Origin of the sequence: Halopseudomonas salina (assembly GCF_014637955.1) — a bacterium.
Lineage (GTDB): Bacteria > Pseudomonadota > Gammaproteobacteria > Pseudomonadales > Pseudomonadaceae > Halopseudomonas > Halopseudomonas salina.
Genome location: NZ_BMFF01000002.1, coordinates 230,687 through 287,222, shown reverse-complemented (window position 1 = coordinate 287,222; position 56,536 = coordinate 230,687). Strand labels below are relative to the sequence as shown.

Below are 56,536 nucleotides of genomic sequence, written 5' to 3'. Positions count from 1 at the left end.
TGCTGCTGTTCTATCTCGCGCCAGTCTGGGCGGTGATCGGCGGCTGGTTGCTGCTCAAGGAGCAACTGACGCCTTTGCGTCTGGGCTCACTGGCCCTGGCACTGGTTGGTATCGCGCTAACCCTGGGTGCCGGCAAGGACACCTTCAAAACGTTAACGACCATCGACTGGCTAGCCCTCAGCGCCGGCTTTGCCTTCGCGATGAACAATCTGGCCACCCGTGCTGCTGACCGGGTGCCGCTGGTGAGCAAAACCTTCGCCGCCTTTATTGGCAGCGCACTATTTGCCGGTGCCGCCTGTTATCTGCTTGGGCAGTGGTTGCCGACGCTCGGGGTCGGTAGCTGGCTGCTGGTGGCGTTGTTTGCGGTCGGCTGGCTGTTGGTCGCTACCCTGGCGGCGCAGTACGGCGTTACCCACCTGGAAGCCGGTCGGGCAGCAGTGCTGATCGTATTCGAACTGATTGCCGCCGTTCTCTCCGCGGCCTGGCTGGGTGATCAGGAAATCGGCATGCGCGAGTGGATAGGCGCAACCCTGGTCTGTATCGCTGCTGTCATGGCTGGTTGGCCGGAAAAAATCGAACCCGAACTGTCAAGGAGCTTGCCCTGATGAATAACCTCTACATGGACCAGATCAGCTGGGTGGAATACCAGCAGCGGGTCGAGGCTGGCGCTGTGGTATTTCTGCCCTGTGGGGCAACCGAGCAGCATGGGCCGCACTTGCCCCTGGGTACCGATGCGTTGTTATCCACGGCGATCAGTGCAGACGTAGCGGCCAAGGTGGGAGGGATAGTGGCCCCGGCATTGGCCTACGGTTACAAATCCCAGCCCAAGTGCGGCGGGGGCCAACATTTTTGCGGTACCACCAGCCTGGATGGCGCTACCCTTTCAGCCCTGGTACAGGACGCAGTTCGTGAATTCGCCCGCCACGGCGTCAAGCGTCTGGTGTTGGTGCTGGGGCATTACGAGAATCAGTGGTTTGTTGCCGAAGGAATCCAACTGGCGCTACGCGAACTGGGTCGCGATTGCGATCTGGAGGTCATGCGCCTGGAACATTGGGATTTCTGCCAGGAGCAGACCCTGGAAGACATCTTCCCTGACGGTTTTCCAGGCTTTGCGCTGGAGCACGCGGCGGTCATCGAGACCTCGTTGATGCTGCATTACCATCCGCAGATGGTCGCGCTGGATAAGATCCCCGACGATCTGCCGGCTGATTTCCCGCCCTATGACATGTATCCCACCCGTACCGAATGGGTGCCGCCATCGGGCGTGTTGTCATCGGCCAAGGGGTCGACTGCAGAGAAAGGCGCACGCATGGCCGGAGACATTGCCGAGGGTATCGCCGCAGCAGTGCGCCATGAATTTGCGCTGGAATCATGAGTGTTCTGTCGGAGTTGCATCCCGCCAACGGCGCCCTGCTGTTGATCGACATGCAGCGTGACTTCTGCGCGCCGGGTGGCTATGCCGAGCAGGCAGGCCTGGATATTCAACGCTTGCGCGCGCCCATCCCGGCGCAGCAAGCCTTGCTCGCTGCGGCACGCAGCTACGGCCTGCTCGTGGTGCATACCCGCGAGGGGCACCGCTCCGATCTGAGCGACCTGCCGGACTGGAAACGCCGGCGGGCCGAACGCAGCGGTGCGCCAATAGGTCAGTCCGGTCCCATGGGACGGCTGCTGATTCGCGGCGAGCCCGGCCACGATCTGATCGATGAACTGCAGCCTCTGGACGGCGAGCCGGTCATCGACAAGCCGGGTTACAGCGCCTTTGCCCATACCGATCTCGAGCTGCTGCTGCGCAATCGTGGGGTCAGTTGTCTGCTGATTGCTGGCGTTACTACCGAGGTATGCGTCAGCTCGACCCTGCGCGCAGGTATCGACCTTGGATTCAGCTGCCTGACCGTCAGTGACGCCTGCGCTTCGCCCCATCCCGAGTTGCACGCGGCCGCCCTGCAGATGATCGGTGTCGAGGGTGGCATTTTCGGCGAGCTGTGCAGCAGTGCCGAGCTGATCAGGAAGCTGGAGGCCGCAGCATGACCGACGTATTGAAGCTGTGGCCCCTGCTCACCGCAACGCACCACTATGACAAGTCCTACTCGACCCGAGGTCGCGGCATGGGCACCTCGATCGAGGCACCTATTCTCGCCTACCTGATCGAAACCCGGCAGGGCCGTGTGCTTTTTGACGTGGGCTGTGACTATCACAAGCTCAGTGACCCTGTGGCGCGTCAACACTGGTACGACCCGCAGGATTTCCCGATGGGTCCGCCGCAGATGGACGAGGAACAGCGCCTGGGTGCCCACTTGGCGCGGATGGGATTGCAGACGCAGGATATTGACCTGGTATTCCTCAGTCATCTGCATTTTGACCATGCAGGAGGGCTCTGCGAGGTGTGCGGAGCGGAGGTGCACGTGCATGAAGATGAACTGCTTGCTGCCCGCGAACCGGCGGATGACGCCTACTTTGCCGATGACTTTGCCGGCAACGTGCGCTGGCGCCTGCAGCAGGATGAGTACGAGCTGCTGCCCGGTCTGAATGCCTTGAATACCCCGGGGCATACCGCCGGCCACATGTCCCTGATGATCCAGTTGCCCAAGGGCGCACCGGTCATTCTTGCCGGCGACGCCGCCGATCTGCAGGAAAATATCGATGACGAGATCGCCCCCGGGCTGTGCTGGCGCGATCGCGAGGATATGGCTGTGGAAAGCATCCGCAAACTGAAATCCGTGGCAGCCGAGACCGATGCGCATCTGTGGCCGAATCACGACATGGCCTTCTGGCGGGGCCTCAAACGCTTTCCGGAGTACCACGCATGAATAACGTACCTGATTCCTATCTGGGGGGTTGGCAGCGCACGCTGCTGCGCACCGCCGACGGTCATGAGGATCGCGACACCCGCGTTTTCTGGTTGCAGACAGCCTCGGTACACGCCGATCTGCGCATACCCGAGCCAACACCGATGACAGTTGATCAACGTATCAGCCAGGCCGGATTTGCCGGGCTGACCGAAGTAGAGAGTGATCGCTGTCAGTGGCACCGCTTGGTGGATTTTCACCCTGACAGCGGCACCGATGTTGGGCTTATGACATTCATCAGTCCCGACGAAGTGCATGAGGCCGCGCCGGATGGCAGCTATCTGGAGGTCTGGCAGCGATTGCCGGAATCGATCGGAGCTACCCACGCGATTTGGCTTGAGGCAGTGAACAATCCGCAGCGCAAGGGCTGTCTGCTGCAGGCTGGAGATTGCTTCATGTTTGTTGCCGACAGGCCAACGCCGGCGCGCAAAGGTGTGCCCCTGAGAACACAGATCACCGGGCTGGGCGCTGATCAGGCCGAGTTCATGATGGGCTGCGAGTTTTCCTTCGGTCGTGTCTCTGGGGGAGACATGCCGTGGGAAATCACGCTGTCTTCCCTGCCTGGTCGCACCGGCCGCTGCCTGCTGCTGGACCCGCCAGAAGCCAGCCTGAGCCAGTGGCCGGTCGAGAGGCTGGCAACCCTGGGCGGCTATCCGCCTTCCAGCGGCTGGCAATGCGCACCGCTACCCCTGTCGAGTCTGCCTGAGAAGGAGGTTATCCGATGAACGCCCAAGCCCCTGTTCCGGAAAATAAAGCGGCCTCCGTCTCACGTGTGAGCCGCCCACGCTGGTGGGTCATTCGCGGCACCATGAGCGGGCGCACCAGTGCGATACTCGCCGCTATCGGGCTTGCTTCGCCCTTTTTGGCCTGGTGGCTGTATACGCTGATGGGTTTTGCCGACCCGCTGTTCATGCCCGGTCCGGGCGCTGTAGCCGAACGGATCTGGCACTGGTGGACCGATGAGGGATTGCTCAACGACACCGCGATCAGCGTCTATCGTGTCATGGTTGGATTCCTCGTCTCGGCGCTGATTGCCCTGCCTCTGGGTTTGTACCTGGGTACCTATCGTCCAGTGCAGGCGACCCTGGAGCCGTTGATCGACTTCATCCGCTATATGCCGGCGGTGGCGTTCATTCCGCTGGTCATGCTCTGGGTGGGCATCGGCGAGAGCTCGAAGATCCTGATTATCTTCATCGGGACCTTTTTCCAGATGGCCCTGATGGCCGCTGAAGACGTGCGCCGAGTACCCATGGCGCAGATCGAGGCAGCGCAGACGATGGGTGCCAATCGCAGTGAGATCATTCGCCTGGTGGTACTGCCCTCGGCCCGTCCGGCGCTGCTCGATACCCTGCGCATCACCTGTGGCTGGGCCTGGACCTATCTGGTGGTAGCCGAGCTGGTAGCCTCCAACTCGGGGCTGGGTTACGCGATCCTGCGCGCTCAACGCTACATGCATACCGACAAGATTTTCGCCGGCATTCTGCTGATCGGTCTGATCGGTCTGCTTACCGACCAGGCTTTCCGCTGGATCGGTCGCCGTGCATTTCACTGGCAGAAGAGGTAAACCCATGGATCAGCCATGCATTCGTATCCGCGACGTAGGCAAGACCTTCGAAACCCGTGAGCAGAGCATCCAGGCACTCTCGGAGGTCAATCTCGACGTGCGGCCCAATGAGTTCATCACTTTTGTGGGTGCCTCCGGATGTGGCAAGTCGACGCTATTGCGCATTCTTGCCGGCTTGGAAACGCATAGCAGTGGCGAAATATTGCTGCATGACGAGCCTATCGATGGCCCCGGCGTAGACCGCGCGATGGTGTTTCAGCACTACAGCCTCTATCCCTGGTTAACGGTAATGCAGAACATTCGCTTCTGCCGCCAGCTCAAGGTGATTTCCGACACCGTCTACAGCCAGTCTGATGTTGAAACGGCGAGTGGGCGCGCCGATGCGCTGCTCAGTCTCATGGGACTGCAACCTTTTGCCGACGCTTATCCCAGCCAACTGTCGGGTGGCATGCAGCAGCGTGTGGCGATCGCCCGGGCGCTGATGCCGCGCCCGGATATCATGTTGATGGACGAGCCCTTTGGCGCCCTCGACGCTCAGACCCGGGAAGTCATGCATGACCTTATCCGGCATGTGCACCGGCTGGAAAAGAGCACCATTCTGTTCGTTACCCACGATGTCGAGGAGGCGATCTACCTGGGCAGCCGGATCGTATTGATGGCGCCGCGGCCTGGACGAATCGACAGTATCTACGAAGTCCCGTTGCCGACGGAGCGGCATCAGGACATGAAACTCGAACCTGAGTTCATCCGGCTCAAGCGAGAAATCCTGTCAAGAATTCGGGAAACTTCCGGAGTACAGACCGATCTTGAACAGCTGCAACGTTTGACCAGGGGCGCGCAGGCCTGAGCCGTGCTCGATTCTGGCAGCATGAAACAAAAAAACTTTGCGTCACCCCTAGCCAAATTCTGCCGTTAGGCTATAAATAGCGTGTTTTTTCCGTTGGAGTGGCTGTAATGAGTGACGACGATTTAGAGAATGACGAGATCGAGCGCGAGGATGACAGCGACGCCGACGATACCGATGATCTGCCAGTAGCCGATCATGATGATGGCGACGATGACGACAGTGATGCGCCCGTAGTCAAATCGCGCAAGAAGGCCGCGGCGCAGACTGACGCGCTGGAAGGTTTGTCACTTGAAGCCAAGGAACGTGAACGGGAAATGCTCGCCCGTCAGATGGAAGAGTTCATGGCACGCGGTGGCAAAATTCAGGAGGTGGGTGCCAACGTGGTGGCCGATCCACCGAAGAAGCCCGAAGGCAAGTACGGCAGCCGGCCCATCTGAGGTTCTGCCCCCGACTCCGGTGGGCAGCGACCGTCAGGGTTTATAGTTGGCCAACCAGGCAGGTATCTCGCTCAGGCATTGCACCTCGCCACTGGGCCGAGGCTGATCCGGCCAGTCCAGCATCAGGCGGTTGAACCACAGGGTGTGCAACCCCACTCCCTGTGCGCCCTGAATATCATCCACCGGATGATCGCCGATGTGTAGCGTGTTCTGGGGCTCGGCACCGGCCCGCTCCAGCGCATGCAAAAAAGGTGCGGGATCGGGCTTGCTCAAGCCGACTTCGTCGGCTGACACAATGACACTGAAGTAACGCTCCAGCCCCAAGCGGCGCACATCGGCATTGCCGTTGGAAATCGTTGCCAGTTGGTATTTACGGCTCAACTCGTCCAGCAACGCCTCCGCGTGCGGATAAAACTCCAGCGCGTGACGCGCCTCCAGAAACACCTCGAAGCCTCGCTCGGTCAACGCCTTCGCCTGCTCTTCGCCATAGCCCGCGCGCCGCAGCCCCAGTTCCATCACTGCCAGGCGAAACGCGGTTACCCGATGGCGCAGGTCTGGATCGGCTGCCAGCACGTCGTGACGCAGGGCCTTGCGTGCCTCGCTGTCGAGTTCCTGGGTGAACCGGGGAGCGTGCACGTCAAACCAGCGCAGCAGGGTTTCTTCGGCGGCCAGGACTACCGGCATGGTTTCCCACAGGGTGTTATCAAGATCGAAAGTCAGTAGTTGAATCATGTGTCGCTCGTCTTGCGCCTGGCGCGTGGATGGGCCTTGTCATACACCTCGGCCAGGTGCTGGAAATCCAGGTGGGTATAGATTTGCGTCGTGCCGATGTCCGCATGGCCAAGCAACTCCTGCACGGCTCGCAGGTCGCCCGAGGACTCCAGCACATGGCTGGCAAAGGAGTGACGCAGCATATGTGGATGCAGATTCTGTCCGATATTGGCCACACCCCAGCGGCGCACTCGCAACTGGATAGCGCGGGGTGTCAGGCGTCGGCCCCGTTGGCCGATGAACAGGGCCTGCTCGGTTGTGCTGCTCAACGTACGTACCTTGAGCCAGCGTTGCAGCGCTTCACGCGCCATACGCCCCACAGGTACCAGTCGCGTCTTGCTACCCTTGCCCAGAACCCGAACTTCGCCCTGCGCCAGATCGAGTTCGTGCATATCCAGCCCGGCCAGCTCCGAGAGGCGCAGTCCGGAGGAGTAGAACAGTTCGAGCATCGCGTGATCGCGTACCAGAAGCCAGTCGTCGTCGCTGTTGTCATCCAGTAGCTGGGCGGTGAGGTCCGCATCCAGAGCCCGTGGCAGCTTGCGCGCAGAGCGTGGCGCGCGTATGTCCAGCGCCGGGTTGTGCTTGCACAGCCGCTCGCGGATCAGATACTGGTAAAAGGTGCGCACGGCGCTGAGTAGACGCTGCAGGCTGCGTCCTGACAATCCGGCCTGGTGTCTCTGCGCAACGAACAGCCGCAGCCGTGCGCTGTCCATATCCGGCCAGCGCGTGCACTGCTGGGTATCGAGGAAATGACGCAGGCCTTCCAGATCATGTCGGTACGCTTCCAGGGTGCGCGGCGATAGCTGCCGCTCGCGCTGAAGGTGACCTAGAAAGGCCTCCAGTTCGGATTGCAGCGCGGCAGGATGCACCCTTACGACCTGACTTCGTCGGCAACCGGCCGTTGACGCAGTAGCACTCGAGCGAGGGCATCGGCGATATAGCCCAGAAACAGCGTGCCGGTGGCGTTGCGGTAATGGTTGATGTCCCGGCTACCGAGTGCCAGTACACCGTGCAGGCCCTGGTGCTGGATGGGCGCGATCGCGGTAGAGGCTACGTGGCTGGCCTGCTCACCGAACAGAAACGCCAATTCGTTGGGGCGCAACACGCCACTCAGGGTTTTGCCGCTATCGAGCAGATGGCCAATGGCATCACGGGCTTGCGCGTGGCTCACGGTACGGGCATTGGGGAAGCGCTGTGCTTCGCTGAACAGAATCAGGCTGACAAAGGGCACCTGAAAATCATCACGCAGGCTGTCCTCGATACTCGCAATCACCTGTTCCAGACTTTGCGCCTCCAGCAAGTCGAGGATCAGCCGGCGGCTCTTCTCGAAGAGGCGGTCATTCTCCCGGGCGACGTCCATCAACTGGCCGAGGCGGTGGCGCACGTCGATATTGCGTTCGCGCAGCAGTTTGACCTGGCGCTCGACCAGCGACACAGCCTGGCCGGACTGGTGGGGAATAATCAGATCCGGTAGCAATTCGTCGTATTCGGCAAAGAACGCCGGATGGTGACGTAGATACTCGGCGACCGTATGGGCGTCCAGCTGTTGCGTCGGGTGTGCAGGCTTGTCGGTCATAGGCGTATCTGTCCTTCGAAAACACGGGTGGCGGGGCCAGTCATCATCACCGGCTCACCGGGTCCGGCCCACTCGATCTGCAGTGTGCCGCCGGGCAGCTCGATGCTTACCGGAGATGTCAGGTGGCCCTGGCGGATCCCGGCGACTGCAGCAGCGCAGGCGCCAGTGCCGCAGGCACGGGTTTCGCCAACGCCTCTTTCGAATACTCGCAGGCGAGCACTATGACGGTCGATCAGTTGCATGAAACCCGCATTGACCCCGTTCGGAAAACGACTGTGGCGCTCGATAAGAGGCCCCAGGCGGTTCACCGGGTAAACGTTCAGGTCATCGACCAGCGTCACGCAGTGGGGGTTGCCCATGGATACCGCGGCTACCTGCAGGATCTGATCAGCAACGGCCAGCTCGTAGGAGATGGCTTCGCTTTGCGCCTGAAAGGGAATCTCTGCAGGCACAAACCGTGGCGGGCCCATGTTCACGGTTATCTGTCCGTCGTCTTGCACAATCAGTGCAATCGGCCCGCCAGCGGTCTCGACCCGGATATCGGTCTTGGCTGTCAGTCGCTTGTCCAGTACGAAGCGGGCAAAGCAGCGTGCGCCGTTACCGCACTGCTCCACTTCACTACCGTCGGCGTTGTAGATGCGGTAGCGGAAATCCATGTCCGGATCTCCCGGCGGCTCTACCACCAACAACTGGTCGAAACCGATACCGGTGTAGCGGTCACTCCATTGACGGATAAGCCGCGGGTTGAGCTGGGCATGCTGGGTGACCAGGTCAATGACCATGAAGTCGTTACCCAACCCGTGCATCTTGGTGAATCGCAGCAGCATCTCAGGCCTCGGGTAACAGGGATTCCCCAGCGAAGAGCTCGCTGAGGGTTTCACGGCGGCGGATCTGATGACACTGCCCGCCGTCAACCATGACCTCGGCGGCGCGCGGACGGGTATTGTAGTTCGAGCTCATCACAAAGCCGTAGGCCCCGGCCGAGCGTACGGCCAGCAGATCGCCCTCAGCCAGCGCCAGCTCACGGTCCTTGCCGAGAAAATCTCCGGTTTCGCAGACCGGACCGACTATGTCCCATTGCTGCGCCGCTACATCGCTACGTGGACGCACGGCATCGATACCCATCCAGGCGCTGTACAGCGCCGGGCGGATCAGGTCATTCATTGCCGCGTCGATAATCGCGAAGTTCTTGTGCTCGGTGGGCTTGAGCAGATTGACCCGGGTCAGCAGCACGCCGGCATTGGCGACGATGGAGCGGCCCGGTTCGAACAGCAACGTCAGATCACGGTCGCCCAGATGCGCCTTTACCTTGGCCAGATACTCGGCAGGCGTGGGCGGTGTTTCATCGCGATAGGTCACACCAAGTCCGCCGCCGAGGTCCAGATGCTGAATCTGTATGCCTTCTGCAGCCAGTTGATCGACCAGGGCAAGCAGGCGATCAAGGGCATCAACCAACGGCGTGTCGTCGGTCAGCTGGGACCCGATATGGCAGTCGATTCCCCGTACATCAATGTTCGGCAGCGCGGCTGCACGCCGGTAGACTTCGGGTGCGCGGGCAATATCGATACCGAACTTGTTTTCCTTCAGCCCGGTCGAGATGTACGGATGAGTCATCGCGTCTACATCGGGATTGACCCGCAGTGATACCGGTGCCTGTACACCCAGTTCTGCAGCAACGAGTTGCAGGCGCTCGAGTTCGGCGGTGGATTCCACATTGAAGCAGTGGATGCCTACTTCGAGGGCGCGGCGCATTTCTTCGGCGGTTTTGCCCAGGCCGGAAAAAACAATGCGTGAGGGCTCCCCGCCTGCCGCGAGTACGCGCTCCAGCTCGCCACCCGAGACAATGTCGAAACCTGCACCCAGGCGCGCGAGAATATTCAGCACGGCCAGATTGGAGTTGGCCTTGATGGCAAAGCAGACCAGGTGCGGTGTTCCTGCCAGAGCCTGGTCCCAGGCCAGCCAGGCCTGTTCTATTGCCTGGCGCGAGTAGACGAAACAGGGTGTGCCATGGCGTGTGGCAATATCGGACAATGGCAGGTCTTCGGCGTGCAGTTCGCCATTGCGGTAATCAAAAACGGTCATGTTATAAGCTTCGTTTGCGGGTCTACGGGAGGCGGAGGATGACTTTTTCAGCGCTCGGAAGGCTGCTGGATCATGGCTTCCTCGGATTCGTTGCGCGGCTCGTCGATTTTCTCGGCGGGCATATACAACGGGCCCTTCTGGCCACAGCCAGCAAGAACGAAGAGTGCAAACAGCACTGCAATGGAATACTTCATAATGAAATCCTTATTGAAAAACAGCCAATATACGGCAGTATACCCAGCCGCCCGGTCTGACGCATCCGAACCGGCGCTGGATGACCGGAGAAGAGAACAGGCATGCATGAATTGAGCGAAGAAGATTTCAACCGGCAGGTCGACCTGCTGCAGGACAGAATCGAATATGCGCTGGACGCGAGCGACCTGGATCTGGATATGGAGGTGATTGACGGATCACTGGTGCTGATCCTCGCCGAAGGTCCGCGCCTGGTGGTCGGCCGTCAGCCGGCTTCGCGGGAGATCTGGCTTACGGCGCCGGATGCGACCCGGCATTTTGGTTATTTTCCCGGCGAGGGCTGGCTCCACGACAGTGATGATGAGCCGCTGGAGCTGGTGCTGAGCCAGGTGCTCAATGACCTGACCGGTGAAGAGCTGGAACTGGATCTGGAGGAGGAATAGGTGCCAGTTGCCGGTCGTCAGCCATCCCCCTGTGTGCGCAAGTGTTGCCTCGATGGCGATCAATGCCTGGGTTGCGGGCGGCTGATGGCGGAAATCCTCGAGTGGGCAGCTGCCACCGATGAGCGTCAGTTGCAGATCATCACCGACGCAAAGAAACGTTTTGCCAGCCGCGCCGCCCGGCTTGGTTCGCCCCAGTAATCAGCTGCGCGCAATACCCATCGCCGCATTCAGCGCATCTTCGAGTCGTTGCCGATAACGCAGGTAATGGACAGTTTGCATGTTGCCGGCAGGATCGACTGCAGATAGGTCCAGGTCGGTTATATAGCATGGGTAGTCTTCCGTTCCGGCACGTTGATTGAGAATGTGCCGCGCTGCCGCGCTAAACAGGTCAGCGCCGTGATCGAGTTCGGAAAACTCCTTTTGCCCGCAAAAAATGCTTACCTTCAGGCTCTGGTCATCTCCGGGCTCGGCAATCGCCTGTACTGCGTAGTAATCGGTTTCAATACCCTGACCGGGGACCCGCTGGGCCTCGAGCCGTAACGGCAGACCCTCGGCGGCAGGGCGGATTGCATAGAGTGACAGGGGTTCTTCACGCAGGCTCAACTCGAGACTCTGGTTGATCTGTCTGCGCAGACGGATGCTATGCAGAAAGCGCAGCAATGGCAGCAGTAGGGTCTGCTCGTCACGGCACGCCTGCCGGATGCGCCACAGGGCGCCAAGCTCGTCGAGTACGCTTATCTCGGCCTGGCGATCCGGTAGAAGGCGATAGAACACCTGGATCTCGCCGCCTCGGGCCTGTTGGAGCATCAGGGCGGTATCGTGCCCCTGCAGTGCGAAGCGATCCAGTGCCAGGGCGCTATAGCTGGTCCGGCCACTGCCCAGATAGCGCATCAGTCGCTCGCGATCAGGCAGGCGGGTAATGTCGATCAGGCCCTCCTTGCGTTCGAGCACCTGGAAGCTGTTTTGTACCTGCAGCAGAAAACGCGATGGGGGCTCTGCTAGCAGTTGCCGGGTGGCGTCCTGAAACAGCTGTTCTACGCGTTCGGCAATCGCGCTGGAGCGGTTGCGGCAAAAACAGACTACCTGCAGATCCGGCCGGTGCTGATGTTCGTGTGCCTTGTTCAAATAATCGCACAGGGCCTGGATACAGGCCTGCTCACCCTCGAAGCGGCCGACCTGCAGCTCGTTCCAGCTATTGAGCGTGACCTGGTCGATACTCAGAATCAGATTGTCGCGCAGCCCCGAGTAACCCAGGGCGTCGGTATGGCTGCTGATCAGATGCACGTTCTTCTGGCTGGTGACCGGCAGCGGGTCGAGCCCCACATTCACCAGCAGTAGAGCCTGGCACGGTTGGCTGGGGCGTGATAACGCGGTTTCGGTCAGAACCGGCAGAGGCTGCGGGAAATGTTGGCGCAGACTCGCCAGCAGGTTACTCAGCTCGAACTCGCTCAGCGCGCTGTCACCAGGATGTACCGCGATGCGCGTGGCCGCATCGACCAGACCGTTGCGGTGTGCCCAGGCGAGCAACTCAACCAGATGTCGGGTGTACTTGAGCGGGGCGTGATCAGTCAGTTCTGGCTGACTCAGGGTGCCTCGGTACAGATGCCAGCTGCTCTGCTCCGGCTCCCCGCTGGTGCGTTGCGCCAGGGTCAGCAAGGGTTCACTGAGGTCGGGGGCGATACCCGGGTTGATGACTTCGATCTTGCCCGCCTTGCGTTCGAAAGCGGCGTATAGCCTGCGGCCGAGCAGGGAAAGGTCACGACTGTTGACCTGGTTTATCACGCCATTGCTGCGTCCGAACTGGGACAGAAAGCGATAGCTGTGAGTCAGCTCACTGACCAGTTGCTGGCGTTCGCGCGTCACTTCGCCCACACGCCATACCTGACGATTGTCCATCTGCTGCAGCTGCCGTGTGTCCCAGTGCCATTCGCGCACCAGCTTTTCCATCAGGCTGCGCTTCCAGCCCAAAGTGCCGGTGCGTCGGCTCAGGCGGACGTCGGCCTTGATATACAGACACCGGCGTACCAGTTCGAGGCGTTCGGTTTCCTGCCGCTTGAGCAGATAGCGTTCGATTCGTCGGTAAAGCATGACATAGGGATCCAGTTCATCCAGATCCAGATGGTTGGCATAGACGGCATGCTTGAAATCCAGGCTCAAACAGCGCACCTCGGGGTGTTCGCTTGCGTAAACCTCGGTCAGCAGCAGCTTCAACACGGATTTGTAAGGTGATTCGATGCCCTTGAACAGTTGCCAGAGGCCGGCTCCGACGTACTCACCAGCCGGAATTCGTGCCATATGTCCCAGATCCAGGCTTTCCTGTGCGCGGATAAAGCGTTTTTCGATCAATTGGCGGGTGAAATCGGCGTAGTGCTTTTCTTCATAGTCTGGCACCAGCCACCATAGTGGATAGCGACCCCCCAGCAGGATGGCGGTGCGATAGAACTCATCCAGCAAGAGGTAGTGCTGGGTGCTGCCGCAGTCCTCGACACTCAGGGCGTTGTCACGGTCACCCAGACTGAAGGTCGCTGGGTTGACCAGATGAAAGTGCGCTTCGCAGCTCTGGGTGGCGGCCCAGTCAGTGATCAGTTGGCATTTCGCTGCCAGCTCGGCGATGGCTCCGGCTGCCAGGTGCGGCGCGTGGCAGACCCAGATATCCAGGTCGCTCTGGTCGGACTGAGCGATGGTTCCGCCGCTACCCATCAGATACAGCGACTGGATGTCACCGGTGAATCCGGCCGGATGCCGGCGATAGCTGAAGCTGCGGGTCAATGCCTGGGCGACTTGCAGTACATTGGAATCAGGAACGTAGCTGGCAAGGCCGTGGGGAGTGGAACGCGAAACATAACCCGGTAAAAGTGGATGATTGACGTCGAACAGCAGGGGAATGACTTGCAGAACGTTGTACTGGCGCGCCGGTAACGCCTGCAGCACACGTTGCAGGCGGCTTCGGTTGATACCCGTGAAGCGGTTACGCAGGGTGGTCAGGGCCTTGCGGTCAATGCCCTCGGCTATCTGCGGCTGAATTTCTCCACTCAGGGCCATGATTTTCGGTCTGTTATCAATCGGCGCGCAGGATGGTAAGCAATGCCTGGCTGTGCTCTGCTGCATCCAGACCCAGACTGGTCAGGTAGCCGCCATCGGGCTGAGTGGTAAGTCCCCGGGCATGCAGCCGTTCGGCAGCAGCGACTACCTCTTGTGTAGCCTCATGCCGATGGATTTTCAGGCCCTCGAGGGAGCTGGCCAGGTTGAATTGGTTAAGCAGGTTGATTTCGGTGATTTCGTCGGGTTTCAGCATTGGGCGCTACCTCTTCTATGGATTCGGTTTCTCGATGTTCAGTATTCAGTCTAGCCCCAAAAGGCTGTGAAAAGCATAGGCAATATTCGTTGTTGTAGGTCATTGCATCGCCACTGCGTGCGCATTCACCCAGCTTATGCCACTGGATATTTTGTCCCCCCGGCGCTACAACAGTGGCACAGAAAAATAACACCCACTCTGCAGGAGACTATTTCATGCTCAAACTTCACGGATTTGCCGTCAGCAACTATTTCAACATGGTCAAGCTGGCGCTGTTGGAGAAAGGCGTCGATTTTGAAGTGAACGTGGTGCACCCCAGCCAGGATGAAGCGTTTCTGGCGATCAGCCCGCGCGGCAAGGTGCCGGCCCTGGAAACCGAGCACGGCCTGGTCAGCGAAACCAATGTGATCCTCGAATACATTGAAGAGACCCAGGGCGGCAAGCCGCTGCTGCCGAAGGATGCCTTCGAGCGCGCAACAGTGCGGGCGCTGACCAAGGAAATCGAATTGTATATAGAGCTGCCCGCCCGTAGCTGCTACGCGGAAGTGTTTTTTGGTGGCAAGGTCGATCAGCAGGTGAAGGACAAAGCCAAGACCGATCTTCTGGCGGGTGTTGCAGCGCTCAAGCGCCACGCCAAGTTTGCTCCCTACGTGGCAGGCAGCGAGATGACCATTGCCGACCTGATGTTCATCTACAGCATCGACCTGGCCAGCGCTGTGGCAAAGAAGTTGTTTGACCTGGATCTGTTGGCTGATCTGCCGGAAGCCCGGGCGCTGCAGGCCAAGCTGGCCGAGAACCCGAATGTGCAGAAAATCGAGGCAGACAAGAACGCCGAGATGGCAGCATTTATCGCCGCCGCCCGCGCGAAACGCTGATGGTACTGCTCATCCCCGGCAGGTCCGGGGATGAGATCCCCCCTGTCAGAGCATGTCCTTGAAGCGGTCATCGGTGCGAAATACCAGTGGCTGACTGAAGCCGGGAATGCGTATCTGCGCATCACTCAGCTCTATCTGGCTGTCGTCAATCATGTTCTGGCCAAAGTTATAGATGACGTCCAGCTGCCCCTTGAGTGCTTTCCCGTCGTAGGCGCTGGCCGCTGCACGCGTGTCTTCACGGCGTTTGCAGTAGTCGGTAAATGCGGCATCGCCGTAACGCTTTTTCAGCATCCGCTCGACCACGCTGGGCGCCAGCACCACACAGCTGGCGTTGTTGCCGCCGAAGCCCTTGGAATTGATAAAGCAGACCTCCAGCGGATCGGTGGTGCGTTTGATATCGCTGGTGCTGATGCGCAAATGCTCGCGGTGTACATCGTCGGCCACCGCATCGATGGTCTTGATGCCCGGAATAATCTGGTATTTGAAGCTGCCCAGCGCGGAAGCCATCTGGTCGGCGCTGGCACTGGCCAACGAATGCCCAACATAAGCCTTCACAGCGGTGAGCGGCAGGTCACCGATATCGAACGCACCAGCTACCCGGTCCAGCAGCTCGGACTCGGTCACCCGGTTCGCCGGCGTGCTGGAGCCGTGGGCGTGGACGAAGCTGCGCTTGCGCACCCCTTCTTCACCGACGATCTGCATCGCACTGAAAATCGCTTTGGACATGGTCAGATAGTTGCCAGGCCCGGGTGCAGAAATGGACTTCTTGAAGCCATCAGCATTGATGAACACATCGGGCACCGCGCCATGGATGTCTGCGCCCAACTGCATGGCCAACTCATCATCCATCAGCAGGAAGAACTGCGCCGACTCGGCCAGAGTAAAGCCGCAGTTATGACTGAAGGGACGGCTGGCCCGGCGGAAGTCGACGTCGGGTTTGCCTTCGATATTGCGCAGCCCGTCTTCGGTCGCCAGGGCGCCCATCGCGCCATAGCCCTCAATGCACTCCTGGGTAACCGGCGCCTCGCCATTACCTACCAGCACCACGCGGGCGCGGCCGCTGGTAATCATTTCGGTGCCTTTCTGCAGGTTGTACAAAAAGCTCGCACAGGCGCCGGTAATTGCGCCGGTGGTGCCTACGCTGCCCAGGATGTAGGCGTTGATAAAGTCCGCCGGCATGCTGTTGAGCCCCAGTGCCAGCTGCTTGGCGCTGACCCGGTTGCCCTTCAGCCGCGACTGCATGAGCCCACCGAAGCTGTTCTCGTCGAGCTGGCTCATTGCGCTACTGGCAAAGACTGCAATTTCATCGGGTTGTACGCTGTCGACGATGGTCTGCCAGGGCAGGCCGCTGGAGCGCAGGGCATCGGTTGCGGCCACAATGGTCATCTGTAGCCCGCGCGGGTGAAAGCGTGAAGCGTAGTGCTCGGAGGGCTCGAAGCCGCAGGGCAGTTGACCGGCAGACTTCACTGGCAGCGAGCGATAGCTGTCCACCTTGATGTCACAGCCGTCATAGACGGTCACCATCACCTCGGTGTCATTCAACGGCTCAATGACCCAGTCGGTAGGTAGCGGCTCGGGCAGCTGCTTGGCCAGGGTGATGAAGGAAAAGGGTTTGCCGGCTTCACCGGTAATGGTCAGGTTCTTCTGCCAGTGGGCGGCATCCACATCCAGATGGCGTTTTTCAATCCGCCGCACGAGCGTGCCCTGCAGAATCTGCTCGCCAAAGCGGGCCTCGATATCAGCGGGCGTAAGTGGCTGGTCGTCGGCATCCAGATACTGGTCGTTCTCGACCCGCACCAGTTTCATCAAAACCGCCAGACCGGCAAGGGTCTCCTGACGCTCGTCGACGGGCAGGGATTCGATCACCGTGCGGCGAAACCCATGGTGGAAGGAACTGCGACCGGCGGCGTTGTAGCCACCAAAACCGACTATGACCGGCAAACGCGACATCTGGCATGACTCCTGACAGGTACCAGGCGCCCGTGCCCACCAGCGGTGGGCAGCTCTGGCAGCTTCTTGCCAACCAGGGCGCTGGAGTGTTCTTCGAATGCATATGCTGACGAGAACTGTAACCGCTGGGTCACGTTTAGACCAAGCCGATTTCCTGTGCCAGGGGGCTGGACTTCTGTTTGACGCGCCTCAGCTGGTTAAAGGTTCGAAGATCACATAGACCTTGCGGGTGCGCTCGATCACTTCCCAGCTGCCGACAAAGCCGGCAGGGATCACGAAACGGTCGCCAGCCACCAGGTCGCGGCTGCCACCCTGGTCATCGTGCAGAATCGAGACGCCTTCCAGTATCTCGCAGTACTCGTGTTCACTGTAGCTCACGTCCCAGCGCCCTGGAACGCACTCCCAGGTGCCGGTGGAAAACTGCCCGCAAGGGCTGCTGTAGTGATTGCACACGGACTGCGCCGGATCACCATCGCGGACCTTCTCGGGGTCGGGCCGATAGTGCTCGGCCTCGGTGGGTGCGGTCGCAAAATCGACAATGCTCTCGATAGACATGGTTATCTCTCCACCTACTTCATGGTCGGAATGCTGAATTCAGCATCGGCGCGGATGCCCGTGGGCCAGCGGGAGGTGATTGCCTTGCGCTTGGTATAAAAACGCACTCCGTCCGGGCCGTGCATGTGCAGTGGGCCGAACAGCGAGCGCTTCCAGCCGCCGAAGCTGTGAAAGGCCATGGGAACCGGGATCGGCACGTTCACGCCGACCATGCCCACCTGGATCTCGTTGCAGAACTGCCGGGCAGCATCGCCATCACGGGTGAAGATCGCCGTGCCATTGCCGTACTCATGCGCGTTGATCAGTTTCACCCCAGTGGCGTAATCCGGTACGCGCACAATGCACAGCACGGGCCCGAAAATTTCCTCGCGGTAGATGGTCATCTCGGCGGTGACCTTGTCGAACAGGCAGCCACCCATGAAATAACCGCCTTCCAGGCCGGGGACGCTGACATCGCGGCCATCGACTACCAGCTCGGCGCCTTCGCTTACGCCTTGATCGATATAGCCACGAACCTTGTCCCGGTGCTGAGCGGAGACCAGCGGACCCATCTCCATGCCGGCGCTCAGGCCGTTACCGATTTTCAGTGCCTTGACCTTGGGTGCCAGCGCGGCAGCCAGTTGATCAGCTACTTCATCGCCCACCGCTACCGCCACGGAAATCGCCATGCAACGCTCACCGGCACTGCCATAGGCCGCACCCATCAGCGCATTCACAGTTTGATCCAGGTCGGCGTCGGGCATGACCAACATATGATTTTTCGCGCCGCCCAGGGCCTGCACGCGCTTGCCATGTTCGCACCCGGTGGCATAGATATATTCGGCGATGGGGGTCGAGCCGACAAAGCTGACAGCCTGTACGTCCGGATGGGTGAGCAGTACGTCGACCGCTTCCTTGTCACCGTTAACCACGTTCATCACACCATCAGGCAAGCCTGCTTCGGTGAGCAGTTCGGCCAGGCGCATGGGTACGCTGGGATCTTTTTCCGATGGTTTCATGATGAAGGTGTTGCCGCAGGCGATGGCGATCGGGAACATCCACATAGGTACCATCGCCGGGAAGTTGAACGGGGCAATACCTGCGCACACGCCCAGAGGCTGGTTGACTGACCAGGCATCGACGCCACCGCCGACCTGCTCGGTATGCTCGCCCTTGAGCAAGTGCGGAATGCCGCAAGCAAACTCGACCACTTCCAGGCCACGGGTCAGTTCGCCTTTGGCGTCGTCAAATACCTTGCCGTGTTCACGGGTGATCAGCTCGGCCAGCTCATCAGCGTGGGCTTCGACCAGCGCCTTGTACTTGAACAGCACCCGCGCCCGGTTCAGTGGCGTGGTGGCTGCCCAGGCCGGCTGCGCCGCCTTGGCGACCGCGATGGCCTTTTCGACTTCGCTGACGCTGGCCAGAGACACGTTACCGCGCTGCTCGCCGGTAGCGGGTTCGAACAGGGGCTGGGTGCGCTCGCTGGCGGCGGTGCGCTTGCCATTGATAAAGTGAGTCAGTTGCAGGGTCATTGGGTCACCAGTGCTGTAAAAGTATGTAGGTCGTATTGGTTCGAAACTATGTGCTGCGGCGTGCTGGACCAGCCATGGCGGACACGCAGCAAGTACGTCCCTGTAGCTCGACGGTGGCATCCCTGCCACCGACGGTCCGCCACAGCTGATCCAGCACGCCTCGTGGTTCTCCGAGTTTGCGTCCGCCCTTTATGGCGTTCGCCGAATGACATCGCCCAGGGTATTGATGATCTGGTCGATATGACTCTTCTCGACAATCAGCGGGGGTGCCATGGCGATAATGTCGCCGCTGTTGCGCACCATCAAGCCATTCCAGAAGCAGCCCTCGAATACATCGTAGCCGCGTTTGCCGGGCGCGCCGTCACGGCTGGCCAGGTGTACAGCGCCCACCATGCCGGTGTTGCGAATATCGATCACGTTGGGCAAGCCTTGCAGGCTGTGCAAGCCTTCCTGCCAGTAGATTTCCAGATCCCGGATACGGGTCAGCAAACCATCGCGGGCATAGATATCCAGCGTTGCCAACGCGGCGGCAGCAGCCACCGGGTGACCGGAATAGGTATAGCCGTGGAACAGCTCGATGATGCCGTCGGGGCCATGCATGAACGCATCCTGAATCTGGTCGCTGGCGAAGACAGCGCCCATCGGGATAGCGCCGTTGGTCAGGCCCTTGGCCGTGGTCATGATGTCCGGGGTGACTTCCCAGCGCTGTGAAGCGAAGGGCGAGCCGACGCGGCCGAAGCCGGTGATCACCTCGTCGAATATCAGCAGGATGCCGTGCTTCTCGGTGATCTCGCGCAGACGCTTGAGGTAACCCTGGGGCGGCAAAATGACCCCGGCAGAGCCGGACATGGGTTCGACGATAACGGCTGCGATGTTCTCGGCGCCATGCAGGTTGACCAGGCGCTCCAGATGGTCCGCATATTCGACGCCGTGTTTCGGCAGGCCACGGGTAAAGGCGTTGCGCTCCAGATCCAGGGTATGCGGCAGGTGGTCAACACCGGGGAGTTGTACACCAAAGGCCTTGCGGTTATTGACCATGCCGCCGACGGAAATGCCGCCGAAGCCGACACCGTGATAGCCCAGTTCGCGGCCGATCAGCCGGGTGCGGGTGCCTTCACCACGGGCGCGGTGGTAAGCAAGGGCGATTTTCAGCGCGGTATCGACCGACTCGGAACCGGAGTTGGTGAAGAAGACGCGATTCAGGCCTTCTGGTGCAATTTCAACCAGGCGCTCGGCCAGTTGGAAAGGCAGCGGATGGCCCATCTGGAAGGTTGGAGCAAAGTCCATCTTGGCGATCTGCTTGCTGACTGCTTCGGCGATCTCCTTGCGACCGTGGCCGGCGTTGCAGCACCAGAGGCCGGAGGTGCCGTCGATGACCTGGCGACCTTCCACATCGGTGTAGTACATGCCTTCGGCGCTCTCAAGCAGGCGCGGACGATCCTTGAACTGGCGGTTGGCAGTAAAGGGCATCCAGAATTCATCAAGACTGAGGTCCTGCTGACTGGCGGGGGCGTGCATGCTGTTCATGGGGGTCGTCCTGGCGTTGCTTGAGCGGTGTACTGGGTAGAATGTATTTCGATCTTATGTCAAAAATAACAAACGAAAAACCCCGATAACCGCAATAATCTGAAATTTTGTCAAATATATTGAATTATGCCTCCACCGACGCCGGCGCGGGCGCACCCTTTGGCAGGGATGGAACCCGGCCCTCCCGGGCGTGCACCCTGGGAGTGTCGAGCTCCATCTCGACAGAGGGGGGTAAGCCGATACACGGCTGGCCGGGATGGAACCCAGCCCTCCCGGGCGTGCACCCTGGGAGTGTCGAGTTCCATCTCGACAGAGGGGGGTAAGCCAATACACCGCTGGCCGGGGTGGTACCCGGCCCTTCCGGCAGCCCCTAGCGCCACTGATACTGCAAGCCCAGACCGACCAGCCATTGGCGATCGGGTGCCGGTTCGTAGTAGCGGCCGCCGGGTCCGTTGACGATCAGCGAGCCGATATATTCCTTGTCACCGATATTGTCGACGCGCACGAACGGATCGACCGTCCAGTTGCCGACCTCGTGGCTATAACCGGCACGCCAGTTGAATACGGCGTAGCCCGAGGCGCGGGCCTGATTGTCGTCAGTGGCGAAGCGCTCACTCAAGGATTGGGCTTCGAGGGCGGTGGTAAAGCCGGTCCCCGGAGGCTGCCAACTCAGCTCGGCAAACAGGCTGTGGCGGGGCACGCCGGGCAGGTCCTTGCCGGATAGATCGTCGCCATCGCTCGTCGTGTAACTGTCGAAACGGGCATCGAGGAGGGTGTAGGCCAGATAAGCTTCAATGCCGTGATCAAAGCCCTGCTCAAGCGAGAGTTCAAGGCCCCTGCGGGTCGACTGGCCGGCGTTGACGAAGGTGCTGCGACCCGTCACCGCCTGGTTGGGCCCGGTGACGATCTCGTCTTCCACGCGGCTGTGGAACAGGGCCAGATTCAGCCGGGTTCGCTCATGCCGGAGCTTCATGCCGATCTCGGCGTTGCGCGACTCGCTCGGTTCCAGGCCGAAGTTCAAACCGCTGCCCTGCTGCTGGTACGCCAATTCCTGAAAGGTGGGGGTTTCGAATCCCTGGCCCAAGGCCGCATACAGAGTTAGTGCCGGATTCCACTGATAGCTCAGACCCACTGCGGGGTTGGTCTTTTGATAGTCCACGCCGCCGCTGTCGTCCTGCCCGTCGACGAGATAATCATCTTCGGACTCGAACTCCACACGGCTATGACGCAAGCCGGCGGTCAGGGTCCAGCGTGGATCCAGTTGCCAGGTGCTGATCAGATAAGCGTCCTGGCTGTCGACCGTATTGAATTCGTCTCGCTGCTGGGCCCCTTTGTCGCCGAAGTCGTTGACGAACCCATTGCGCTGCTCGCCCTGGTAGTCATAGGTCAGACCCGCTGCCAGTTCGACCGGTAGGCCAAATAGCTGAGTCTCGCGCTGCCAGCCCAGTTCGCCACCGCCAAAGCGACGATCCAGTTCGATCACACCGCCACCGGAGAACTGGCCGCCACCAGGAAATGCCAGAAACTGCTCTACATAGCGCTCGCCGCCGTAAACCATGAGGGTGATCTTGTCATCGTTGGCCAGCCGGCGCTGGTAGTTCAACCCGGCCTGGTTATGGCGTACGGTCTTGCGCGTATCAAAGGTCTGGGTGCCGGCCACGGCCTGGCGTCGGTCCTCCCGCACCTGCGCCCGGGTCAACCCCAGCGGGTCTTCGGTTTCCGGCTGATCGAGACTGTTGATCAATAGCGTCAGGCTGGAGGCGTCGTCGATGTCCCAGCCCAGACGCAGATTGGCGATGTCCCGCCGGGTTTCGCTGTGGTCCCGATAGCCATCGGTTTCCAGGCGCGAGATGTTGGCAGCGACGTTCAGATCACCGTGCTGGCCACCGTAGCGCAGCCGTGAGCGGCGCAGGTTGTCGGGGCCGATGGCGGTGCGGTTTTCCAGGGTCGGATAGAAAGCACCTTCATCGGTGAAACCCTGGATGATCCCGCCGGAAGCATTGCCGTAGAGCGTGGTCAGTGGGCCACGTAGCACCTCGATGCGCTGCATGCCATCCAGGTCGAACAGGGAGGGCTGGCCCTGGCCGTCGGGCATGGTCAGGGGGATGCCGTCCTGCACCAGGCGTACCCCGCGCACACCGAACTGGGCGCGGGCGCCGAATCCGCGGGAGGAAATCTGCAGGTCCTGGGCGTAGTTCTGCCGGTTGACCGCGACTATGCCGGGTACGCGCTGCAGGGTCTCGGACAGATTGGCGCCCAGGCTCTGGGGGCTTATCTGCTCACCGCTGACGGTATCGCGGGCCAGGGGCACGCGGGTGTCCTGATCGGCTGCCTCGCTACCCAGGACCACCTGTGCTGGCAGGCTGAGAGGAGAGTCCTGCGCCAGAGTGAGTGTCGGGAAGAGGCAGGTCAGGGCTGTGGCGCATGCGCTCAGCGTAGTCGGAATTGTATTTTTCATAAGGCCGCTTTTATCGTGTTTTGTTGGTTCTGGCTATCGAATAAGACGCTGGCGGCAGTATAGGCCTGCGCCGCGGCCGGTTTGAACTCAGTGACCCGATGCGGTTGTCACAATATTGAGTCAAGGCTTTGCTCTGGTTGCAGGAGCGAATCTGCCTTGCGTACTATTTTGATCCAAAAGTAATTCTGCGGTACTCTAGCCCTGTTTCAAGCTATGAGCAGATCGTATTTAGCCTGTTAATGGTGTTCATAGCAGATTTCAGGGTCATGAAAAAACAGCATTATTCATTACTACTGTAATATTTAGACTTTATGGCAAAATGCACTCCTTCGAGTGCGGCCGGGAGCCAGACATGTACATGATGCACGACCTCTATCTTTCCCTGCGCCGCCTGCAGCGGGCCAGTGAGATACACGCCAAGCGCCTGGGCCGCCACAGCGGCCTCACGCCTATTCAGCTGCTGATCATGCACAGCATCAAGGCGATGGGCGAGGGAACTTTGGGCGATCTGGCGAAACGGGTCAGCGTTTCCCAGGCTACCCTAAGCACTATCATTGACCGCCTCGAAAGCCGAGAGTTGCTTCAGCGAATTCGCAGCAAGAGCGACAAGCGTAAGGTGCATCTGGCGTTGACCGCCAAGGGCGTGGATGCAATCCAGTCCGAGCCGGCTTTACTGCCAGTGGAGTTCCTGGATCGATTCGGCAAACTGGCAGATTGGGAGCAATTGATGCTGCTGGCCAGTTTGCAGCGCGTTGCTGGTTTGCTTGAAGCTGATCAGCATGGGCCGGCTGAGTTGTTCGATAGCGAGACGGCGGCCTGACAGACTCTCGATACTACGTCGGAGTGGTGCCGCTATTGCACCGGTAACGCTCTCTTCACTCTTGCCGCGGGCATGGACGCCCTGGTCTGAACCTGTCTCTCTTGACTCTTCTGTCTCGTAGGTAAAACACTCGTTACGACCCTCGCCAGCTTTTTTTCCAGGCCCTCTTGCCTGTTCTTCTCGCGCGACTTAGCATGTTTGAAATTTCAAACATCTATGTGGTAAATGCGTTACGCCTGACGTTGCGTTTTACCCCTGCGAGGAGCCTCCATGCAACTGCAATCCCCAGACCTGTTTCGCCAGCAAGCCCATATCGACGGTCGTTGGTGCGAGGCTGACAATGGTGCGCGCACCGAAATCTTCAACCCGGCCAATGCCGAGCGTCTGGGGAGCGTGCCAAACATGGGAGCGGCGGAAACTCGCAGGGCAATTGAAGCTGCGCGAGCAGCTCAGCCAGCCTGGCGCAAGCGCACCGCCAAGGAGCGTTCCGCGGTATTGCGCAAGTGGTTCGAGCTGATGATGACGCACCAGGAAGATCTGGCGCAGATCATGACCGCCGAACAGGGTAAGCCATTGGCCGAAGCACGCGGGGAGGTTGCCTACGCAGCCTCCTTTATCGAGTGGTTTGCCGAGGAAGCCAAGCGTGTCTACGGCGATACTATCCCCGGTCATCAAGCGGACAAGCGCATCATTGTGCAGAAAGAGCCGGTGGGCGTTACCGCGGCCATTACCCCCTGGAATTTCCCCGCTGCGATGATCACCCGCAAGGCGGCCCCCGCTCTTGCGGCTGGTTGCGCGATGGTTCTCAAGCCCGCGCCGCAGACGCCGTTCTCCGCATTGGCGCTGGTGGCTCTGGCCGAGCAGGCCGGTCTGCCCGCCGGACTCTTGAGTGTAGTGACCGCGGACGCCGAGCAGGCCATCGCCGTGGGTGGCGAGCTTTGCGCCAACCCGATTGTGCGCAAACTGTCGTTCACCGGCTCTACCGGAGTTGGTATCAAGTTGATGGAGCAATGCGCGCCTACGCTGAAGAAATTGTCTCTGGAGCTGGGCGGCAACGCGCCCTTTATCGTGTTTGATGATGCCGATCTGGATGCGGCAGTAGAGGGCGCGATGATTTCCAAGTACCGCAACGCCGGTCAGACCTGTGTCTGCGCCAACCGCATCTATGTGCAGGATGGCGTGTACGACGCCTTTGCCGAGAAGCTGGTTGCGGCAGTAAACAAATTGAAGGTAGGTAATGGCGCTGACGATGGCGTTACTACCGGCCCGCTTATCAATGCGGCGGCCGTAAACAAGGTGCAGCAGCACCTTGCAGACGCCACCGGCAAGGGCGCCCGCGTACTGGTTGGCGGGCAGCCACATGCCCTGGGCGGTTTTTTCTTCGAGCCCACGGTCCTTGCTGATATTGACAGCAGCATGTTGGTGGCGCGTGAGGAAACCTTTGGCCCCCTGGCGCCTTTGTTCCGCTTCAACGACGAGGCCGATGTGGTTCGCCAGGCCAACGACACCGAATTCGGTCTGGCCGCCTATTTCTATGCGCGGGATCTGAGCCGTGCTTTCCGGGTAGCCGAGGCGCTGGAATACGGCATGGTGGGTATCAACACGGGGCTTATTTCCACCGAAGTAGCGCCATTCGGTGGCATGAAATCCTCCGGTCTGGGCCGCGAGGGTTCCAAATACGGCATCGAAGAATACGTGGAAATCAAATACCTGTGCCTGGGCGGAATCTGACCCGGGATTTCATCTGACTGTGTGTGAGGTGAGTGATGAGTAAAAGCAACGAAACCCTGATGCAGCGCCGCAATGCAGCTGTTGCCCGGGGTGTGGGTCAGATTCATCCGGTCTTCGTCGAACGTGCGGAAAATGCCACCGTGTGGGATGTCGAGGGCCGGCAGTATATTGATTTTGCCGGTGGGATTGCCGTGCTTAATACCGGCCACCGTCATCCCAGGGTCATGGACGCGGTCAAACGTCAGCTCGAACATTACACGCACACCTGTTTCCAGGTGCTGGCGTATGAGCCCTATGTGGCGTTGTGCGAAAAACTGAATGCATTGGTGCCAGGCGACTTTGCCAAGAAAACCCTGTTGGTGACCACGGGCTCCGAGGCGCTGGAAAATGCGGTCAAGATCGCCCGCGCTGCCACTGGCAGGGCCGGGGTGATTGCCTTTACCGGGGGCTATCACGGCCGCACCATGATGACCCTGTCGATGAATGGCAAGGTCGCGCCCTATTCCGCGGGTATGGGGCTGATGCCCGGTGGCGTTTATCGGGCCCAGTTCCCCTGTGCGCTGCATGGGGTGAGTGACGCTGATGCGATCGCCAGTATCGAACGTATCTTCAAGAACGACGCCGAGCCACGGGATATCGCCGCCATAGTGATCGAGCCCGTACAGGGAGAAGGCGGTTTTCACGTGGCCAGTCCTGCGTTCATGGGGCAGTTACGCCAGCTGTGTGATTTACACGGCATTGTTCTGGTGGCAGACGAAGTGCAAAGCGGGGCTGGGCGTACCGGCACCTTTTTTGCGATGGAACAGAGCGGTGTTGCGCCGGATCTGACCACCTTCGCCAAATCGATTGCCGGCGGCTTTCCGCTGGCCGGGGTGTGTGGCAAGGCAGAGCTGATGGATGCCATTGGCCCGGGCGGTCTGGGTGGTACCTACGCAGGCAGTCCGGTGGCCTGCGCTGCAGCCCTGGCGGTGCTGGAGGTGTTTGAAGAGGAAAACCTGCTGGCGCGCAGCCGCACCCTGGGCGAGATGATTGGCTCACGCCTGCGGGCGATTGCCCAGGATGACAAGCGTATTGCCGAGGTCCGTGGCCTGGGTGCAATGATGGCCTGCGAACTGTTTGACGACCAATGCCGACCAGATCCGAACCTGGCCGCCCAATTGGTCGCCCGCGCGCGGGAAAAGGGGCTTATCCTGCTGTCCTGCGGCCAGTACGGCAACGTCATCCGCATTCTGGTGCCCCTGACCGCCACGGATCCAGAGGTCCAGCAGGGTATGGATATTATCGCCGACTGTTTCGCGGAGCTCGCAAGCTAGCCACAAGCCACAAGCCACAAGCCACAAGCTACAAGCTGCAAGCTACAAGCTACAAGCTGCAAGCTACAAGCTACAAGCTACAAGCAAAAGCAAAAGCGGATCTGAGTTTGGGGTTTGGGGTTTGGGGTTTGGGGTTTTAGCTTGCCGCTTGCCGCTTGAAGCTTGAAGCTTGCAGCTGCGCCGAGGGCGCTAGAACGTCGACAGGCCGGTGAACTCCATGAATCGGTAGAGTGCGTAGCGCCAGCGTGAGTGGTCGGCAAAATCCGCGTAGGGCTGGCTGTATAGGTGGCCCTCGTGATTGCTCCAGTTCCGCTCGAATAATGCCTGTGCGCGCTGCATGACAGGGACTTGTGAATCGGCTACCACCCGCGCGCTGGTTTCCAGATTCAGGTCGTCAAGGTTGCGCCTAGTAAAGTTGGCCGAGCCGATGATCATCTCCGCGCTGCCATCGGCCCGTTTCAGCTGGATCCATTTGCGGTGGCATTGCTCGCCGCGGGTGGCACACCAGCGCACGGGAATACCGGCCTCATGCAAGTCCCAGCCGGCCTGACGATTGGGTACGCCGCCTTTTTCGCGCCCGAACGCATCCTTGTTCGGGTCCAGCATCGCACGCACCTTGACCCCGCGGTCGCTGGCGCGCACCAGTGCCTCGATGGTCGGACGGTGGGACAGATAGAACACTTCCATGTCCAGTTGGTCCCCGGCGACGCTGCTGTCGATCAGCGTCAGTAATGCATCACGAATTTTCCCTTCGGTCAGAACCTGCACCAGGGGGCCTTCCGGATTCGCGAGGGCGGGTGGTGGCTGGGGTATTGCAAACGTCGGGGCGTTTCCCGAGAAAGCCATTACCGACATCTCGGTGGCCAGCAGGTCCAATGCCGCGGCGCCGCGCAACACCAGAGCGTTGTTGCTGTGGCGGCTGCTGGCGTCATGGGGGTTGGCCGAGGTCACCAGGCCTGCCCAGCTGTCGCCCTCATCAACGATCAGTGTCTTGCGGTGGTTGGCGCGAAAGTTGAGCAGCGCCAGATAGCTGCGCAGGGTGACATCGCCCTCGCCGACGGGATTGGGTAGCCAGCCGCCTTCGCTGCTGTTCCCGACATGTCGACAGCATAGATGCCAGAGGCCAGACCAGACCGGGTTGGATGCCGGCAGTGCATTGACATCGGACATCACCACGTCGACTCCCGAGGCGCGCAGTTTTTCCAGGTGGGTTGCGGGCAAGCCGCCGTAGAGCGTATTGAACGGATCGGTGATCAGCACGATGGGCATATCGGGATGTTGCTGCCGCGCAGCGAGCAGCGCATCGGTGAGTTGGGCGGTGAGCGGCTGGTAGCTGGACTCGCCCGCAAACTCGTTGTAGAGGAACATGTCCACCACGACCAACTGGCGGGCCTGGGCGATCAACCGCAGAATTTTGTTGAAGACCTGCTGGTCACTGATCCGCTCGTCGCCATTGACAACAAAGGTGCGATCATCAAGCAGCTCCAGTCCCCGGGCCTCGCGCAGCGGAGTACTGACAGACAGGCCTTCGGGCAAGGGCTTGTAGGCCTGAAACAGGCTCATGAGAACCCAGGCGCACAACGCGGCGAGCAGAACCCCGATCAGCGGATGGCTGTGGGTTGAATGACTGCCATTGCCGGTCACGGTTGAAGTCGGTTGTTCTGCCTGCGTCGAAGGATCTGGCATCTGGCGCTCGTTATTATTCTGTTGGTGGGCCGGCATCGAGCAAGAGCTGCTACCCTGCGGTTAGTCGACGCTGGTCTGTTCCGTTACAGGTGGCAGTATAGGGTAACGGCTCAGGCCCTCGCCAGCGGGGCAAGATGTGCAGACAGGCTCGATAGGGAGATTTGCTTTCATGCGTTTGGGAGTTCGGTTGTTGGCAGTCCTTGTCGTGCTGTTGCTCGCGCTCGCGTTTGCCGCGGTATTGTTGATGCAACAACGCCTCACCGCTGCCGGTATCGACCAGTTTGACTGGGCGGGTGTCGGCTGGTCAGACGGAGGGTTGCAACTGGAACGTGTTGCCGGGCGGTATACCGACGCCAGTGGTGCACAGCTGCAGATCCACGCCCGGGCGTTGCGCATCGCCCCAGCCTGGTCGGGAGGGCCGCGCCTCGCTGCATTCCAGGCGGACCATTTGCAGTTGGAATGGCAGCCGACCGCAGCGCCTTCCACCAGTCGCACCCTCAGCATGCCTGACGTCCAACAACTGGCGGCAACACTGCAGTGGCTGCCGTCACGCGTGCTGGCGATTGAACAGCTTGCTATGAGCGTGCCTTGCGGTGAAAGGCGTTGCACGCTCGAGGGTGCGGTGACGATCGAGCGCGAAGCCGCGGCCGGCTTTCTGGTTGACCTTGCCCTGTTGGCAGAGGAAGGCGGCGTTCATCTGCACGGCTATCTGAATAGTGATACAGAGGGTTTGCAGGCGGATCTGACGCTTCGATTAGCCGATCAGCAGGCCGCCGAACTGCAGGCTGAGTGGCTTTACGGTGAGTCGTCGGTGCCCCGTTCCCAGGGCACGTTGACTGTGCCTGAATGGCCACAGGCGGACTGGCTGCTGACCTATGTCGAGCCCTGGCTTGGAGGCGCTCAGTTACCTGTAGGCTCGCTGCCGACGGGGCTGCGTGGCGAGATACGTTGGCTTATGGCGCCCACGAAGCCGCCGCAGACGCTGGCAGATATGCTCTCGGGGGCGGTTGAGCTCTATGCGGCTGCAACGCTTGCCGATGCGTGGCAGATACCGGACCTGGGCGAGGTGCAGGGCGAATTGACTCTGGATCTGCTTGGCGATGCGGGCCTCTGGCAATTCCGCGAGGGTACTGGCCTGCTGATGCTGGAGGCGCTGACTGTGCCTGCCCTGGCGACCCTGCCAGCGCAGGTACGTCCCAGAGCCATCAATCTCAGTGTCGAAGCCCAGGCCGATAGCCAACTGGCCTGGACCAGCCATCTGCCTTTGGTCATTCAATTGGAGGTGGCGGGGCCGCTCACTGCGCAACTGGCGGGTCCCGTGACCATTGCCTCGCTGCCGGAATGGCAGGCACAGTGGGATGCCATGCGTTTACGTGTAGAGGTGCCGAATTATCAACTGGATGCGTTGGATCTGGATCAGTTGATGTTTGATGGCAACATATCCGGTCGCCTGGATGCTCACGAGCTGGCTTTGGAGCTGGGTTCGGGCGCAATGGTGACGCTGGGCCGCGTGCGGCTACAGGACATGTTTGTACTCACCGACGTGCGTGCTGATCTGGCCGGACTCGCGCTGCAGGCTCTGCTTGCAGACCCGGCCGCTGTTGCCGCCAATGGGCCGGTTAGCATCCGCGCCGGACGGGTCGAACATGCCATGCTCAAACCCCAGGGCTGGATCTTGCAAGGCACCCTTGCCCGAGATAACGCCGGCTTGCGTTGGCAGGGCACCGCGGCTTCCGCCAGCGAACTTGGGCTCGCTCTGGGGTTCAATTGGCCGGTCAGCGAGCCCTGGCGAGCGGATGTAAAGCTTGAGTCTACCTTTCTGCGCGCGGGTGATCCCCTTTCGGCAACCCTGGCTCTTTGGCCGGAACTGCTCACTCTCGGTAGCGGGCGGTTGCAGGGCGAGGTCAGTCTGCGGGGTAATCCGGCTATGGAACATGCCAACGGTCACTTGACGCTCGATAACGCAGCCGGTATCTATGATCGCGCTACCTTTCAGAGCCTAAGCACCCGGATCAACATTGATCTTGCCGGGGACAGGCTGCAACTCGATATGCCCACACTGATGCTCGCTGCCCTGGACCCGGGAATCGCCATGGGGCCGCTGAGCGCTGACCTGCATTACTCTGCGCACATGGACAGAGTAGGGGCTGGCCTGCTGAGAATCGAACAGGCGCAGCTGGATGTGCTCGGTGGTCAGGTAAGGTTGGAGCCTGCTGTGCTGGATCTGACTGAACAGCGGCATGCAATGATGGTCGACATTAGTGGGCTGGAACTCGATCGTCTGTTTGAGGTCTATCCGGCCGAGGGCCTTCGCGGAGGTGGGACACTTGATGGCCGCCTCCCATTGACCCTGGTCGATGGCGCGTTGGTGATCGAAGAGGGACAGCTCGGCGCGCGCGAACCGGGGGGCTTTCTGCAATACCGATCGGCCAAACTCGAGGATCTGGCCGAAAGTACACCCGGTATGCGGCAGGTAGCCCTAGCGCTGGACGATTTCCACTATGACCTCCTCAACGCCGATGTAACTTATGGCGAAGGGGGTATACTCGTATTGGGTCTGGAGTTGCAGGGACGTAATCCGGCGTTGCAGGACGGCCGACCGATTCATCTGAATATTCGACTGGAAGAAGACATTCCCGCGTTGCTGGCAAGCCTGCAGCTCAGCGGCAAGGTAAGTGAAATCATCCAGGAGCGGGTCAGGCAGCGGCTGCTCAAGCAGCCCGCGGATCCATGACACCCATTGTCCGAAGGAGTCACCAGCATGCGATGGCATCTGTTACCGGTTATGGCACTGACGATCGGGTTATTGGCGGGTTGCACCCCTACCGTCAAGGTCCAGGCTCCCACCGAGCCAATCAATATCAATCTGAACGTGAAGATCCAGCATGAAATCTACATCAAGGTAGATCGTGAACTGGATGACCTGTTCAGTGAATCCAGTGGCTTGTTCTAAGAGGGCGATAACATGCGCATGAGTATTCGGTTGTTACTACTGGCCGCAGCCCTGCTGGTGGCTTCTCCTACCTGGGCCCTGAGTCTCAATCAGGCGATGGGCGCTCTGCCCGAGGCCAAGGCTGCGGGTTTGCTGGGCGAACGCCCGGATGGTTATGTAGGTGTGGTCAGCCCGGGGGGCGATGCGGCGGAGATTGCCCGGCTGATCAACGAGGCCAGGCGAGCAGAGTATCAGCGGCTTGCGGCGGAAAACGGCATCAAGCTGCGGGACGTCGAAGCAATTGCCGGCAAGAAGGCGCTGGAGCGCACTCCCTCGGGTCAATATATTCAGCTAAATGGCGTCTGGATGCCCAAGTAGGGGGCACAGCCAGGGCTATTCAGTCGCTCTCGGGCAGCCAGTTGATGTCACCGTACCAGCCGGTGATCGGCTGGCCGCTGTCATCGCAATCGGTCATGATTGCCAGGCCATCGATGGTGTCGAGTTCCACGCCATGCAGGTTCGCGAAATCTTCCCGTACATTGCGTCGCTCTGTAGCAAATTGCCGGTCAGATCCTTTGGGAGCGCCGCTGCGCAGTGCCAGAATCTTGGCCTGACCGGCATAGGCGTTGTCCCACACCGCGCCAATGGCCTGATTGCTCGACCAGACGTAATTCACGGCGCGGGTACGCCAGGGCAATAACCCGCCATCCTTTACCACATAGAGCCGTACCGGATAGTCATCGCCGCTCTTCTTTGTTTCGTCTATCCCTGTGAATACCTTTTCAATTGCCCAGGACCATTCCAGAACCGGCGTCTTTCGCAAGTCAATGGACTGCTCCAGATAGAGGGCCGAAGCAGCGTTGCTACAGCTTGCCTGGAGTGCGGTCGTACCTGCGTATTGGCCTAGTTGGTACTCGGTGGGTGCGGCAAAGTCACGGCGTTCCCATTCGAGCATGTCGGCCGGAGATACAGCCGTCATCCCATGGGCCAGACCGGCGCAGAGACTGGTCAACAGCAGCAGGCCCTGCCAGCCTGTTGGCCGGGCAGGGTTAAACACTGCCCGGCTCTTCGTCGGTTTTTGCCGGCGGGTTTTGCTTTGCTTTGGCCTGCTCCTCGGCGCGGAATTTCTCCCAATCTTCCCAGTCGTGTGGCGTACCGGCATGGGGTCGACCCGGATGCAGGGCGCGCTCGAGTGACTTGCCGCGCAGACTGGTGTCCTTGAGGTCATCATCGTCGCCATCAAGACCGTACTTCTTGAGAAATTCGTCCGCGCGCATGGGCTTGCTCCACCAGGTCAGGTTGTAAACTCAGTATGCGCGCCCGGTAAAAAATTGTGGCTGCAAGCTGTTTCAGGGTCTGTCCAGGTTCTCGCTGTCAGCGTTGTCCACAAGGGATGTCAGACGCAGTCGCTCGTTTGGGGCAAAACGCTGTGCGGCCAATTCCTCGATCGCCTGGTCTTTGTCCGCTTCAGCCAGCCCGGGGTGCTCGACAATTGTCCGGCGCTCGGCGTTGAATTCATCCACCCGCTGACGCCACTGCTGGCGCTGGGCATCCAGGGTTTCGAGCCGGCCAGTAGCTTGCGGCCCCACCAGCGACATGCGCAGTTCGCGGATCCGGGCCGCATCGGCACCTTGCGCTTGCAGCGTTTGCGTCTGTTCGGTCAACACCTGATGGATCTGCGGCACCAGTAGATCCTGCATATCCTCCGGCAGGCCCTGACGCAGGCTTTCAATCATCGCGCCCTTGTCTTCAGCAGGGATGTTGGCGTCGTGCATGATGGCCAGACGCGCGAGGCTGAACTGATCATATATCTCTTCGGCGGCAAAAAACGCCCGGTGCGCCTCGGCGCTGAATATCTCGGCGCGCAGCCGTTGTACCGCGTCACTGCGGGCACGTATTCCATCGATATCAGCGATGACCGGGTAGGCCTGCTCAAGCTCGACCAGTGCTGTCTTGTACGCTATGTAATCATCCAGCAACGCCAGAGCCTGGGCTAATGCGGGCTGTTGCAATTGGCCACGCAGATGCTGACGGATATTGGCGGTGGCCTGCTCGAAGCTGACTTCGCCCACCGTGGTGTAGTGGTAATCGAACAGGTGACGAAGCTGTTCGGTAATTAACAGGTTGCCCTGCTGATCGACTTCGAGCATGCCGTCCACTTCGGTCCCCTGTTGTGATGCGGCGGCCGGGGGCGGAAGAGATTGAGCGGCCTGTATAGTAAGCAATGGCGGTGTTACAGGTTTGGATACAGGGGGTGCTATCTCGGTCGCGACCTGTTCAACGGATGGTTTGGGAGCCAGATAATGCCAGCCCAGCAGCAAAGCGGCGACCAGAAAGGGCGCATATATAAGGAATCGCATCGACTCTCCGCACAGTCTGAAAGGGTTTGGAGTAGCGGCCGGCCCGGGGTGGACCGACCGCTTTTCGCAGGTTTACAGGCCTGCGTTGCGCAGCCGGTTGGCGTGCTGCCGGTAAACCGATACCGGGTTGGTCTCGAAGATGCTGGTCAGACCGAACATCTGGTTGACTTCATCAAGGTGATTCATCCGATAGTTGTCGCGGATCACCATGCCCAGATGCGAACTGCAGCGCCCTACCAGGCCATCATTGGCTTCAAAGCCGAAGGTCAGGGAAGTAGCCCCAAGCAGTGCATCCGACACGTCAAACACGTTGGTGAGTGGGCTGGTGCCACCCCAGGAGTAGTACCGCACGCCATTCACGGAATAGGCGCCCTGACCGCAGGCACTGGTTGGCAGACCCTGGGGGAAGCGCGCATTGAACCGCGCCGCACCCACCGAATTCAGTGACTCCAGCGTACCCAGAGCATTCTGTGGGCTGCTGGTATTGCTGCCAGACAAGAAGTTGATCAGCGAGCCCAGACCGTTGACGATGCCGGCCAGCATGGCTTCTCCGGCAGAACCCTCAGGCACATTGCGGATAAAATCCGCGGCCTTGGAGCCCTTATGTGGTGCGCCCACGCTGGTGACTGAGGCAACCAGATCCGGCCGCACTGCTGCAACGTAGCGGATTGTCGGGCCACCATGGCTGTGGCCAATCAGATTGACCTTCCTCTTGCCGGTGATGGCAACGATGTCTTCCACCTGGGCAAGCAATTGTTCACCGCGCTTTTCCGAGGTGTCGAGCTGGCTGACGGTAGTGCTGTATACGCTGGCGCCGCCGCTGCGTAGGGCGGAAGGAATCCCATACCAGTAATTCACGCCCAGCAGTTTGTCGAAGCCGAGCATGCCGTGGGTAAGCAGAATGGGGTATTTGGTCTGGGTGTAGCCCGCTGCCTGTGCCTGACCACAAATGGCCACGGTGGCGACGATACCCAGGGCGATGGATAGCCGGGTTTTTCTGTGCATTGATTGTGTCCTGTGTCTTGAAGCATTGTTTTTCTTGTAAGCGACAACATCTGACATATCGCTGGAGCAGCATAGACACTGGGCTGTGGGAGCAGAAGGTGAGCAGGCGCTGGATGTGCTTCTGACTTGTCCGCATCTTTTATGACCGAATAGTCGACGGCTCTGACTCGCCACCATTCATCGAATTTATCCGATGAATGGCAATTCAGAGTATCGATTTAACCTTTTTATAGCTCGCTCAACGCCCCAGATAGCGCTGTAGCAGGGTTTCCCATTCCGGTGACTCGGTTACCCGTAATACCTGCTGGGCAATCGCCGCGCGGTTCGGGCTGCCGCTGGGTAGTGCGAAGGCGTACAGCTGCTGTTCGAAAACGGCTGGCAGAATATCCAGGCGATGGTTGCCAAGCTGTTGGTTGCGATACTGCATCAGCGCTCGGTCGTAGACGACAGCATCGACCTCTTCGCGGGCGACAGCCTGCATGGCGGTTGTCAGATCAGGATAAGTCTCGTGGCGGATTCGCTCCTCCTTGAGAAAGCGGGCGCTGGCGGTGTTGGCAATGGTTGCTACGGTATTGCCAGGCAAATCAAGGGGGCCCTCAATATGACGTTGCAGGTTGCTCACCGTCAGTGAAGAGGTGATTGCCGCGGTGAAGCTGGCCACCATGATCAAGCCAGCAAACATCCATACCAGGGCGATCAAGCGACCGGGAAGCGACGTGGGCGCCTTGTCACCATAGCCGACGGTGGTCATGGTGACGGCTGCCCACCAGAAGCTGGAACCGATTCCTTCAATCGGCGTGCCACCAAACTGTTCGGGGTTGCGACGCCTCTCGACCAGCCAAAGCAGGACGCCGACAAAGAGCAGCAGCAGGCCCAGGCTGCCTATCAAGCTGGCAAATTGCCAGGTGAACAGCGCGCGAAAGCTTTGCCACAATCCTCCGGATGGGTTGTGCGGGACACCTATCGAGAGGCCTGTCTGGTAGAACGGATGGGCGAAGTCGAAGCGTGACTCACGGTCAGCGGTCATGGTCAATGCCCCGACAGCAATGTCAACATTGCCGGATTCCACGCCGTCGAGAAGCTGCTCGAAGCTCAGTTCAACGAACTCATAGTCCTGCCCCAGGTCCTCGGCTATGGTGCGCCACAGGTCAATGCTGATGCCCTCCCAATTCCCATCGGCGTCGGTCATCACAAAGGGCGGCACTGCGGTGATGCCAACCCGCAGGACAGTCTCTTGGGTCTGTGCGTTTGCCGGCATGGAGAAGCTGGTCAACAGTGCGAAAACAACGAACAAAAAACGGTTATACGGCATGGGCGGGTTCCTTGAGGCTCTTTAAGCAGCATAACAAATCGAGTCCCCCAGGCCACCCCGGCCGACTTCGCTCTGGAAGGGTCTCTTGGCCGAGCCTTAGAACAGGCATGCGGGCCGTAGATCGACACTCCTTTTCCCCGGAAACATGATCAGAGGGTTTCGCTGGCCACAATCTGATAATCTCATGCCACCGCAACACAGTTACACAGGAGCTGTATCATGCTGGAGAGCACTTTTATCAACGGATATGGGTTCTGGCTGTTGTTTGGCCTGGCCTTGCTTGCTTCCGAGTTTTTCGTTCCAGGCCTGATCGCCGCATTTTTCGGAATTGGAGCCCTGTTGGTCGGTTTACTGACCCTGATGGGCGTAGTGGAAACCACTCCGGTACAGTTGAGCCTGTTTATCGCATTCAGTCTGGTGGCTCTGTTCGCCTTGCGCCGACACTTCAAGCGTTGGCTGCAGGGTACCGAAGAAGACCTCGCTGTAGCGGACCAGGATGATGCCGGCTTTATCGGCGCGCGGGTCGAGGTTTTGTCCGATTTCGCTGATGGCTTTGGCGATGTATTGCTCAACGGGGCGAAATGGGATGCCGAGTCAACCGAGCACCTGCGCGCGGGTGAGCATGCCTGGGTCGTTGGCCACCATGGCATCGTACTCAAATTGAGTCGTCAGCAGCCTTGAAACCGACTGTATTGTCATCCCCTTTCACACCCTGAGGAGCATTTTATATGGACATAACCACCATCATTTCACTGGCGATTCTCGCCCTTGTTGTTATCGCACTGGCCAAGACGGCAAGGATCGTGCCCCAGCGTTCGGCGTTTATCGTCGAGCGGCTGGGCAAGTATGCCAAGACCCTGGAAGCCGGTTTTCACATACTGGTGCCTTTTGTTGACCGGGTTTCCTACAAGCACACGCTCAAGGAAGAGGCGATCGACGTACCCAGCCAGGCGTGTGTGACCAAGGACAACATTCAGGTGGTAGTCAATGGCGTGCTGTATCTGCAGGTGGTCGATGCCAAGCTGGCCAGCTACGGCATCAACGACTATCGGTATGCCGCCATGCAGCTGGCACAGACTACTTTGCGTTCGGTAGTGGGCAAGATCGAACTGGACAAGACCTTCGAAGAGCGCGAAACCATCAACACCCAGGTGGTGCTGGCGCTGGATGAAGCGGCCAAGCCGTGGGGCGTCAAGGTGCTGCGTTACGAGATTGCCGACATCGAGTTGCCGGCCACCATCCTTGATGCACTGGAAAAGCAGATGCGTGCCGAGCGGGAAAGGCGCGCCGTTGTTGCCCAATCCGAAGGTGAGCGGGAAGCCAAGATCAACGTCTCCGAAGGTGTGAAGCAGGAAACCATCAACCTGTCAGAGGCCGACAAGCAGCGCCAGATAAACGAAGCTGAAGGTCGTGCTCGCGAGATTGAGCTGATTGCCGAGGCGACTGCCGAGGGCCTGCGCCGCGTAGCGGAGGCGATCAACACCCAGGGTGGCAAGGATGCGGTCGCGCTGCGCGTTGCCGAGCAGTATGTGCGCGAATTCGGCAAGCTGGCCAAGACCAACAACACCATGATCCTGCCGGCCGAATTGAGCAATATCGGCGCCGCTGTGGCAGCGATTACCAAGACCATGGAAACAGTCAAGTAAGCATGCTCTGAATGTGCCCTGTGGGGCCAGACATGTGAACATCAGAAGCCCCGCTATTGCGGGGCTTTTTCGTTTACTGTCTTACACGGGAGATGCACTACGCCTATGCTTGAAGCCCTCGAGAACCGACATCAGCGCCGGAATCACCAGTAGTACCAGGGCGGTTGAGAAGCCCAGGCCAAAGGCGATCGAGGTTGCCATGGGGATAAGGAACTGAGCTTGCAACGACGTCTCGAACAACAGGGGCAGCAGGCCGCCGATGGTCGTCAGCGAGGTCAGCAGGACCGCACGCAGGCGCTGCACGACCGCCTCGTTCAGCGCTTCGTTGATACCCAACCCGGTCTTGCGCTGGTGTTGATAGAAGGTCACCAGAATGATCGAGTTGTTGACCACGATGCCTGACAGGCCGAACAGTCCGAACAGCGACAGAATTGTCATGTTCAGCCCCATTACCCAGTGGCCGAGCAGCGCACCAACCAGCGCCAGGGGTATGACCGCCATCACGATCAGCGGCGTGCTCCATGATGAGAATACCCAGACCAGTACGGCGTACATGAGAATCAGGCCGATGATCAGGCCCGTGCGCATGTCCGCCAGGGTGTCACGCTGATCGGCCGAGCGACCTTCAAAGCTGTAACGCACGTTGTACCGGGTGGCCAGGGCCGGGAGATTTTCCTGCAGGCTGGCGAGTACTTCACCAGCGGTTGTCTGGGTGGAGTCCAGGTCAGCGGTGACTTCTACCGCGAGCCGGCCTTCGGCATGGCGAAGCGCATCGAAACCCTGGCGGCTATCGAACTGTGCCACCTGGTTCAGAGGCACGAAGCGACCATCATCCAGGCGGATCGCCAGATCATTCAGGCTGGACAGGTGCTCGCGCTCTTCGCGGGGCAGTTGGACGCGCACTTCTATCTCATCAGACTGCTGCTGGTAGATCTGCGCAAGACGACCGTCATAGGCCGCGCGCAACTGACGCCCCAGGCTCTGGGTGCTCAGTCCCAGGGATTGGCCATAGGGCGTCAGACTGTAGACCAGCTGTTCTCGGCCCCAGGGCATGTCGTCCTGAGTGCTGATGACGCCCTCGATCCCGCCTAGCATGACCCCGACCGCGTCCGCGGCGTCCTTGAGCTGGGTAGGCGTGTCGCCGGTCAGCCGCACATTCACATCCTTGCCGGGCGGGCCGGAGGTGCGTTCGGTAATGACCAGCTGGTCGATTCCAGCGGGCATGCGGATCCGCTCTCGCCAGGCGCGGATGAACTCGCTGTTGCGTATCTCGCGATGGTCCGGTGACACCAGCTCTACCAGAATGGATCCCAGTTGATCACCCTTGCGACCTGCGCCGGCCGAGCCAATGGCCTCACCGCGACGCACGATCGCGTTTTCGATCATGCGCGTGTCAAAGGATGCCTCGGTGGCGTTGAGGGTTTCCTGCAGGTGGTCGACAAAGCGGTCAACCTCGGCCCGCGGCGTGCCGGCGACGAAATTGGCGTTGGCATAGATAACCTGCGGCTCGGGGGTAGGGAAGAAACTGAAGCCGATCCGCCCGCCGCTGATCAGGCCGATGGTCAGAATGATGCTCACGAGGGCGCAGGCCAGTGTGGCTCCCCGATGTCTGAGCGTGAGCTGAGAGAAACGCCGGAAGCGACCTTCGCGAAAGCGGTCAAAGTGGCGATCAAAGCCCTGACGGATGCTGTCCACGCGTCGACCACCACGTTGCAGCACACTGTTACCGGTACTGACGACTGCCGGTTTGAAGGCCGAACGCAGGTGGTGGGGCAGCACAACGAAACATTCCAGCAGCGAGGCGATCAGCACGCAGATCATCACCACCGGAATGTCACCCAGAATATTGCCGAAGATGCCGCCTACGACCAGCAGCGGCATGAAGGCGGCAACGGTGGTAAGCGAGGATGCCACCACCGGCCAAAGCATGCGGTTGGCAGCCCCTTCCGATGCGTAATCGGGATTCTCGCCGCTGCGAAAGTGCGCGTCGGCATCCTCGCCGACCACGATGGCATCATCAACGATCACGCCCAGGGCCATGATCAGCGCAAACAGCGAGATCATGTTGATTGAGCCGCCAATTAGCCAGAACACGCCCAGTGCGGCCAGAAAGGCAGTCGGAATGCCCACAGCCACCCAGAGGGCAACACGGCCGGGTAGGAACAGATAAAGCAGCAGCAGGACCAGCACCAGTCCGCCAACGCCGTTATTGACCAGTAGGCCAATCCGGTCGTTGATCAGTTGCCAGGCCTGATCATAAACATTGATGCTGATGCCCGGCGGTAGCGTGGGTTCGACCTCTTCCAGCCAGTCACTGAGAATCTCGGCAGAAGCGAGCGAGTCACCATCTTCGGCACGCTGCAGCGCCAGCTCCACGGCGGGGTAGCCCTGGTGATTGAGCTCAACTTGGTTGCGTCTGGCTTCCTGGCGTACCTCCGCTATATCGCCCAGACGGACATAGTTGATCCCGCCCAGGGCAACCGGCAGGTTGGCAAACTCGTCGGGGCCGCGACGCTGTTCGATCGCCCGCAGCTCCCGCGCAGCATCTTGCTCGCCCGCAAGGCCGGCCGGCAGGTCACGTGATTCTGCGGCTACCCGGTCAGCGATCTGGTCCAGCGACATGCCCAGTTGCTGCAACTGCTGGTTGGGGACCTCGATACTGATCTGCTGTTCAGGCAGCCCGTAGATCTCTATCCGGTCAATGCCGCGGCTGAGCAGTTCGCGCTCATAGCGATAGGCCAGGGCGCGAAGCTCATGGTCGGAGTAGGGACCGTAGACCAGCAGGGTCGCGATCGGGTCGTAGCGGGCAACGCGCGATACCTTGGGTTCTTCGGCATCGGCAGGCAGGTTGCGGAATTCGTCGACCCGTTGACGGGTGTCGTCCACCGCGACTATGGCGTTGACGTCCTCGTTGAACTCCAGGGTAATGCTGGAAATGCCCTGGGCTGAGGTCGAGGTCATCGACTTGAGATTTTCCAGACTGCGCAGGCGCTGTTCAAGAGGCTGGGTGATTGCCTGCTCGACATCCTCGGCGGCGGCTCCGCTCCAGACCACCTGGACGGTCACAAAATCCAGCGCGAAGGTCGGGAAGAACTGGATGTTCATGCGCATCAGACCCAGCACGCCGGCCATCAGCATGATCAGCATGACCAGGTTGGCAGCTACCTTATGGCGTACGAAAAAGCCGATCGGGCCTGTCCTCCGGCTCATTGCGCAGACTCCGCTGCAGCATCGGAGGTGGTGTCGACTTTCAGGCCCTGCATGGCGTTAGGCAGGTGAGTCGTGATGATCCGCGTCCCAGGGGTCAGGTCGGGAGCCCGTACCAGCAGCCAGCGCTCGCCGTTCTCCATCAGCGTCTCGCCGATGCGCTCCACGTCGATGTGCGCCATGCGTCCATCTTGCAGCGCATACAGGGTACGGTTGCCATACAGGGCGCTGTAAGGCACGGCGATGCTCTCGGGGGCCGCGGGCTTGGGTACGCTGATCGCCAACAGGTTGCCCAGGCGCAGACCAGGTGCAGGCTGGTCGAGCACGAAGATGGCTTCTACCCCGGTAGCGTCGGCCTGTCCGGCAATACGTTGCAGGGTCATGGTCAGCTCTGACTCGGTTTCCAGGCTGCGGGCGACCAGTTTCTGCCCCTGCGCTAACGCTCGGGTGAAGTCCATGGCGTGGATCTGTGGCAGGGTAGCGCGAAGCTCCAGTCCTTCAACGGGATAGAAGTCCAGCAGGGCCTGATTCTTGTTCACCTGATCTCCTGGTGCGGCCTGGACTTCGGCCACAACACCGCGAAAGGGTGCCGTAAAGCGACTACGCTCGGCATCACGTTGCGCGGCCTCGAGGCTCGATCGAGCCCGCTCGACCCGTGCCTGCAGAGCGGCCAGCCGGGCTTCATGGCTCTGGATGCTGCGCTGGCGAACAGCCATAGTGAGTGATGCCCGTTCTGCCAGGTCCTCGGCGCCTTCCAGCTCGGTGCGCGAAACGAGTTCACGCGCGACCAGTTGCTGAACGCGTTCCAGTCCCTTGCGCGCGTTATCCAGAATGCGCTGTTCCAGTGCCAGTGCCTTGCGGTCATTGGCGTGCTCGATCTGTTCCCTGTCGAGCTGAGCGCGGGCGTCAGCCAGGTCCGCTTCGGCCTGCCGGGTCATGGGTTCTATGTCACGCTCGTCAAGAGCGACCAGCAATTCGCCTTGCTCAACCGTCTGACCGTCGCGTGCCGGCAGCTGATCAACGCGGCCAGCCATGGGCGCGACCACGGTGAAGCGCCGTGGTGACTCCAGCTGGCCATATAACGTGAGGCTCGGCTGGCGAGCCCCGGGATCGATCACCATTGTCTCGACACGCCAGGTGCGCTCCTGCGGAGTAACCGGTTCCGGTACTGATCGGGTGGCCTTGAGGAGGATAAAGCCGATAACGCCGATAACAATGATCAGCAGGGGAACGAGGCGCTTGCGCATGATGTGTCTCTGCGGTGTATTTAGCTGCCCTGTATAGCCTGCAGGGGCTGTTCACGGCAAGGGCCTGGATTGCAAAAGAGTGTTGCCCTGCCTGTATCGGGATATGACTGGATATATGTCGGGTGGATAGGTATTCCCGTGGGGCCATGCAGGGGGTAGCTTTGACACATAAAGACAATAGTGGGGGAAAGTAATAGTGAATACCGACATGCGCTGGTTGAAGTCTTATCCGGACACAGTGAAGTGGGACGCGCCGCTGGCATTGCGGCCCGTCTGGGAGCTGCTGGAGTTGGCAGTCAGGGACTATCCGGAGAATCCGGCGATTGATTTTCTGGGCCACAAGCTGACCTATCGCCAGCTCGATTCACTGGTAGCGCGCTTTGCCTGCGGATTACAGCAGCTCGGCGTGCGGCCGGGCGTCCACGTGGGTATCTACCTGCCCAATTGCCCCCACTATTTCATCGCCTTTCTCGGTGTATTGCGCGCCGGGGGAACTGTCGTCAATTACTCACCCCTGGACGCAGAGCGCACCCTGGCGCACAAGATCGAAGACAGTGAAACCGACATCATGGTGACCCTCGATCTGGCGGCGTTCTATCCGAAGATGGTTACACTGCTGGATAGCACGCGCCTGAAACAGCTCGTGGTAGGTCAGCTGACCGAGTTCTGCGCAGAGGTCAGCGAATCTCAGGCGGGCCAGCTCGGCCCGGCTGCCGAGGTTGCCTACAACGAGACCTGTCATTCGTTCGGTAAGCTGCTGGATAACGCCGGCGATTATAAGGCTTATCCCATTGATGACCCCGCCACTGCCCTGGCAGTACTGCAATATACCGGTGGCACGACCGGTGCGCCCAAGGGTGCGATGCTCACTCACGCGAACATCACCGGCTCCTGCGCGCAACTGGAAGCCATTCTGGACAGCTCCCTCGAGGCCGGTCAGGAGCGCGTACTTGCAGTCTTGCCGCCTTTTCATATCTATGCACTGATGATCAATATGATCTTCAGTCTCCGGTTGGCTTCGGAGGTGTATCTGCACCCGCGATTCGACGCGGAAACCGTATTGCGCGAGATCGCCGAGAGCCGTATCACGACCTTTCCCGGTGTGCCTACCATGTTCATCGGGCTGCTTGCCCATCCGCTGACCAGTCAGCTGGATCTGACTTCATTGAAAATGTGCAACTCTGGCGGCGCGCCCCTGCCGATCGATGTGCAGCAGCGCTACCAGGATGTGGCTGGCTGCGCTCTGCGTGAAGGCTGGGGCATGACAGAAACCACGACCAGCGGCACCTTCACGCCCAAGGAAGCCGAACCCCATCCGGGCTCATGTGGCCTCCCGGTCCCTGGCTCGCGCATTCGTATAATGCCGCTGGACGGTTCGGATCAGGAGCTGCCAGTAGGTGAGCGAGGCGAAGTGTGCATTGCCGGGCCGAACGTCACGGCCGGTTACTGGAAGCGCCCGGACGCAACAGCTGAAGCTATGACCAAGGATGGCTTCTTGCGTACCGGGGATGTCGGTTACATGGATGAGGGCGGCTGGGTGTATATCGTAGACCGTACCAAGGACATGATTTTGTGCAGCGGATACAACGTTTATCCGCGGACTATCGAGGAGGCTATCTACGAGCATCCAGCCGTTGAGGAAGTCTCGGTGATCGGGGTGGATGACCCATACCGCGGCCAGGCGCCCAAGGCGTTTATCAAGCTCAAGGCCGGTGCCCAGGTGTTTGATTTTGCCGAACTGCAAGTGTTTCTCGAATCCCGGCTGGGCAAGCACGAGCGCCTGCAGGCAATGGAGATACGTGACGCATTGCCGCGAACGCCGGTAGGCAAACTTTCCAAGAAAGAACTGGTCGAAGAGGAGCGTCAGCGTACGGCGACTATCAGCGCGGGTTGAACCAACCACCCGCGCAGGACCCCTGTGCGCTGCTGCTGCAGCGCCCTATTATCCGGCTCAGCTTTATCGGATAATGCGGTCCTTCTTTTCTTGCCAGGGTGTACACGCTCATGTTGTTAGCGCTACTTGCCGTTGTTGCCGGTCTGGTCCTGTTGGTCTGGAGTGCAGACAAGTTTGTTGATGGTGCGTCGGCGACCGCCACCCATGCGGGAATGCCACCGTTGCTGATCGGTATGCTTATCATCGGTTTCGGCACCTCCGCCCCCGAGATGGTGGTGTCGGCACTTGCCGCCTCCCAGGGCAATCCAGGCCTGGCGTTGGGTAACGCCTACGGCTCGAACATCACCAACATTGCATTGATCATCGGGCTGGTGGCGATCATCAGTCCGATCAGTGTGCATTCGCAGGTGGTGCGCAAGGAGTTGCCAATCCTGTTGTTAGTAACGCTGCTCGCCGGCTACCAACTGATGGATGGCAGCCTTAGCCGCAACGATGCCTGGGTGCTTCTGGGCGCCTTTTTCCTGTTGATGGGCTGGTCTATCGTTGAAGGCATGCGCGGCAAGGCTGATTCGCTGGCCTCTGACTACGATAACGAACTCAAGGCCAATGCCATGCCATTGCGTCTGGCCCTGATCTGGCTGTTTGTGGGGTTGGTGCTGCTGATCATCAGCTCGCGGGTGCTGGTCTGGGGCGCGGTGTATATTGCTCAGAGTCTGGGCGTGAGTGACCTGATCATCGGTCTGACCGTCGTGGCCATTGGTACCTCGCTGCCAGAGTTGGCGTCGGCGCTGGCAGCGATTCGCAAGAACGAACACGATCTGGCCCTGGGTAATGTGATTGGTTCAGGGCTTTTCAATACCTTGGCTGTGGTGGGTATAGCGGCGGGCATCATGCCGCTGGCAGTGGAGTCGGTTGTGCTGTATCGCGATTGGGTAGTGATGTTCGCGCTGACGGTCGCTCTGTTACTGATGGCCATGACCACGAAAAAGCGCGCGGGCAGAATCAATCGTATCGAGGGCGTCGGGCTGGTCACCGCCTACGTCGGTTATACCGGCTATCTGGCATGGACAATCATTTCCGCAGTCTGACCAGGCGACAACGGTCGGTCGGATCCATTGGAGCTATCACAGTGTCGCCATGTATCATGGCAACGAACCCTGCAAACCATTGTCGAGACCTATGACCGAAGCCACCCCCGCACGACCCGTACACAAACCGCGTCCAATGGTAGACCTGCTGGTCAGCATCGTGATCCCCTCGGTCATTCTGATGAAGTTCAGCGCTCCCGAGCAGTTGGGCGCCAACCAGGCGCTGGTATTGGCGCTGGCGTTCCCCCTGGGCTGGGGGCTGTTCGAACTGATCCGCTACCGTAAATTCAACTTCATCGCGTTACTGGGTCTGATCAGTGTTTTTCTGACTGGCGGGATCGGCCTGATGAAGTTGGATCCCCAGTGGCTGGCGATCAAGGAAGCCGCGGTACCCGGCCTGATTGGTATTGCTGTGCTGGTCTCGACCAAAACCCGTTATCCCCTGATTCGCACCATCCTCTACAACCGCAAGGTGCTCAACGTCGATCTGATCCATGACCGTCTGGCCGAGCGCGGGCTGGTGGACATCTTCGAGCTGCGGTTGCTCAAGGCGACCTATTTTCTTGCCAGTACCTTCTTCTTTTCGTCGTGCATGAATTACGTTCTGGCCAAATGGATCGTGGTCAGCCCCGCGGGTACGGCGGCCTTCAATGAGGAGTTGGGCCGGATGACCCTGGTCAGCTATCCCATGATCGCCATTCCCACCATGATCATGATGATTCTGATCATGGTCTACCTCTGGCGCACCATCCATGGCCTGACCGGGCTGAAGATGGAAGAGATCATGGTGCAGCAGGGCAAGAGCTAAGCCGCAAGCCGCAAGCTACAAGCTACAAGCTACAAGCAAACCCAGTCCTGCGCTTTGTTTCAAGACAGAATAATCCGCGCCGCTGGTACCTGGCACATATATCCGGATGTGCACGTGTTGCTTGTGGCTTGAAGCTTGCCGCTTGCAGCTGGGTTTACCCGCTTGCCGCTGCGCTTCAGATCGCTTCCAGCGCCTTGCGCAGATTACCAACGGTGCGCTCGATATTGTGCAGCTTGTCGAGTCCGAACAGGCCGATGCGGAAGGTCTTGAAGCTGGCTGGTTCGTCGCACATCAAGGGAACGCCGGCGGCAGTCTGCAGGCCATGGGCGCCAAATGCCTTGCCGTTCTGAATGTTGTCTTCGGTGGTATAGCTGACAACAACGCCCGGCGCTTCGAAACCTTCGCCGGCGACGCTCTTAAACCCCTTCTCCTTGAGTAGCGTGCGTACCGCCCGACCCAGCTCCAGCTGCTCGTGCTTGACCTTGTCGAAACCGTATTCGCGGGTTTCCAGCATGGTGTCGCGGAACTGTAGCAAGGCATCGGTGGGCATGGTGGCGTGGTAGGCGTGACCGCCGTTTTCGTAGGCCTGCATGATGTTCAGCCACTTTTTCAGGTCGCAGGCAAAGCTGTTGCTGGTGGTGTCTGCGATGCGCTCCATGGCCAGTGTGCTGAGCATGACCAGCGCGCTGCAGGGTGACGCGCTCCAGCCCTTTTGCGGTGCGCTGATCAGTACGTCGACGCCGCAGTCGCGCATACCGACCCAGACGGTACCAGAGGCGATACAGTCGAGTACGAACAGGCCGCCTACCTCGTGCACCGCATCGGCCACTGCGCGCAGGTAGTCATCAGGAAGCATGATGCCGGCGGAGGTCTCAACATGGGGTGCAAATACCAGGTCGGGCTTGCTGGCGCGAATTTCTGCGACCACTTCGTCAATCGGGGCTGGAGTAAAGGGGCTCTGGTCGCCGGGCTCGGCCTGTCGCGCCTTGAGAACGGTTTCTTCGGCAGGCAGCCGGCCCATCTCGAATATCTGGCTCCAGCGATAGCTGAACCAGCCATTGCGCAGTACTAGGCAGCGCTTGTCCTGGGCAAACTGGCGAGCGACCGCTTCCATACCGTAAGTGCCGCCGCCAGGAACGACCACAACCCCGGCAGCTTGGTATACATCCTTCAGGGTGCCGGAAATGTCGCGCATGACCTGCTGAAATGCAGCAGACATGTGATTTAGCGAGCGGTCGGTAAAGACCACGGAATATTCGAGCAGACCATCGGGATCAATGGCAGGAACCAGGCTGGACACGGATAATTTCTCCTTTGGGTGCTTTGGTGTCACCGGCCGCCAGCGACCGGTGCAGTTCAAGCCCCTATCCTAACCTGATTTGACGTCTCATTCTCGGGTCAGGTGGAAAACGAAATCTGTCGGCTTGCCCTTGATATCGCCCAGGCCGATGACTACGTTGTCGTTGACCTTGCGAAAGTAATCCATGATCGGCTGGGTGTCGTAGATGAGTGCAGCAGAGCTCACGCCCTTGTACTTGATCTCGCGCATCTGTGCGCCACCTAGCTTCTCGAAGGTCTGCACCTTGCCCTCGCTATCAGTCACAAGCAGGGGCTCCACGTCTGTGATTGAGTTGAAGCGCTTGCCATACCAGTTGATCGGATCGGGCTCGGTGCCGCCGTCGAATTTGCCACCCTTCCAGGTACCCAGCATGAAATCGGTGTCGATCGGCTCCAGCTGTTCGAACAGAGGAAGCAGGGTCTCTGCCGGATAGGCCTTGCCACTCTCAATCATCTTCAGCCAGCGGTCTTCTACTTCGCCGGCCATGGCCAGACCTGCAAGTCCTGGACTGAGGGCTGCGCCCAGAATGAGGGCGCCGAGGACTTTTCTGTTGTTGCTCTTGTTGGTTTTACTCATTGCTGATCTCCACGGTTGTTTTTTGCGTGGTACAGCAAGGCTCAGCCGGTACACAGGCTCCAGCAGGCGTCACGGGCAGCATTGATATCCGCCTGGTCCAGGCTGAACAGCCCGTCCCGCTCGGCCCGTATCAGGTTCACGAAAGCTCCCCAGATCAATGCCATCAATACCTCGGCGCGGATATCCTCACGATAGACGCCCTGTTCCTGCAACCGGCGATAGTAGGCCAGAATAGGCGCTATCGCCTCATGCTCCATGGTGCGGCTCTGTTCATCCAGATAGGGACGATGGTCCTGCAGCTCCATGAAGCGATAAGATTCAGGCGCCTCCCGGGTATAAGCGACCATCCGTTCCCAGACCAGAGCGAAGCTCTCTTTGGGGGTAAGGCTCTTGTCCAGATTGGCGTAGAGTCGCTTGTTGAGGTTCAGTTTCTCTTCCCGGAACAGTTCATTGACCAATACTTCCTTGCTGCTGAAGTACCGATAAATGGTGCCCGTACCCACACCTGCCTGCTCGGCAAGAACGGGCATGGGCACACCGTTGACTCCGCCCTCGGCAAACACCTTCAAGGCTGCCTGTAATATGGCAGTACGTTTGTCCTTGATGCGTGGACGGGGTGCGGTTGCAGTTTTCGAATGGGTATTCATTCGGCCAGTTTAACCGGTATTGCCTTGCTGTACATAATCGCCAATACCCCTGAAATCCATGGTGCCTGTGGTGCAGCGTGCTGGACCCGAAATGTATTGGCTGTTCGGAATAAAATGAACGTTCATTCCGTAGCTGAGAGTAATACTTTGGGGAGGCGCTGCCAAGGATTTTGTCTAATGCAGGTTGCACAAGAGAGAGCGGGACCTGAGTCCCGCTCTAGCGTCAGCTCTTGCGACTGTTGATGACGGATTGCCAGGTGACGTGTTCGTCGTCCTCGGGCGGGGGTGTACGGCTGCGCTTGTCAGCGCTGCGTACCAGGAACCAGGCCAGCAATGTGAATAGACCTACTGCGAGTAGGATGACACTGGCAATGGCGTTGATTTCCGGCTTCACGCCCAGACGAACCGCGGAGAATACTTCCATCGGCAAAGTGGTCGCGCCGGGACCCGAGACGAAACTGGCAAGAACCAGGTCGTCCAGCGAGAGTGTGAAAGACAGCAACCAGCCAGCGGCGATCGAGGGTGCAATCATGGGCACAGTGATCAGCAAAAAGGTTTTCCATGGTGGTGCGCCCAGGTCCATCGCGGCTTCCTCGATGGACTGGTCCAGCTCACCCAGGCGGCCGCTTACCACGATTGCCACGTAGGCAGTACAGAAGGTGGTATGCGCGATCCAGATGGTCATTATTCCGCGTTCAGCTGGCCATCCCAGCAGCTGTGCCATGGCCACAAATAACAAGAGCAGGGAAAGACCGGTGATCACCTCGGGCATGACCAGAGGAGCGGTCACCAGGCCCGAGAACAGCGTGCGGCCACGAAAGCGTTTGATTCGTGTCATCACGAAGGCCGCCAATGTACCCAGTGCGACCGCCGCGCAGGCAGTGTAGAACGCAATCTGCAGGCTGCGTTTGACCGCATTCATCAACTGGGTATTGTCCAGCAGGCCAACATACCAATGCACCGACCAGCCGCCCCACACCGTCACCAGTCGTGAGGCATTGAACGAGTAGATGACCAGGATGACCATTGGTATATATATGAATGCCAACCCGGCCCACAGGGCGACGGTGGAGAAATCGGGACGCTTGCTCATGCGTTCTTCTCCATGGCCCGTGATTGGTTGTAGTGGAAGAAGATGATCGGTATCAGCAGGATTGCCAGCATGATGATCGCCAATGCTGCGGCCACCGGCCAGTCGCGATTGTTGAAGAATTCCTGCCAGAGGATCTTGCCGATCATCAGGGTCTCGGGGCCACCAAGCAGCTCGGGAATCACGAATTCACCGACAACAGGAATGAACACCAGCATCGAGCCGGCAATGATGCCGGTTTTCGACAAGGGTACGGTGACTTTCCAGAAGGCCTTGAGTCTGCCGGCGCCCAGATCCATGGCGGCTTCCAGGAGGCTATGATCATGCTTGACGAGATTCGCGTAGAGCGGCAGCACCATGAAAGGCAGGTAGGCATAGACCACGCCGATATACACAGCGGTGTTGGTATTGAGAATCTCCATGGGCGTGCTGATGATCCCGATCGACATCAGGAAGTTGTTGAGCAGCCCGTTGGTGCTGAGAATGCCCATCCAGGCGTACACGCGAATCAGTATCGCAGTCCAGGTTGGCATCATTACCAGTAGCAGATAAACCAGTTGCTTCTCCCGCGGTGCACGGGCGATGGCCAGTGCCATTGGGTATCCGAGCAGCAGGCAGATAATGGTCGAGATCAGGGCGACCTTCAGGGAGCCCAGGTACGCCGCCAGGTACAGTGAATCCTCACTGAGAAAGATGTAGTTGCCCAGGTTGACCATGACCGTGAGCGACTGCTCGGCATAATCAAACAGGGGGCTGTAGGGCGGTATGGAGATGGCAGCCTGGGAAAAGCTGATCTTCAGCACGATGGCGAAGGGCAGCAGGAAAAACAGGAACAGCCAGAGATAGGGAACGCTGATTACCCAGAATCGTCCGCTGGGCAGCAGCCGGGAGAGAGTGTTTTTCATGACTGCAGAATCACCCCGCTGTCGTCATCCCAGCTGATGTAGACCTTATCTTCCCAGGTCATGCGCGGCAGGCGACGCTCTGAGTTGGCAAAAAAGGTCTGCACGATATGACTGCTGGCAAGCTTGATGTAGAACACCGAGTGGCCCCCCAGGTAGGCAATGTCGTGGATTTCTCCGTGGGCCCAGTTGTATTCGGATTCGGGCTTTTCCACAGTTACCCAAACCTTTTCGGGGCGCAGGGCGTAGGTGATGTTCTTGTCCTGCACACGGGTGGTGATGCCGTGACCGATATAGATCGGCCGGTCCAGCTCAGCACATTCGATAATCGCGTGGTTTTCCATATCCGCGACCAGTTGCCCCTCGAAGATGTTCACGCTGCCGATAAATTCGGCAACATGCCGACTGGCCGGGCTTTCATAGATATCCATCGGCGAGCCCACCTGGGCAATCCAGCCCTGATGCATGATGGCGATGCGCTGGGCCATGGTCATGGCTTCTTCCTGGTCGTGGGTCACCATGATGCAGGTCACCCCGACCCGTTCGATGATCTCGACCAGTTCCAGCTGCATCTGCGAGCGCAGCTTCTTGTCCAGCGCGCCCATGGGCTCGTCGAGCAACAACACCTTGGGGCTCTTGGCCAATGAGCGTGCCAGGGCGACGCGCTGGCGCTGGCCACCTGAGAGCTGATTGGGTTTGCGCCGGGCGTACTCGGTCATATGTACAAGCTTGAGCATCTCGGCGACCCTGGCACTGATCTCCGCGCGACTGAGCCTGTCCTGTTTCAGACCAAAGGCAATATTCTGCTCTACCGTCATATGCGGGAACAGGGCGTAAGACTGGAACATCATGTTGATTGGGCGTTCGTAGGGCGGCAGATCGGTAATATCCTGGCCGTCAAGAAACACTCGACCCTCACTAGGCCGTTCAAAACCGGCAAGTATGCGCAGGAGGGTGGATTTGCCTGATCCCGAGCCGCCCAACAGCGCGAAGATTTCACCGCGGTTGATGGTCAGGCTGACGTCGTCGACCGCCAGGGCGTCGTCGAAACGTTTGCTCACCCGATCAATGCGCACAAATTCGTCGGGTTCGGCCTTGGCCATGGCCTGTTTCATGGCTCCTGCTGCACCAACCATAGTAATCTCCGCGAGTACAATTCAGTGGCCCACGCGGCTGTATGCGCGAGGGCTGATCAATTTTGGGTATTGCCAAAAAGGGGCTGCCGGTAGCAGCCCCTTGCACATTACTGACCGGATTTGATCCGATTCCAGGAACGGGTAACTGTACGTTGTGCTGCCAGCGGCCGCGGCTCGGCGATGTACAGCTTGTCCATCACTTCCTCGGTCGGATAGATGGCAGGATCGTTGAGGATTTCCTCGTCGATCAGCTCGTTTGCCGCTTTGTTGGGGTTGGCGTAGGCAACATAGTCGGTAATTGGTGCCACGACTTCAGGCTGCAATATGTAGTTGATAAAGGCGTGGGCGTTGTCGGGGTTCGGCGCATCCTTGGGTACCGCCATCATGTCGAACCAGAGCTGGGTGCCCTCTTTCGGGATGGCGTAGGCAATGTTTACACCGTTATCGGCCTCGTCAGCCCGATCGGCAGCCTGGAATACGTCGCCAGAGAAGCCTACCGCTACGCAGATGTCGCCGTTGGCCAGATCGCTGATGTAGCGTGAGGAGTGGAAATAGCGAACGGAGTCACGCACGCTCATTAACAGTTCCTCGGCCTTTTTCAGGTCGTCATTGCTGGTGCTGTTCGGATCCAGGCCCAGGTAGCCCAGAGCTGAGGTCATCATGTCATCGCCGGAGTCCAGCATTGAAATGCCGCAGCTGGACAGCTTGCTTGCTACTTCGGGATCAAATACCAGATCCCAGGAGTCAACCGGCGCGTCGTCGCCGAGGATGGCCTTGACCTTGTCGACGTTATAACCGATGCCGTTTGTGCCCCACATGTAGGGAATGGCGTATTTGGTACCCAGCCCGACCGATTCCAACTGAGTGAGCAGCTTGGGATCGAGATTCTTCATGTTTGGCAACTTGCTGTGATCCAGTTCCTGATACACCCCTGCCTGGATCTGCTTGCTCAGGAAGTGGTTGGAGGGAACGACGACATCGAATCCTGAGCGACCGGTCAGCAGGCGTGCGTCCAGCACTTCATTGGAATCGTAGACGTCATAGGTAACCGCGATGCCAGTCTCTTCCTTGAAGTTGGCAACGGTGTCTTCGGCAATGTAGTCAGACCAATTGAAGATCTTGAGCTCACCGGCATCCTGCGCATTAACCGCGGTACTGAGCAGACCGGAAGTGGCGAGAGCCAGTAGGGTCATTTTTATTGGCATTTTCACTGGAACTTTCATGACTTCTCCTATTGCAGGCGCATATCACTGGGGATCTGGCCTGTCTTCTTGCTGGAGGTCGGCGCCCAAATGACGCCGGCCGGTGGTGATTCCTGTTACCTGTATCAGCGACCGGACTTGATGCGTGTCCAGGCGCGTGTGCGAACCCGTTCAATATTGGCTGGCAGCTCTGCCAGTGTGAAGAGTTTATTCAAGGTTTCGTCGCTCGGATAGACACCCGGATCATTCAGTACTGCTTCGTCCACCATGGGCAGGGAGGCTTTGTTGCCATTGGCGTAGGCGACGTAGTTGCTGATGTCGGCGATCACCTCGGGACGGAGTATGTAATCGAGAAAGACGTAGGCGTTATCGACGTTTCTGGCGTCCATCGGCATAACCATCATGTCGAACCACATTGCCGCGCCTTCCCGGGGGATGTTGTACTTGACCTCTTCCCCATTCCCCGCCTCCTCGGCGCGTGCTGCAGCTTGAAGAATATCACCGGACCACCCGACGGCCACGCAGATATCGCCGTTAGCCAGATCGGTGATGAACTTGGATGAATGAAAATAGCGGATATGCGGACGCACGCTTTGCAACAGCGCTTCGGCCTGCTCGTAGTCATCAGGGTTTGTGCTGTTGGGGTTCAGGCCCTGGTAAAAGAGTGCAGAGGGAATGATCTCGGCTGGAGCATCAAGGAAGGCGACGCCGCATTGGGCGAGCTTTTCCATGTTTTCGGGTTTGAAAACCAGGTCCCAGGAGTTGACCGGCGCATCCTCGCCGAGCACTGCCTTGACCTTGGCCTCGTTGTAGCCGATGCCTGTGGTACCCCAGAGATAGGGAAAGGCGTACTGGTTACCCGGGTCATTGTTTTCCAGTGCCTTGAGCAGCACCGGATCGAGGTTATCCCAGTTCTTCAGGCGGCTGCGATCGAGGGGCATAAAGGCGCCGGCCTTGATCTGCTTGCCGAGAAACTGGTTGGACGGTACGACGATGTCGAATCCCGAGCTGCCGGAGAGTAGCTTGGCTTCAAGCACCTCGTTGCTGTCAAAAACGTCGTACACCACGCGGATACCGGTTTCTTCCTGGAATTTCTCCAGGGTGTCCTCGGCTATATAGTCGGACCAATTATAGACGTTGACTACGCCCTCGGCCGATGCGGTACCACTCAGGGCCATGATGCAGGCCGCGGCTAACAGTGTCTTGCTGTTGGATTTGCTCATTGCCGACTTCTCCATTGCGTTGTTATCCATGCGGCCCGGGTCGCGTTGTCGTGAGTGCCCGTCAAGGTTGGCGAGGAGAGACCTCCACGCCCAACTGTTCGGCAGTCATGTCCAGGGCTTTCCAGGCCTTGGTGACCAGCTCATCGATTTCTGCCGGCTTGATGATCAACGGGGGTGACATGATCATCGTGTCACCGACCGCCCGCATCACCAGTCCGTTGCGTACGCACATGTCGCGGCAGATGCTGCCGGCCATGCCCTTTTCTGCAAAACGTTCTCGCGTGGCCTTGTTGCTTACCAGCTCGATCGCGCCCAGAAGACCCACACCGCGTACTTCGCCCACCAACGGATGCTCAGCCAGTTGGGCAATTTTACTTTGCAAATACGGTGCCGCTTTCTCCTTCACGTAGTCGACAATTTTTTCGTCGCGCAGGATTTCCAGGTTCTTCAGGCCCACAGCGGCAGCTACCGGATGGCCCGAATAGGTGTAGCCGTGAAAAAATTCACCACCATGTTCGATCAGCGTTTGTGCGACGCGCTCGCCGACAATCACACCACCCATGGGCAGATAGCCTGAGGTCATGCCCTTGGCAATCGGCATCAGATCGGGTTTGAGGTCGTAATGCTGACTGCCGAACCATTCACCGGTACGGCCGAAACCACAGATCACTTCGTCGATCACCAGCAGGATTTCATGGCGCGCCAGAATGCGTTTGATTTCCGGCCAGTAGGTGTCTGGGGGGATGATCACACCGCCGGCACCCTGGATGGGCTCTGCAATAAATGCCGCGACCTTGTCTTCGCCTACTTCCTGAATCTTCGCTTCCAATTGTTGCGCCGCCCAGATCCCGAACTCGTCAGGCGTCATGTCGCCGCCCTCGCCAAACCAGTATGGCTGAGGGATGTGCACGATACCGGGAATCGGCAGATCGCCCTGTTCGTGCATGGCTGACATGCCGCCCAGGCTCGCACCGGCTACTGTAGAGCCGTGGTAGCCATTGATGCGTCCTATGATGGTCTTCTTGTCGGGCTTGCCCTTTAGATCCCAATAGCGCCGCACCATGCGTAGCACGGTGTCGTTGGACTCCGAGCCCGAGCCGGTAAAGAACACATGGTTCATGTGCTCGGGGGCTATCTGCGCAATGGCGCTGGCAAGCTTTACAGCCGGTGGGTTGGCGCACTGAAAGAAGCTGTTGTAGTAGGGTAGCTCCAGCATCTGTTTGTATGCAGCGTCGGCCAGCTCGGTGCGACCGTAGCCGATATTCACGCACCACAAGCCAGCCATGCCATCGAGCACCTTGTTGCCATCGCTGTCCCAGAGATAGACACCCTCGGCGCGCTCGATAATCCGCGTACCCTTCGCGCCCAGATCCTTGTGATCGGTAAAGGGGTGCAGGTAGTGGGCGTGGTCCATTGCCTGCAGTTGCGCGGTGCTATATGTGATCTGTGTAGTCATGTGTTGTCCTCAACCCCGGCGAGACATTTCTGCTCTCGCCGATACCTGTTCATGTGGAGCGCCCTGCGCTCAGCTTGCCTGGCTCTTGGCCGGCCTAGACGCTCAACAGCAGGAACTCGCGCTCCCAGCTACTGATCACGCGCTTGTAGTTTTCATGCTCGACGCGCTTCACTGCTACGTAGCCGCGGCAGAACTTGCTGCCCAGTACTGCCTCCACGTCGCTGCACTGCTCCATACGTTCCAGCGCCGACTCGAGCGTTAGCGGCAGACGCAGGTTGCGTCGCTCATAGGCCCTGCCCTTGACTGGTGCAGATGGATCCATCTTGCCAACCATACCCAGGTAACCGCATAGCAAGCTGGCCGCAATCGCAATATAGGGGTTGGCGTCCGCCCCTGGCAGGCGGTTTTCCACGCGGCGGTTCTGCGGTGTCGAATCCGGCACTCTCAGGCCAGCAGTGCGGTTCTCTTCACCCCATTCGACGTTGACCGGTGCGGAAGTATCCGGCAGAAATCGACGGAACGAGTTGACGTTGGGCGCGAACAGCGGCAACACCTCGGGTATATAACGCTGCAAGCCACCAATATGGTGCAAAAATAGCTCGCTCATGCTGCCGTCAGGATTAGAGAAGATATTTTTGCCTGTCTTGCGGTCGACGATGCTCTGGTGCAGGTGCATCGCGCTGCCCGGCTCATTGGTGATCGGCTTGGCCATAAAGGTGGCAGTCATGTCGTGCTTGAGTGCCGCCTCGCGCATAGTGCGTTTGAACACCAGAATCTGATCGGCCAGGTGCAGTGGGTCGCCGTGACGGAAATTGATTTCCATCTGCGCCGTGCCTTCCTCGTGGATCAACGTATCCAGATCCAGGCCCTGGGCTTCACACCAGTCGTACATGTCTTCGAACAAGGGGTCGAACTCGTTGGCAGCATCGATCGAGAACGACTGGCGGCCGGTTTCCTGACGTCCGGACCGGCCTATTGGCGGCTGCA

The 56,536-nt window shown here is 59.5% G+C and carries 53 protein-coding genes (2 of these 53 cut by a window edge); 22 read left to right on the top strand and 31 right to left on the bottom strand.

What is annotated here, in order from left to right; all coding sequences use genetic code 11:
• The 8 genes from IEV54_RS05240 to IEV54_RS05205 form a co-directional block, all read left to right on the top strand.
• Positions 1–605, top strand: the 3' portion of a protein-coding gene (locus IEV54_RS05240; RefSeq protein WP_150276287.1) for a DMT family transporter. It extends 277 nt beyond the left edge of the window; the window shows 605 of its 882 coding nt (coding positions 278–882); the start codon falls outside the window, past its left edge; its stop codon occupies positions 603–605.
• Positions 605–1,375, top strand: coding sequence for a creatininase (locus IEV54_RS05235; protein WP_150276286.1), 771 nt, complete (start codon positions 605–607; stop codon positions 1,373–1,375). The genes IEV54_RS05240 and IEV54_RS05235 overlap by 1 nt, the downstream gene beginning before the upstream one ends.
• Positions 1,372–2,028 (top strand): cysteine hydrolase family protein, encoded by a 657-nt coding sequence (locus IEV54_RS05230; RefSeq protein WP_150276285.1) that lies wholly within the window; start codon positions 1,372–1,374, stop codon positions 2,026–2,028. The genes IEV54_RS05235 and IEV54_RS05230 overlap by 4 nt, the downstream gene beginning before the upstream one ends.
• Positions 2,025–2,807, top strand: a complete 783-nt coding sequence (locus IEV54_RS05225; protein ID WP_150276284.1) for an N-acyl homoserine lactonase family protein — start codon at positions 2,025–2,027, stop codon at positions 2,805–2,807. The genes IEV54_RS05230 and IEV54_RS05225 overlap by 4 nt, the downstream gene beginning before the upstream one ends.
• Positions 2,804–3,571: a hypothetical protein gene (locus IEV54_RS05220; protein ID WP_150276283.1), complete on the top strand. Its 768-nt coding sequence runs from the start codon at positions 2,804–2,806 to the stop codon at positions 3,569–3,571. Before IEV54_RS05225 ends, IEV54_RS05220 begins: the two co-directional genes overlap by 4 nt.
• Positions 3,568–4,410 (top strand): ABC transporter permease, encoded by an 843-nt coding sequence (locus tag IEV54_RS05215; RefSeq protein WP_150276282.1) that lies wholly within the window; start codon positions 3,568–3,570, stop codon positions 4,408–4,410. The genes IEV54_RS05220 and IEV54_RS05215 overlap by 4 nt, the downstream gene beginning before the upstream one ends.
• A 4-nt stretch (positions 4,411–4,414) precedes the next feature.
• On the top strand, positions 4,415–5,257 hold the full coding sequence (locus tag IEV54_RS05210; RefSeq protein ID WP_150276281.1) for an ABC transporter ATP-binding protein: 843 nt from the start codon (positions 4,415–4,417) through the stop codon (positions 5,255–5,257).
• Between the two features lie 107 nt (positions 5,258–5,364).
• On the top strand, positions 5,365–5,694 hold the full coding sequence (locus tag IEV54_RS05205) for a hypothetical protein (RefSeq protein ID WP_150276280.1): 330 nt from the start codon (positions 5,365–5,367) through the stop codon (positions 5,692–5,694).
• A gap of 33 nt (positions 5,695–5,727) precedes the next feature.
• Here IEV54_RS05205 and IEV54_RS05200 read toward each other — a convergent pair whose 3' ends face one another.
• Genes IEV54_RS05200 through lptM form a run of 6 tightly spaced genes read right to left on the bottom strand, consistent with a single transcriptional unit; the run spans position 5,728 to position 10,317 of the window.
• A complete protein-coding gene (locus IEV54_RS05200) occupies positions 5,728–6,426 on the bottom strand; it encodes an HAD family hydrolase (protein WP_150276279.1) in 699 nt (232 codons plus the stop codon).
• Positions 6,423–7,319, bottom strand: coding sequence for a tyrosine recombinase XerC (gene xerC, locus IEV54_RS05195; RefSeq protein ID WP_150276705.1), 897 nt, complete (start codon positions 7,317–7,319; stop codon positions 6,423–6,425). Before xerC ends, IEV54_RS05200 begins: the two co-directional genes overlap by 4 nt.
• 17 nt (positions 7,320–7,336) lie before the next feature.
• On the bottom strand, positions 7,337–8,041 hold the full coding sequence (locus IEV54_RS05190) for a DUF484 family protein (RefSeq protein ID WP_150276278.1): 705 nt from the start codon (positions 8,039–8,041) through the stop codon (positions 7,337–7,339).
• On the bottom strand, positions 8,038–8,868 hold the full coding sequence (gene dapF / locus IEV54_RS05185; protein WP_150276277.1) for a diaminopimelate epimerase: 831 nt from the start codon (positions 8,866–8,868) through the stop codon (positions 8,038–8,040). The genes IEV54_RS05190 and dapF overlap by 4 nt, the downstream gene beginning before the upstream one ends.
• 1 nt (position 8,869) lies before the next feature.
• The gene (lysA, locus tag IEV54_RS05180) at positions 8,870–10,123 is read right to left on the bottom strand and encodes a diaminopimelate decarboxylase (protein WP_150276276.1); all 1,254 of its coding nucleotides are present in this window, start codon (positions 10,121–10,123) and stop codon (positions 8,870–8,872) included.
• 47 nt (positions 10,124–10,170) lie between these two features.
• Positions 10,171–10,317, bottom strand: a complete 147-nt coding sequence (gene lptM, locus IEV54_RS05175) for an LPS translocon maturation chaperone LptM (protein WP_150276275.1) — start codon at positions 10,315–10,317, stop codon at positions 10,171–10,173.
• A gap of 102 nt (positions 10,318–10,419) precedes the next feature.
• Here lptM and cyaY point away from each other — a divergent pair, with 102 nt between their 5' ends.
• Positions 10,420–10,758: an iron donor protein CyaY gene (cyaY, locus tag IEV54_RS05170; RefSeq protein ID WP_150276274.1), complete on the top strand. Its 339-nt coding sequence runs from the start codon at positions 10,420–10,422 to the stop codon at positions 10,756–10,758.
• Positions 10,759–10,956, top strand: a complete 198-nt coding sequence (locus IEV54_RS05165) for a DUF1289 domain-containing protein (protein WP_150276273.1) — start codon at positions 10,759–10,761, stop codon at positions 10,954–10,956.
• Here the strand turns inward: IEV54_RS05165 and IEV54_RS05160 are convergent, their stop codons facing one another.
• Positions 10,957–13,800 carry a class I adenylate cyclase gene (locus IEV54_RS05160; RefSeq protein ID WP_150276272.1) on the bottom strand — a complete coding sequence of 948 codons (2,844 nt, stop codon included), beginning with the start codon at positions 13,798–13,800 and terminating at the stop codon, positions 10,957–10,959.
• Positions 13,801–13,816: 16 nt separating this feature from the next.
• Positions 13,817–14,053 carry a TIGR02647 family protein gene (locus IEV54_RS05155; protein WP_150276271.1) on the bottom strand — a complete coding sequence of 79 codons (237 nt, stop codon included), beginning with the start codon at positions 14,051–14,053 and terminating at the stop codon, positions 13,817–13,819.
• A gap of 215 nt (positions 14,054–14,268) precedes the next feature.
• Between IEV54_RS05155 and IEV54_RS05150 the strand changes: the two genes are divergently transcribed.
• Positions 14,269–14,928, top strand: a complete 660-nt coding sequence (locus IEV54_RS05150; RefSeq protein ID WP_150276270.1) for a glutathione S-transferase family protein — start codon at positions 14,269–14,271, stop codon at positions 14,926–14,928.
• Between the two features lie 45 nt (positions 14,929–14,973).
• Here IEV54_RS05150 and IEV54_RS05145 read toward each other — a convergent pair whose 3' ends face one another.
• From IEV54_RS05145 to IEV54_RS05125, 5 genes are all read right to left on the bottom strand, one after another.
• Positions 14,974–16,878: a beta-ketoacyl synthase gene (locus IEV54_RS05145; RefSeq protein WP_150276269.1), complete on the bottom strand. Its 1,905-nt coding sequence runs from the start codon at positions 16,876–16,878 to the stop codon at positions 14,974–14,976.
• Between the two features lie 189 nt (positions 16,879–17,067).
• Positions 17,068–17,433 (bottom strand): cupin domain-containing protein, encoded by a 366-nt coding sequence (locus IEV54_RS05140; RefSeq protein ID WP_150276268.1) that lies wholly within the window; start codon positions 17,431–17,433, stop codon positions 17,068–17,070.
• Between the two features lie 14 nt (positions 17,434–17,447).
• Entirely contained in the window at positions 17,448–18,944 is a 1,497-nt protein-coding gene (locus tag IEV54_RS05135; RefSeq protein WP_150276267.1) for a CoA-acylating methylmalonate-semialdehyde dehydrogenase, read from the bottom strand.
• Between the two features lie 189 nt (positions 18,945–19,133).
• On the bottom strand, positions 19,134–20,462 hold the full coding sequence (gene aptA, locus IEV54_RS05130) for an omega-aminotransferase AptA (RefSeq protein ID WP_150276704.1): 1,329 nt from the start codon (positions 20,460–20,462) through the stop codon (positions 19,134–19,136).
• A 379-nt stretch (positions 20,463–20,841) separates the two neighbouring features.
• Positions 20,842–22,929, bottom strand: coding sequence for a TonB-dependent receptor family protein (locus IEV54_RS05125; RefSeq protein WP_150276266.1), 2,088 nt, complete (start codon positions 22,927–22,929; stop codon positions 20,842–20,844).
• 352 nt (positions 22,930–23,281) lie between these two features.
• Between IEV54_RS05125 and IEV54_RS05120 the strand changes: the two genes are divergently transcribed.
• The 3 genes from IEV54_RS05120 to gabT all read left to right on the top strand — a co-directional run bounded on the left by IEV54_RS05120 (position 23,282) and on the right by gabT (position 26,793).
• Positions 23,282–23,749 (top strand): MarR family winged helix-turn-helix transcriptional regulator, encoded by a 468-nt coding sequence (locus IEV54_RS05120; RefSeq protein WP_188434330.1) that lies wholly within the window; start codon positions 23,282–23,284, stop codon positions 23,747–23,749.
• A gap of 270 nt (positions 23,750–24,019) precedes the next feature.
• The gene (gabD, locus tag IEV54_RS05115; RefSeq protein ID WP_150276264.1) at positions 24,020–25,480 is read left to right on the top strand and encodes an NADP-dependent succinate-semialdehyde dehydrogenase; all 1,461 of its coding nucleotides are present in this window, start codon (positions 24,020–24,022) and stop codon (positions 25,478–25,480) included.
• Positions 25,481–25,515: 35 nt separating this feature from the next.
• Complete coding sequence (gabT, locus tag IEV54_RS05110; RefSeq protein WP_150276263.1) at positions 25,516–26,793, top strand: 4-aminobutyrate--2-oxoglutarate transaminase; 1,278 nt, start codon at positions 25,516–25,518, stop codon at positions 26,791–26,793.
• A gap of 189 nt (positions 26,794–26,982) precedes the next feature.
• On the opposite strand, the gene IEV54_RS05105 is transcribed toward gabT, so the two are convergent.
• Positions 26,983–28,479, bottom strand: coding sequence for a phospholipase D-like domain-containing protein (locus IEV54_RS05105; protein ID WP_150276262.1), 1,497 nt, complete (start codon positions 28,477–28,479; stop codon positions 26,983–26,985).
• Positions 28,480–28,648: 169 nt separating this feature from the next.
• Here IEV54_RS05105 and IEV54_RS05100 point away from each other — a divergent pair, with 169 nt between their 5' ends.
• From IEV54_RS05100 to IEV54_RS05090, 3 genes are read left to right on the top strand one after another with little or no spacing between them, the layout of a single operon-like run.
• On the top strand, positions 28,649–31,213 hold the full coding sequence (locus IEV54_RS05100; protein ID WP_150276261.1) for an intermembrane phospholipid transport YdbH family protein: 2,565 nt from the start codon (positions 28,649–28,651) through the stop codon (positions 31,211–31,213).
• A gap of 27 nt (positions 31,214–31,240) precedes the next feature.
• Complete coding sequence (locus IEV54_RS05095; RefSeq protein WP_150276260.1) at positions 31,241–31,432, top strand: YnbE family lipoprotein; 192 nt, start codon at positions 31,241–31,243, stop codon at positions 31,430–31,432.
• A gap of 12 nt (positions 31,433–31,444) precedes the next feature.
• On the top strand, positions 31,445–31,789 hold the full coding sequence (locus tag IEV54_RS05090; protein ID WP_150276259.1) for a YdbL family probable chaperone protein: 345 nt from the start codon (positions 31,445–31,447) through the stop codon (positions 31,787–31,789).
• Between the two features lie 19 nt (positions 31,790–31,808).
• Here IEV54_RS05090 and IEV54_RS05085 read toward each other — a convergent pair whose 3' ends face one another.
• From IEV54_RS05085 to IEV54_RS05065, 5 genes are all read right to left on the bottom strand, one after another.
• On the bottom strand, positions 31,809–32,468 hold the full coding sequence (locus IEV54_RS05085; RefSeq protein WP_188434329.1) for a DUF3047 domain-containing protein: 660 nt from the start codon (positions 32,466–32,468) through the stop codon (positions 31,809–31,811).
• Positions 32,461–32,688, bottom strand: a complete 228-nt coding sequence (locus tag IEV54_RS05080) for a hypothetical protein (RefSeq protein ID WP_188434357.1) — start codon at positions 32,686–32,688, stop codon at positions 32,461–32,463. Before IEV54_RS05080 ends, IEV54_RS05085 begins: the two co-directional genes overlap by 8 nt.
• 72 nt (positions 32,689–32,760) lie before the next feature.
• Positions 32,761–33,771 carry a lipase secretion chaperone gene (locus tag IEV54_RS05075; RefSeq protein ID WP_150276257.1) on the bottom strand — a complete coding sequence of 337 codons (1,011 nt, stop codon included), beginning with the start codon at positions 33,769–33,771 and terminating at the stop codon, positions 32,761–32,763.
• A gap of 72 nt (positions 33,772–33,843) precedes the next feature.
• On the bottom strand, positions 33,844–34,776 hold the full coding sequence (locus IEV54_RS05070; protein ID WP_150276256.1) for a triacylglycerol lipase: 933 nt from the start codon (positions 34,774–34,776) through the stop codon (positions 33,844–33,846).
• Between the two features lie 238 nt (positions 34,777–35,014).
• Entirely contained in the window at positions 35,015–36,088 is a 1,074-nt protein-coding gene (locus IEV54_RS05065; protein ID WP_223825347.1) for a transporter substrate-binding domain-containing protein, read from the bottom strand.
• 219 nt (positions 36,089–36,307) lie between these two features.
• On the opposite strand from IEV54_RS05065, the gene IEV54_RS05060 reads away from it, so the two are divergent.
• Together IEV54_RS05060 and IEV54_RS05055 are read left to right on the top strand one after the other, a co-directional pair.
• On the top strand, positions 36,308–36,769 hold the full coding sequence (locus tag IEV54_RS05060; protein WP_150276255.1) for an NfeD family protein: 462 nt from the start codon (positions 36,308–36,310) through the stop codon (positions 36,767–36,769).
• 47 nt (positions 36,770–36,816) lie between these two features.
• A complete protein-coding gene (locus tag IEV54_RS05055; RefSeq protein ID WP_150276254.1) occupies positions 36,817–37,734 on the top strand; it encodes an SPFH domain-containing protein in 918 nt (305 codons plus the stop codon).
• An 81-nt stretch (positions 37,735–37,815) separates the two neighbouring features.
• On the opposite strand, the gene IEV54_RS05050 is transcribed toward IEV54_RS05055, so the two are convergent.
• The gene (locus tag IEV54_RS05050) at positions 37,816–40,944 is read right to left on the bottom strand and encodes an efflux RND transporter permease subunit (RefSeq protein WP_150276253.1); all 3,129 of its coding nucleotides are present in this window, start codon (positions 40,942–40,944) and stop codon (positions 37,816–37,818) included.
• Positions 40,941–42,188 (bottom strand): efflux RND transporter periplasmic adaptor subunit, encoded by a 1,248-nt coding sequence (locus tag IEV54_RS05045; protein WP_150276252.1) that lies wholly within the window; start codon positions 42,186–42,188, stop codon positions 40,941–40,943. The genes IEV54_RS05050 and IEV54_RS05045 overlap by 4 nt, the downstream gene beginning before the upstream one ends.
• Before the next feature lie 196 nt (positions 42,189–42,384).
• On the opposite strand from IEV54_RS05045, the gene IEV54_RS05040 reads away from it, so the two are divergent.
• From IEV54_RS05040 to IEV54_RS05030, 3 genes are all read left to right on the top strand, one after another.
• The gene (locus IEV54_RS05040) at positions 42,385–44,082 is read left to right on the top strand and encodes a long-chain-fatty-acid--CoA ligase (protein ID WP_223825346.1); all 1,698 of its coding nucleotides are present in this window, start codon (positions 42,385–42,387) and stop codon (positions 44,080–44,082) included.
• Positions 44,083–44,192: 110 nt separating this feature from the next.
• A complete protein-coding gene (locus tag IEV54_RS05035; protein ID WP_150276251.1) occupies positions 44,193–45,170 on the top strand; it encodes a calcium/sodium antiporter in 978 nt (325 codons plus the stop codon).
• Positions 45,171–45,261: 91 nt separating this feature from the next.
• Positions 45,262–45,978: a VC0807 family protein gene (locus IEV54_RS05030; RefSeq protein WP_150276250.1), complete on the top strand. Its 717-nt coding sequence runs from the start codon at positions 45,262–45,264 to the stop codon at positions 45,976–45,978.
• A gap of 175 nt (positions 45,979–46,153) precedes the next feature.
• Here IEV54_RS05030 and IEV54_RS05025 read toward each other — a convergent pair whose 3' ends face one another.
• The 10 genes from IEV54_RS05025 to IEV54_RS04980 form a co-directional block, all read right to left on the bottom strand.
• Positions 46,154–47,278, bottom strand: coding sequence for a pyridoxal-phosphate-dependent aminotransferase family protein (locus tag IEV54_RS05025; RefSeq protein ID WP_150276249.1), 1,125 nt, complete (start codon positions 47,276–47,278; stop codon positions 46,154–46,156).
• A gap of 87 nt (positions 47,279–47,365) precedes the next feature.
• Positions 47,366–47,893 (bottom strand): DUF4334 domain-containing protein, encoded by a 528-nt coding sequence (locus IEV54_RS05020; RefSeq protein WP_223825345.1) that lies wholly within the window; start codon positions 47,891–47,893, stop codon positions 47,366–47,368.
• Between the two features lie 41 nt (positions 47,894–47,934).
• Positions 47,935–48,540 carry a TetR/AcrR family transcriptional regulator gene (locus tag IEV54_RS05015; protein ID WP_150276248.1) on the bottom strand — a complete coding sequence of 202 codons (606 nt, stop codon included), beginning with the start codon at positions 48,538–48,540 and terminating at the stop codon, positions 47,935–47,937.
• Positions 48,541–48,763: 223 nt separating this feature from the next.
• Entirely contained in the window at positions 48,764–49,633 is an 870-nt protein-coding gene (locus IEV54_RS05010) for an ABC transporter permease subunit (protein WP_150276247.1), read from the bottom strand.
• On the bottom strand, positions 49,630–50,535 hold the full coding sequence (locus tag IEV54_RS05005; RefSeq protein ID WP_150276246.1) for an ABC transporter permease subunit: 906 nt from the start codon (positions 50,533–50,535) through the stop codon (positions 49,630–49,632). Before IEV54_RS05005 ends, IEV54_RS05010 begins: the two co-directional genes overlap by 4 nt.
• Complete coding sequence (locus IEV54_RS05000) at positions 50,532–51,668, bottom strand: ABC transporter ATP-binding protein (RefSeq protein ID WP_150276245.1); 1,137 nt, start codon at positions 51,666–51,668, stop codon at positions 50,532–50,534. The genes IEV54_RS05005 and IEV54_RS05000 overlap by 4 nt, the downstream gene beginning before the upstream one ends.
• Positions 51,669–51,775: 107 nt before the next feature.
• Positions 51,776–52,891, bottom strand: coding sequence for a polyamine ABC transporter substrate-binding protein (locus IEV54_RS04995; RefSeq protein WP_223825344.1), 1,116 nt, complete (start codon positions 52,889–52,891; stop codon positions 51,776–51,778).
• A gap of 104 nt (positions 52,892–52,995) precedes the next feature.
• On the bottom strand, positions 52,996–54,093 hold the full coding sequence (locus IEV54_RS04990; protein ID WP_223825343.1) for an extracellular solute-binding protein: 1,098 nt from the start codon (positions 54,091–54,093) through the stop codon (positions 52,996–52,998).
• Positions 54,094–54,154: 61 nt separating this feature from the next.
• Positions 54,155–55,549 (bottom strand): aspartate aminotransferase family protein, encoded by a 1,395-nt coding sequence (locus IEV54_RS04985; RefSeq protein WP_150276244.1) that lies wholly within the window; start codon positions 55,547–55,549, stop codon positions 54,155–54,157.
• A gap of 94 nt (positions 55,550–55,643) precedes the next feature.
• Positions 55,644–56,536, bottom strand: partial view of a glutamine synthetase family protein gene (locus tag IEV54_RS04980; protein ID WP_150276243.1) — the 3' portion only. Its footprint extends 454 nt past the window's final position; 893 of the gene's 1,347 nt are visible here — the last part of the coding sequence; the start codon falls outside the window, past its right edge — the gene reads right to left on this strand; its stop codon occupies positions 55,644–55,646.

Coding starts and splice junctions, on each gene's coding strand:
- IEV54_RS05235 (WP_150276286.1), top strand. CDS start 605: ATGAATAACCTCTACATGGACCAGATCAGCTGGGTGGAATACCAGCAG.
- IEV54_RS05230 (WP_150276285.1), top strand. CDS start 1,372: ATGAGTGTTCTGTCGGAGTTGCATCCCGCCAACGGCGCCCTGCTGTTG.
- IEV54_RS05225 (WP_150276284.1), top strand. CDS start 2,025: ATGACCGACGTATTGAAGCTGTGGCCCCTGCTCACCGCAACGCACCAC.
- IEV54_RS05220 (WP_150276283.1), top strand. CDS start 2,804: ATGAATAACGTACCTGATTCCTATCTGGGGGGTTGGCAGCGCACGCTG.
- IEV54_RS05215 (WP_150276282.1), top strand. CDS start 3,568: ATGAACGCCCAAGCCCCTGTTCCGGAAAATAAAGCGGCCTCCGTCTCA.
- IEV54_RS05210 (WP_150276281.1), top strand. CDS start 4,415: ATGGATCAGCCATGCATTCGTATCCGCGACGTAGGCAAGACCTTCGAA.
- IEV54_RS05205 (WP_150276280.1), top strand. CDS start 5,365: ATGAGTGACGACGATTTAGAGAATGACGAGATCGAGCGCGAGGATGAC.
- IEV54_RS05200 (WP_150276279.1), bottom strand. CDS start 6,426: ATGATTCAACTACTGACTTTCGATCTTGATAACACCCTGTGGGAAACC.
- IEV54_RS05190 (WP_150276278.1), bottom strand. CDS start 8,041: ATGACCGACAAGCCTGCACACCCGACGCAACAGCTGGACGCCCATACG.
- dapF (WP_150276277.1), bottom strand. CDS start 8,868: ATGCTGCTGCGATTCACCAAGATGCACGGGTTGGGTAACGACTTCATG.
- lysA (WP_150276276.1), bottom strand. CDS start 10,123: ATGACCGTTTTTGATTACCGCAATGGCGAACTGCACGCCGAAGACCTG.
- lptM (WP_150276275.1), bottom strand. CDS start 10,317: ATGAAGTATTCCATTGCAGTGCTGTTTGCACTCTTCGTTCTTGCTGGC.
- cyaY (WP_150276274.1), top strand. CDS start 10,420: ATGCATGAATTGAGCGAAGAAGATTTCAACCGGCAGGTCGACCTGCTG.
- IEV54_RS05160 (WP_150276272.1), bottom strand. CDS start 13,800: ATGGCCCTGAGTGGAGAAATTCAGCCGCAGATAGCCGAGGGCATTGAC.
- IEV54_RS05155 (WP_150276271.1), bottom strand. CDS start 14,053: ATGCTGAAACCCGACGAAATCACCGAAATCAACCTGCTTAACCAATTC.
- IEV54_RS05150 (WP_150276270.1), top strand. CDS start 14,269: ATGCTCAAACTTCACGGATTTGCCGTCAGCAACTATTTCAACATGGTC.
- IEV54_RS05145 (WP_150276269.1), bottom strand. CDS start 16,878: ATGTCGCGTTTGCCGGTCATAGTCGGTTTTGGTGGCTACAACGCCGCC.
- IEV54_RS05140 (WP_150276268.1), bottom strand. CDS start 17,433: ATGTCTATCGAGAGCATTGTCGATTTTGCGACCGCACCCACCGAGGCC.
- IEV54_RS05135 (WP_150276267.1), bottom strand. CDS start 18,944: ATGACCCTGCAACTGACTCACTTTATCAATGGCAAGCGCACCGCCGCC.
- aptA (WP_150276704.1), bottom strand. CDS start 20,462: ATGCACGCCCCCGCCAGTCAGCAGGACCTCAGTCTTGATGAATTCTGG.
- IEV54_RS05125 (WP_150276266.1), bottom strand. CDS start 22,929: ATGAAAAATACAATTCCGACTACGCTGAGCGCATGCGCCACAGCCCTG.
- IEV54_RS05120 (WP_188434330.1), top strand. CDS start 23,282: ATGTACATGATGCACGACCTCTATCTTTCCCTGCGCCGCCTGCAGCGG.
- gabD (WP_150276264.1), top strand. CDS start 24,020: ATGCAACTGCAATCCCCAGACCTGTTTCGCCAGCAAGCCCATATCGAC.
- gabT (WP_150276263.1), top strand. CDS start 25,516: ATGAGTAAAAGCAACGAAACCCTGATGCAGCGCCGCAATGCAGCTGTT.
- IEV54_RS05105 (WP_150276262.1), bottom strand. CDS start 28,479: ATGCCAGATCCTTCGACGCAGGCAGAACAACCGACTTCAACCGTGACC.
- IEV54_RS05100 (WP_150276261.1), top strand. CDS start 28,649: ATGCGTTTGGGAGTTCGGTTGTTGGCAGTCCTTGTCGTGCTGTTGCTC.
- IEV54_RS05095 (WP_150276260.1), top strand. CDS start 31,241: ATGCGATGGCATCTGTTACCGGTTATGGCACTGACGATCGGGTTATTG.
- IEV54_RS05090 (WP_150276259.1), top strand. CDS start 31,445: ATGCGCATGAGTATTCGGTTGTTACTACTGGCCGCAGCCCTGCTGGTG.
- IEV54_RS05080 (WP_188434357.1), bottom strand. CDS start 32,688: ATGCGCGCGGACGAATTTCTCAAGAAGTACGGTCTTGATGGCGACGAT.
- IEV54_RS05075 (WP_150276257.1), bottom strand. CDS start 33,771: ATGCGATTCCTTATATATGCGCCCTTTCTGGTCGCCGCTTTGCTGCTG.
- IEV54_RS05070 (WP_150276256.1), bottom strand. CDS start 34,776: ATGCACAGAAAAACCCGGCTATCCATCGCCCTGGGTATCGTCGCCACC.
- IEV54_RS05065 (WP_223825347.1), bottom strand. CDS start 36,088: ATGCCGTATAACCGTTTTTTGTTCGTTGTTTTCGCACTGTTGACCAGC.
- IEV54_RS05060 (WP_150276255.1), top strand. CDS start 36,308: ATGCTGGAGAGCACTTTTATCAACGGATATGGGTTCTGGCTGTTGTTT.
- IEV54_RS05055 (WP_150276254.1), top strand. CDS start 36,817: ATGGACATAACCACCATCATTTCACTGGCGATTCTCGCCCTTGTTGTT.
- IEV54_RS05050 (WP_150276253.1), bottom strand. CDS start 40,944: ATGAGCCGGAGGACAGGCCCGATCGGCTTTTTCGTACGCCATAAGGTA.
- IEV54_RS05045 (WP_150276252.1), bottom strand. CDS start 42,188: ATGCGCAAGCGCCTCGTTCCCCTGCTGATCATTGTTATCGGCGTTATC.
- IEV54_RS05035 (WP_150276251.1), top strand. CDS start 44,193: ATGTTGTTAGCGCTACTTGCCGTTGTTGCCGGTCTGGTCCTGTTGGTC.
- IEV54_RS05030 (WP_150276250.1), top strand. CDS start 45,262: ATGACCGAAGCCACCCCCGCACGACCCGTACACAAACCGCGTCCAATG.
- IEV54_RS05020 (WP_223825345.1), bottom strand. CDS start 47,893: ATGAGTAAAACCAACAAGAGCAACAACAGAAAAGTCCTCGGCGCCCTC.
- IEV54_RS05015 (WP_150276248.1), bottom strand. CDS start 48,540: ATGAATACCCATTCGAAAACTGCAACCGCACCCCGTCCACGCATCAAG.
- IEV54_RS05010 (WP_150276247.1), bottom strand. CDS start 49,633: ATGAGCAAGCGTCCCGATTTCTCCACCGTCGCCCTGTGGGCCGGGTTG.
- IEV54_RS05005 (WP_150276246.1), bottom strand. CDS start 50,535: ATGAAAAACACTCTCTCCCGGCTGCTGCCCAGCGGACGATTCTGGGTA.
- IEV54_RS05000 (WP_150276245.1), bottom strand. CDS start 51,668: ATGGTTGGTGCAGCAGGAGCCATGAAACAGGCCATGGCCAAGGCCGAA.
- IEV54_RS04995 (WP_223825344.1), bottom strand. CDS start 52,891: ATGAAAGTTCCAGTGAAAATGCCAATAAAAATGACCCTACTGGCTCTC.
- IEV54_RS04990 (WP_223825343.1), bottom strand. CDS start 54,093: ATGAGCAAATCCAACAGCAAGACACTGTTAGCCGCGGCCTGCATCATG.
- IEV54_RS04985 (WP_150276244.1), bottom strand. CDS start 55,549: ATGACTACACAGATCACATATAGCACCGCGCAACTGCAGGCAATGGAC.